The organism is Corynebacterium sp. ES2775-CONJ, assembly GCF_024814515.1.
Classification (GTDB): domain Bacteria; phylum Actinomycetota; class Actinomycetes; order Mycobacteriales; family Mycobacteriaceae; genus Corynebacterium.
In genome coordinates this window covers 115,343-173,013 of the sequence record NZ_JANUXT010000002.1, presented here as the reverse complement: position 1 = coordinate 173,013, position 57,671 = coordinate 115,343, and the positions used below count along the sequence as shown (strand labels likewise).

Annotated in this window: 52 protein-coding genes (2 of these 52 running past the window's edge); 36 read left to right on the top strand and 16 right to left on the bottom strand. The window is 53.5% G+C overall.

Features of this window, described 5'->3' with window-relative positions; genetic code table 11:
* Window positions 1–1,320, top strand: the 3' portion of a protein-coding gene (gene groL / locus NXT01_RS03035; protein ID WP_259077262.1) for a chaperonin GroEL. The gene continues 288 nt to the left of window position 1, outside the view; the window shows 1,320 of its 1,608 coding nt (coding positions 289–1,608); its start codon lies off the left edge, out of view; it ends in the stop codon at window positions 1,318–1,320.
* Between the two features lie 43 nt (window positions 1,321–1,363).
* Here the strand turns inward: groL and NXT01_RS03030 are convergent, their stop codons facing one another.
* Window positions 1,364–1,684: a WhiB family transcriptional regulator gene (locus NXT01_RS03030; protein WP_259077261.1), complete on the bottom strand. Its 321-nt coding sequence runs from the start codon at window positions 1,682–1,684 to the stop codon at window positions 1,364–1,366.
* A gap of 223 nt (window positions 1,685–1,907) precedes the next feature.
* Between NXT01_RS03030 and NXT01_RS03025 the strand changes: the two genes are divergently transcribed.
* Window positions 1,908–2,471, top strand: a complete 564-nt coding sequence (locus NXT01_RS03025) for a sigma-70 family RNA polymerase sigma factor (RefSeq protein ID WP_259077260.1) — start codon at window positions 1,908–1,910, stop codon at window positions 2,469–2,471.
* Window positions 2,472–3,365 carry a hypothetical protein gene (locus NXT01_RS03020; RefSeq protein ID WP_259077259.1) on the top strand — a complete coding sequence of 298 codons (894 nt, stop codon included), beginning with the start codon at window positions 2,472–2,474 and terminating at the stop codon, window positions 3,363–3,365.
* A gap of 114 nt (window positions 3,366–3,479) precedes the next feature.
* Here NXT01_RS03020 and NXT01_RS03015 read toward each other — a convergent pair whose 3' ends face one another.
* The gene (locus NXT01_RS03015; RefSeq protein ID WP_396124723.1) at window positions 3,480–3,845 is read right to left on the bottom strand and encodes a DUF5319 domain-containing protein; all 366 of its coding nucleotides are present in this window, start codon (window positions 3,843–3,845) and stop codon (window positions 3,480–3,482) included.
* A 322-nt stretch (window positions 3,846–4,167) separates the two neighbouring features.
* Here NXT01_RS03015 and guaB point away from each other — a divergent pair, with 322 nt between their 5' ends.
* Complete coding sequence (gene guaB / locus NXT01_RS03010; protein ID WP_259077257.1) at window positions 4,168–5,685, top strand: IMP dehydrogenase; 1,518 nt, start codon at window positions 4,168–4,170, stop codon at window positions 5,683–5,685.
* 79 nt (window positions 5,686–5,764) lie between these two features.
* Window positions 5,765–6,898, top strand: a complete 1,134-nt coding sequence (locus NXT01_RS03005; RefSeq protein WP_259077256.1) for a GuaB3 family IMP dehydrogenase-related protein — start codon at window positions 5,765–5,767, stop codon at window positions 6,896–6,898.
* 117 nt (window positions 6,899–7,015) lie between these two features.
* Here NXT01_RS03005 and NXT01_RS03000 read toward each other — a convergent pair whose 3' ends face one another.
* Window positions 7,016–7,987, bottom strand: coding sequence for a DMT family transporter (locus tag NXT01_RS03000; protein WP_259077255.1), 972 nt, complete (start codon window positions 7,985–7,987; stop codon window positions 7,016–7,018).
* A 199-nt stretch (window positions 7,988–8,186) separates the two neighbouring features.
* Between NXT01_RS03000 and NXT01_RS02995 the strand changes: the two genes are divergently transcribed.
* Window positions 8,187–9,131 (top strand): LysR family transcriptional regulator, encoded by a 945-nt coding sequence (locus NXT01_RS02995; protein ID WP_259077254.1) that lies wholly within the window; start codon window positions 8,187–8,189, stop codon window positions 9,129–9,131.
* Window positions 9,132–9,219: 88 nt separating this feature from the next.
* On the top strand, window positions 9,220–10,797 hold the full coding sequence (gene guaA / locus NXT01_RS02990) for a glutamine-hydrolyzing GMP synthase (protein WP_259077253.1): 1,578 nt from the start codon (window positions 9,220–9,222) through the stop codon (window positions 10,795–10,797).
* A 79-nt stretch (window positions 10,798–10,876) separates the two neighbouring features.
* On the opposite strand, the gene NXT01_RS02985 is transcribed toward guaA, so the two are convergent.
* The gene (locus tag NXT01_RS02985) at window positions 10,877–11,968 is read right to left on the bottom strand and encodes a PspC domain-containing protein (protein WP_259077252.1); all 1,092 of its coding nucleotides are present in this window, start codon (window positions 11,966–11,968) and stop codon (window positions 10,877–10,879) included.
* Window positions 11,969–12,125: 157 nt separating this feature from the next.
* Between NXT01_RS02985 and NXT01_RS02980 the strand changes: the two genes are divergently transcribed.
* The 4 genes from NXT01_RS02980 (at window position 12,126) to NXT01_RS02965 (ending at window position 16,436) form a co-directional block, all read left to right on the top strand.
* Window positions 12,126–13,250, top strand: a complete 1,125-nt coding sequence (locus NXT01_RS02980; protein WP_259077251.1) for a PspC domain-containing protein — start codon at window positions 12,126–12,128, stop codon at window positions 13,248–13,250.
* Window positions 13,251–13,294: 44 nt separating this feature from the next.
* Complete coding sequence (locus NXT01_RS02975) at window positions 13,295–14,017, top strand: response regulator transcription factor (RefSeq protein ID WP_259077250.1); 723 nt, start codon at window positions 13,295–13,297, stop codon at window positions 14,015–14,017.
* A 155-nt stretch (window positions 14,018–14,172) separates the two neighbouring features.
* Window positions 14,173–14,895 (top strand): hypothetical protein, encoded by a 723-nt coding sequence (locus NXT01_RS02970; RefSeq protein ID WP_259077249.1) that lies wholly within the window; start codon window positions 14,173–14,175, stop codon window positions 14,893–14,895.
* Window positions 14,895–16,436, top strand: coding sequence for a DNA polymerase Y family protein (locus NXT01_RS02965; RefSeq protein WP_259077248.1), 1,542 nt, complete (start codon window positions 14,895–14,897; stop codon window positions 16,434–16,436). The genes NXT01_RS02970 and NXT01_RS02965 overlap by 1 nt, the downstream gene beginning before the upstream one ends.
* A gap of 3 nt (window positions 16,437–16,439) precedes the next feature.
* Here the strand turns inward: NXT01_RS02965 and NXT01_RS02960 are convergent, their stop codons facing one another.
* The gene (locus NXT01_RS02960) at window positions 16,440–17,069 is read right to left on the bottom strand and encodes a hypothetical protein (RefSeq protein WP_259077247.1); all 630 of its coding nucleotides are present in this window, start codon (window positions 17,067–17,069) and stop codon (window positions 16,440–16,442) included.
* A gap of 907 nt (window positions 17,070–17,976) precedes the next feature.
* Here NXT01_RS02960 and NXT01_RS02955 point away from each other — a divergent pair.
* From NXT01_RS02955 to NXT01_RS02940, 4 genes are all read left to right on the top strand, one after another.
* On the top strand, window positions 17,977–18,138 hold the full coding sequence (locus NXT01_RS02955; protein WP_259077246.1) for a type II toxin-antitoxin system RelE/ParE family toxin: 162 nt from the start codon (window positions 17,977–17,979) through the stop codon (window positions 18,136–18,138).
* 353 nt (window positions 18,139–18,491) lie between these two features.
* Entirely contained in the window at window positions 18,492–18,944 is a 453-nt protein-coding gene (locus tag NXT01_RS02950) for a hypothetical protein (protein WP_259077245.1), read from the top strand.
* A 332-nt stretch (window positions 18,945–19,276) separates the two neighbouring features.
* The gene (locus tag NXT01_RS02945; RefSeq protein ID WP_259077244.1) at window positions 19,277–19,492 is read left to right on the top strand and encodes a hypothetical protein; all 216 of its coding nucleotides are present in this window, start codon (window positions 19,277–19,279) and stop codon (window positions 19,490–19,492) included.
* Between the two features lie 165 nt (window positions 19,493–19,657).
* Window positions 19,658–20,557: a sucrase ferredoxin gene (locus tag NXT01_RS02940; protein ID WP_259077243.1), complete on the top strand. Its 900-nt coding sequence runs from the start codon at window positions 19,658–19,660 to the stop codon at window positions 20,555–20,557.
* A 68-nt stretch (window positions 20,558–20,625) separates the two neighbouring features.
* On the opposite strand, the gene NXT01_RS02935 is transcribed toward NXT01_RS02940, so the two are convergent.
* From NXT01_RS02935 to NXT01_RS02925, 3 genes are all read right to left on the bottom strand, one after another.
* Complete coding sequence (locus NXT01_RS02935) at window positions 20,626–21,303, bottom strand: methionine ABC transporter permease (RefSeq protein ID WP_259077242.1); 678 nt, start codon at window positions 21,301–21,303, stop codon at window positions 20,626–20,628.
* Window positions 21,300–22,331: a methionine ABC transporter ATP-binding protein gene (locus NXT01_RS02930; protein ID WP_259077241.1), complete on the bottom strand. Its 1,032-nt coding sequence runs from the start codon at window positions 22,329–22,331 to the stop codon at window positions 21,300–21,302. Before NXT01_RS02930 ends, NXT01_RS02935 begins: the two co-directional genes overlap by 4 nt.
* Before the next feature lie 169 nt (window positions 22,332–22,500).
* Window positions 22,501–23,388, bottom strand: a complete 888-nt coding sequence (locus NXT01_RS02925) for a MetQ/NlpA family ABC transporter substrate-binding protein (RefSeq protein WP_259077240.1) — start codon at window positions 23,386–23,388, stop codon at window positions 22,501–22,503.
* Between the two features lie 311 nt (window positions 23,389–23,699).
* Between NXT01_RS02925 and NXT01_RS02920 the strand changes: the two genes are divergently transcribed.
* From NXT01_RS02920 to NXT01_RS02910, 3 genes are all read left to right on the top strand, one after another.
* Window positions 23,700–26,855 (top strand): error-prone DNA polymerase, encoded by a 3,156-nt coding sequence (locus tag NXT01_RS02920; RefSeq protein WP_259077239.1) that lies wholly within the window; start codon window positions 23,700–23,702, stop codon window positions 26,853–26,855.
* Window positions 26,856–26,921: 66 nt separating this feature from the next.
* On the top strand, window positions 26,922–27,386 hold the full coding sequence (locus NXT01_RS02915; RefSeq protein WP_259077238.1) for a PH domain-containing protein: 465 nt from the start codon (window positions 26,922–26,924) through the stop codon (window positions 27,384–27,386).
* Entirely contained in the window at window positions 27,383–28,810 is a 1,428-nt protein-coding gene (locus NXT01_RS02910) for a PH domain-containing protein (protein WP_259077237.1), read from the top strand. Before NXT01_RS02915 ends, NXT01_RS02910 begins: the two co-directional genes overlap by 4 nt.
* 58 nt (window positions 28,811–28,868) lie before the next feature.
* Here NXT01_RS02910 and NXT01_RS02905 read toward each other — a convergent pair whose 3' ends face one another.
* On the bottom strand, window positions 28,869–29,345 hold the full coding sequence (locus tag NXT01_RS02905) for a tRNA (cytidine(34)-2'-O)-methyltransferase (protein WP_259077236.1): 477 nt from the start codon (window positions 29,343–29,345) through the stop codon (window positions 28,869–28,871).
* A 32-nt stretch (window positions 29,346–29,377) separates the two neighbouring features.
* Here NXT01_RS02905 and NXT01_RS02900 point away from each other — a divergent pair, with 32 nt between their 5' ends.
* From NXT01_RS02900 to NXT01_RS02890, 3 genes are all read left to right on the top strand, one after another.
* Window positions 29,378–31,015 carry a cation:proton antiporter family protein gene (locus tag NXT01_RS02900; RefSeq protein WP_259077235.1) on the top strand — a complete coding sequence of 546 codons (1,638 nt, stop codon included), beginning with the start codon at window positions 29,378–29,380 and terminating at the stop codon, window positions 31,013–31,015.
* A 48-nt stretch (window positions 31,016–31,063) separates the two neighbouring features.
* Entirely contained in the window at window positions 31,064–31,921 is an 858-nt protein-coding gene (locus NXT01_RS02895) for a bifunctional methylenetetrahydrofolate dehydrogenase/methenyltetrahydrofolate cyclohydrolase (RefSeq protein ID WP_259077234.1), read from the top strand.
* Window positions 31,922–32,217: 296 nt separating this feature from the next.
* Window positions 32,218–32,580: a DUF3017 domain-containing protein gene (locus NXT01_RS02890; RefSeq protein WP_259077233.1), complete on the top strand. Its 363-nt coding sequence runs from the start codon at window positions 32,218–32,220 to the stop codon at window positions 32,578–32,580.
* A 222-nt stretch (window positions 32,581–32,802) separates the two neighbouring features.
* Here the strand turns inward: NXT01_RS02890 and NXT01_RS02885 are convergent, their stop codons facing one another.
* A complete protein-coding gene (locus tag NXT01_RS02885; protein ID WP_259077232.1) occupies window positions 32,803–33,378 on the bottom strand; it encodes a hemin receptor in 576 nt (191 codons plus the stop codon).
* 173 nt (window positions 33,379–33,551) lie between these two features.
* On the opposite strand from NXT01_RS02885, the gene NXT01_RS02880 reads away from it, so the two are divergent.
* The 7 genes from NXT01_RS02880 to NXT01_RS02850 all read left to right on the top strand — a co-directional run bounded on the left by NXT01_RS02880 (window position 33,552) and on the right by NXT01_RS02850 (window position 41,697).
* Entirely contained in the window at window positions 33,552–35,474 is a 1,923-nt protein-coding gene (locus NXT01_RS02880) for an HtaA domain-containing protein (RefSeq protein WP_259077231.1), read from the top strand.
* Window positions 35,475–35,583: 109 nt separating this feature from the next.
* The gene (locus NXT01_RS02875; protein WP_259077785.1) at window positions 35,584–36,597 is read left to right on the top strand and encodes a hemin ABC transporter substrate-binding protein; all 1,014 of its coding nucleotides are present in this window, start codon (window positions 35,584–35,586) and stop codon (window positions 36,595–36,597) included.
* A complete protein-coding gene (locus NXT01_RS02870) occupies window positions 36,581–37,654 on the top strand; it encodes an iron ABC transporter permease (RefSeq protein WP_259077230.1) in 1,074 nt (357 codons plus the stop codon). The genes NXT01_RS02875 and NXT01_RS02870 overlap by 17 nt, the downstream gene beginning before the upstream one ends.
* Window positions 37,651–38,454: a heme ABC transporter ATP-binding protein gene (locus tag NXT01_RS02865; RefSeq protein ID WP_259077229.1), complete on the top strand. Its 804-nt coding sequence runs from the start codon at window positions 37,651–37,653 to the stop codon at window positions 38,452–38,454. The genes NXT01_RS02870 and NXT01_RS02865 overlap by 4 nt, the downstream gene beginning before the upstream one ends.
* Before the next feature lie 42 nt (window positions 38,455–38,496).
* Window positions 38,497–39,678 carry an HtaA domain-containing protein gene (locus NXT01_RS02860; protein WP_259077228.1) on the top strand — a complete coding sequence of 394 codons (1,182 nt, stop codon included), beginning with the start codon at window positions 38,497–38,499 and terminating at the stop codon, window positions 39,676–39,678.
* 161 nt (window positions 39,679–39,839) lie between these two features.
* Complete coding sequence (locus NXT01_RS02855; RefSeq protein ID WP_259077227.1) at window positions 39,840–40,799, top strand: HtaA domain-containing protein; 960 nt, start codon at window positions 39,840–39,842, stop codon at window positions 40,797–40,799.
* A gap of 34 nt (window positions 40,800–40,833) precedes the next feature.
* A complete protein-coding gene (locus NXT01_RS02850) occupies window positions 40,834–41,697 on the top strand; it encodes an HtaA domain-containing protein (protein WP_259077226.1) in 864 nt (287 codons plus the stop codon).
* A gap of 60 nt (window positions 41,698–41,757) precedes the next feature.
* On the opposite strand, the gene NXT01_RS02845 is transcribed toward NXT01_RS02850, so the two are convergent.
* Window positions 41,758–43,977 carry an NADP-dependent isocitrate dehydrogenase gene (locus NXT01_RS02845; protein WP_259077225.1) on the bottom strand — a complete coding sequence of 740 codons (2,220 nt, stop codon included), beginning with the start codon at window positions 43,975–43,977 and terminating at the stop codon, window positions 41,758–41,760.
* 323 nt (window positions 43,978–44,300) lie between these two features.
* Between NXT01_RS02845 and NXT01_RS02840 the strand changes: the two genes are divergently transcribed.
* From NXT01_RS02840 to yhjD, 4 genes are all read left to right on the top strand, one after another.
* On the top strand, window positions 44,301–45,548 hold the full coding sequence (locus NXT01_RS02840; RefSeq protein WP_259077221.1) for an MFS transporter: 1,248 nt from the start codon (window positions 44,301–44,303) through the stop codon (window positions 45,546–45,548).
* Window positions 45,549–45,664: 116 nt separating this feature from the next.
* A complete protein-coding gene (locus NXT01_RS02835; protein ID WP_259077219.1) occupies window positions 45,665–45,853 on the top strand; it encodes a hypothetical protein in 189 nt (62 codons plus the stop codon).
* Between the two features lie 82 nt (window positions 45,854–45,935).
* Window positions 45,936–46,964 (top strand): tryptophan--tRNA ligase, encoded by a 1,029-nt coding sequence (trpS, locus tag NXT01_RS02830; RefSeq protein WP_259077218.1) that lies wholly within the window; start codon window positions 45,936–45,938, stop codon window positions 46,962–46,964.
* A gap of 93 nt (window positions 46,965–47,057) precedes the next feature.
* Window positions 47,058–48,143 carry an inner membrane protein YhjD gene (gene yhjD / locus NXT01_RS02825; RefSeq protein WP_259077217.1) on the top strand — a complete coding sequence of 362 codons (1,086 nt, stop codon included), beginning with the start codon at window positions 47,058–47,060 and terminating at the stop codon, window positions 48,141–48,143.
* 213 nt (window positions 48,144–48,356) lie between these two features.
* Here the strand turns inward: yhjD and NXT01_RS02820 are convergent, their stop codons facing one another.
* The 3 genes from NXT01_RS02820 to NXT01_RS02810 are packed head-to-tail and all read right to left on the bottom strand — an operon-like array spanning window position 48,357 to window position 50,847.
* Complete coding sequence (locus NXT01_RS02820) at window positions 48,357–49,589, bottom strand: hypothetical protein (protein ID WP_259077215.1); 1,233 nt, start codon at window positions 49,587–49,589, stop codon at window positions 48,357–48,359.
* Between the two features lie 38 nt (window positions 49,590–49,627).
* Entirely contained in the window at window positions 49,628–50,569 is a 942-nt protein-coding gene (locus NXT01_RS02815; RefSeq protein ID WP_259077213.1) for a C40 family peptidase, read from the bottom strand.
* Window positions 50,566–50,847, bottom strand: a complete 282-nt coding sequence (locus tag NXT01_RS02810; RefSeq protein ID WP_259077211.1) for a hypothetical protein — start codon at window positions 50,845–50,847, stop codon at window positions 50,566–50,568. The genes NXT01_RS02815 and NXT01_RS02810 overlap by 4 nt, the downstream gene beginning before the upstream one ends.
* 95 nt (window positions 50,848–50,942) lie before the next feature.
* Here NXT01_RS02810 and upp point away from each other — a divergent pair, with 95 nt between their 5' ends.
* From upp to NXT01_RS02790, 4 genes are all read left to right on the top strand, one after another.
* Window positions 50,943–51,578 (top strand): uracil phosphoribosyltransferase, encoded by a 636-nt coding sequence (gene upp / locus NXT01_RS02805; protein ID WP_259077210.1) that lies wholly within the window; start codon window positions 50,943–50,945, stop codon window positions 51,576–51,578.
* Window positions 51,579–51,849: 271 nt separating this feature from the next.
* Window positions 51,850–53,013 (top strand): amidohydrolase, encoded by a 1,164-nt coding sequence (locus NXT01_RS02800; protein ID WP_259077783.1) that lies wholly within the window; start codon window positions 51,850–51,852, stop codon window positions 53,011–53,013.
* A 136-nt stretch (window positions 53,014–53,149) separates the two neighbouring features.
* Window positions 53,150–54,565, top strand: a complete 1,416-nt coding sequence (locus NXT01_RS02795) for an NAD(P)H-quinone dehydrogenase (protein ID WP_259077209.1) — start codon at window positions 53,150–53,152, stop codon at window positions 54,563–54,565.
* A gap of 49 nt (window positions 54,566–54,614) precedes the next feature.
* A complete protein-coding gene (locus NXT01_RS02790; RefSeq protein ID WP_259077208.1) occupies window positions 54,615–56,402 on the top strand; it encodes an HSP90 family protein in 1,788 nt (595 codons plus the stop codon).
* Between the two features lie 72 nt (window positions 56,403–56,474).
* On the opposite strand, the gene NXT01_RS02785 is transcribed toward NXT01_RS02790, so the two are convergent.
* Both NXT01_RS02785 and NXT01_RS02780 read right to left on the bottom strand, forming a co-directional pair.
* Window positions 56,475–56,828 carry a hypothetical protein gene (locus tag NXT01_RS02785; protein ID WP_259077207.1) on the bottom strand — a complete coding sequence of 118 codons (354 nt, stop codon included), beginning with the start codon at window positions 56,826–56,828 and terminating at the stop codon, window positions 56,475–56,477.
* Between the two features lie 71 nt (window positions 56,829–56,899).
* Window positions 56,900–57,671 carry the 3' portion of an acetyl/propionyl/methylcrotonyl-CoA carboxylase subunit alpha gene (locus tag NXT01_RS02780; protein WP_259077781.1) on the bottom strand. 1,001 nt of this gene lie beyond the right edge of the window, so 772 of the gene's 1,773 nt are visible here — the last part of the coding sequence; its start codon lies beyond the right edge, outside the window — the gene reads right to left on this strand; it ends in the stop codon at window positions 56,900–56,902.

Sequence of the window (57,671 nt, the reverse complement as noted above, 5' to 3'; positions counted from 1 at the left end):
GCTCTCATTACGGAGGGTTTGCGTAACGTAGCGGCTGGCGCCAACCCTATCGAGTTGAATAGGGGCATCGAGCGCGGTGCGCAGCGCGTTGTGGAGCAACTTCTTGAGCGCGCTGCCGAAGTCTCAAGCTCCAGTGATATAGCTAATGTGGCAACCGTCTCCTCTCGCGATGAAGAGGTGGGCGATATGGTCGCAGCCGCTATGGAAAAAGTGGGCAAGGATGGCGTCGTCTCGGTGGAAGAATCCCAGTCAATCGAGTCCTATCTCGACGTCACTGAGGGTGTATCTTTCGAAAAGGGCTACCTATCGCCCTATTTCATCACAGATATCGATGCCCAACAGGCGATTCTGGAGGATACCTATGTCCTTCTGGTTCGTAATAAGATCTCCTCACTACCTGATTTCTTGCCCCTGTTGGAGAAGATTGCAGAGGCTTCCCGGCCGGTGCTGATTATCGCCGAAGATGTTGAAGGTGAGGCGCTGCAAGCTTTGGTTGTGAACTCTATTCGGAAGACGCTACAAGCTGTAGCTGTAAAATCGCCGTATTTCGGAGAGCGACGCAAAGCCTTCATGGACGACCTCGCCGTCGTGACAGCCGCAACGGTCATCGATCCAGAGGTGGGTGTGACCTTAAAGGATTCTGGTCTCGACGTCTTAGGCTATGCCCGTAGGATCACGGTAACCAAGGACGAAACCATCATTGTTGATGGTAAGGGAACCAGCGAAGAACTGGAGAGTCGGCGCGAGCAGATTCGCCGCGAAATCGCCCAAACCGAATCCACCTGGGACCGTGAAAAAGCCGAGGAGCGCTTGGCAAAGCTCTCCGGTGGCGTAGCCGTGGTTCGCGTGGGTGCTGCAACCGAGACCGAAGTTTCCGAGCGTAAACTGCGCGTTGAGGACGCTATTAACGCCGCCCGCGCTGCTGTTCAAGAAGGTGTTATCGCCGGTGGCGGCTCAGTACTCGTGCAGATTGCCCAAGATCTCAAGGCCTACGCCAACGACTTTGAGGGTGATGAAAAAGTAGGTGTCATGGCTTTAGCTCATGCTCTGGTCAAGCCCGCTTTTTGGATTGCCGAGAACGCTGGCCTTGACGGTGCCGTTGTAGTCTCGCGCTCCGCTGAGATGGATAATGGCTACGGCTTCAACGCCGCGACCCTGGAGTACGGGGACCTTCTGGCACAGGGAATTATTGACCCTGTAAAGGTCACACATTCCGCAGTGGTAAATGCTACGTCCGTAGCACGAATGGTGCTCACTACTGAGGCATCTATAGTAGAAAAGCCTGCTGAGTCCACCCCTTCCGGAGGACATAGCCACTAGGAGAGTTAACATCGAGTGGAGCTAGTAATCACGAGGATCCCCCTTATGGTACTAGCTCCTCTTCTTTGTTCCTGTGACTGAGTAGATAGCGCATTCGTTCCTCCGCATTCATCCCTCCCCAAATCCCATAGGGCTCGGCTTGAGTTAAAGCGAAATCGCGGCAATGCGCAAGTACTGGGCAGTGGGCGCAGATGGCTTTAGCTCGCTGTTCCCGTTCTTTTTTAGCGACACCGCGCTCGTATTCGGGATTGAAAAAATACTTAGCAGTAAATTCGTGACAAGAGCCTAGATGCTGCCACTCCCATTCGTTAGCGATTGGTCGATGCTGAATCTTAGTCTTGGTTTCGGCTGTGAATGGATTCATAGGTTAAGCGTCTCCTTTCTATCTTATTGGAAAATTGGACTAACCTATGGCGCTTAAGGTTCCATCTGCCGAAGACCGTCGTGGTGGTGACAAGGCGAGAAGGTGGTTCGCACATTTTTCACAAACCCCAAGTAGCAATCTAGACTGGGTACCATAGGGAAGCAGATCGTCAACCATGTATTAGTTTTCTTCCTCTCTCCGACCCGAAGGCCACACAAACACTATGAGTGATACTGAAGCAGCTCTAGCGGAACTTGTTCCCCTAGCCGCCGCTGGCGATACTCGGGCCTTAGATCGCGTGCTCAAGATTGTCCACCCCCTCGTTCTGCGCTATACCCGTGCCCGCCTTACCGGGGGACGCCAACCTACTCCAGAGGATGTTTGCCAAGAGATCCTGCTGGCGGTAGTGAAATCAATGACCACCTACGTCGATCAGGGTCGTCCCTTTATGGCATTTGTCTATGGAATTGCTTCTCACAAGGTTGCCGATGCGCACCGCAGCTATTCCAGGGATCTGTCCAATCCCACAGAGCAGGTACCTGAAACGCACTGTGATACCCAAACTCCAGAGGAATATGCGCTGCTAGAGGTAGGTAGTAACAGAGTGCGGGCATTGCTCGATTTACTCAGTGAGAAGCCGCGTGAGATTCTGATTTTGAGAATTTTCGTTGGGCTATCAGCGGAGGAAACCGCTGGAATTATTGGCAGCACCCCAGGTGCAGTTCGTGTCGCGCAACACCGCGCGCTTGCGACTCTGCGTAAAGCCATTGAGCAGGAGACGATCTAAATGACATCCCGACGTCATCGCGGCGACCAATCGGGCGCAAGCGACGTGAATTTCACTGAGTTGCGCGCCACTGATGAATTCGTGGACGCGATTTCTTCAGGCGTTGATCCCTCTAATGGTACCGATGACTTGGCTGGCAACCTCCTCGCATTCCGTGAAGAGATCTACCGCGATATCCCACGAACTCCCAGCGTCCGCGAACTGGGCGTAATTCCCGCTCAGGATGATCCCACTAGCGTCTTCCCACCGATTTCGACTCATCTTTTTGCCCCTGAGGTGGATTCCGCTCTCGCAGAGGAAACTTCCGCGGAGGTCATTGATCTCGGTCATCGTCGCTACAAGTTTGGCCGTATCGCCTCCGGTTTGGTGGGAGCGGCAGCTGCAACTCTTATCATCGCCGGCGGTGGAATAACGATTCTCAATGCCGACGAGACTAGCCCGCTGTATGGCTTATACCAGCAGCTTTTCGGTACGACAGATCAAGCTGCAGTGGTCGAGCTAGCCTCCACCTTGGAAGAGGTTGATTCTCGCAATAATTTAGGTGACACCGAAGGTGCGCGGCAATTACTAGAGCAAGCCCGTTCCATTGTCGAGCGTCTAAATGATTCGAATCGCGCGCAGGCGCGTATCGATATCGAAAAGAGAACTGTTACGGTTACGGTCACCCCACCTCCAGTTACGGAGGTCACCACCACTACCGTAACTCTGACGCCGGAGCCTTCGGTCAAACCACATTCTCCCGCTACCACGGTGACTCCAAGTCCGCAGGGGAGCGCATCGCCTAGTGCAGATAATCCTGCCTCGTCTACGGTTCCACAACCCGATGCACCAGCGGAGCCTAGGCCGGCACAGCCTTTGCCGCCACTGGTCATACCGGAGAATGTGCGCCCGTAGAACCGTTTGAAGCCCGCGCTCTCAGCCCTTGTCTAGCCTCGTCTCGATGTGCGAAAAAATAGCAGGTGCTAGTGTCACGGTGCTAGCTGAACCGGATGTGAGAAATGACGGTTTTTAGGAATGACGGCCAGCTCGGTGCATCCCATCGAGGTAGCCAGTACAATATTCCCACGATACGTAGGCGTCTTGATCCGGATATAAGCAGGGTTCGTGCATGGGTGCCAGCTCGCCGGCCAGAGTGGATCGCATATTGCCCTCAACAATATCCCATGTGCAAAAATGCTCGTCGTCACAGTGATCGCAGAAAAATACTAAACCCTTGAGTCCGGTGGGCTCTAAAATAAGGCGAAATTTCTTTACCATATCGAGTTCGCGCTGCAACAGGATTCTCTCATCCTCACTCAGCTCAATAGCTTCGTCGTCTTCGGTTAGAAAGGATGCAGGGTCGAAGGGGTCGTCAGCGAATGGGTCGCGGGGCATATTCCAGTATTCACTCACTCTTTAAACCCTAGGGTGCTGCGCTACAAGGCACAAATCTTAATGGGGCTTCACCATTATCTCCTTCCAATTTCGCGGCAACGTTCCAGTAATCAGAAGAACTCGTGGAGGACAGAGAAGTTTATATAAGGCCAAGGGTTTCCTCCCTGTTTGTATAAAGCGCTACGCTAGTAGCAAGCTGATTAGTTGTGAGTGTGCGCGAGGATCATCTCGTGCAGCCGCTCAAGCTATATCTGTGCAGTGCGAACCTTCTCTATAATTTTCACGCATATTTCTTTTCACGTTCCTCAGGAGGACAATATCTATGACTCAGCGCGTATCAACCGGTGGCGATGATCCCAATAAGGTGGCTTTGGTGGGGCTTACCTTCGATGATGTTTTGCTCCTGCCGGATGCATCCGACGTAATTCCTTCGGAGGTATCCACCACGACGAGGTTGAGCCGCAATATTGAACTCAATATCCCTATTATTTCCGCCGCTATGGATACCGTCACTGAATCGCGGATGGCCATTGCCATGGCGCGTGAGGGCGGGCTGGGTATTTTGCACCGAAACCTCTCTATCGAGGATCAAGCCAGCCATGTGGAAATTGTCAAGCGCTCCGAATCGGGCATGATCACCGATCCTGTTACCTGCACGCCCGATATGACGATCGCCGAAGTAGATGCGATGTGCGCAAAATTTCGCATTTCAGGTCTCCCTGTAGTCGACGAACAAGGCATTTTGGTGGGCATTTGCACCAACCGCGATATCCGCTTCCAACGCGATTATTCCCGTAAGGTGGGCGACGTGATGACGCCTATGCCACTCTTTGTGGCACCCGAGGGGGTGAGCAAGGACGAGGCCTTGGATTTGCTGAGCAAGCACAAGGTGGAGAAACTTCCCATCGTTGATCCTGCTGGCAAGCTCACCGGACTGATTACGGTGAAAGATTTTGTAAAAACTGAGCAACACCCCAATGCTGCCAAAGACGGATCAGGGCGTTTGCTTGTCGGTGCTGGTATCGGTGTGGGCGAGGAATCCTTCGAACGTGCAGGAGCGCTTGTCGACGCCGGCGTCGATGTGCTTGTCGTTGATTCCGCCCATGCGCACTCCCGCGGCGTGCTGGAGATGGTGAGCCGAGTAAAGCAAACCTTCGGTGAAAACGTTGACGTTATTGGTGGCAACCTAGCCACCCGTCAGGCTGCGCAAGCGATGATCGATGCGGGCGCCGATGGCATCAAAGTAGGCATCGGCCCTGGCTCCATCTGTACAACGCGGGTGGTGGCTGGAGTGGGCGCCCCGCAGATTACCGCGATTATGGAGGCCTCAGTTCCAGCGCATAAAGCTGGAGTCCCTATTATCGCCGATGGCGGCATGCAGTTCTCCGGCGATATTGCTAAGGCTCTTGCAGCTGGCGCCAGCAGTGTGATGTTGGGATCGATGCTCGCAGGCACCTTGGAATCACCAGGCGATGTGGTGGTTGTAGGGGGCAAGCAATATAAGCGCTACCGTGGTATGGGCTCCATGGGGGCGATGCAGGGTCGTGGCCTCAGTGGCGAGAAGCGTTCCTTCTCCAAGGATCGTTATTTCCAAGCTGATGTTAAGAGTGAAGATAAATTGGTGCCCGAAGGCATCGAAGGTCAGGTTCCTTTCCGCGGGCCAATCGAATCGATTGCGCACCAATTAGTTGGCGGTTTGCGTGCCGCGATGGGCTATACCGGGTCGGCGTCGATTAGCGATCTGCACCGAGCTCGATTTGTTCAGATCACCTCAGCGGGGCTCAAGGAATCGCATCCTCACCATATTCAGCAAACCGTTGAGGCCCCCAACTATCACTAAACCCCTTTCAGCCCTAGCTTTCTAAGCCAGTGCTAAAATAGCGAGGTCTTTACTGTGATGAGCGAGAAAGAGTGAGCGCATGCGCGAATATGTGGAAATTGGAATCGGCCGGGAAGCCCGCCGCACCTACCAACTCGAAGAGATCAAGGTTGTGCCCTCAAGGCGCACCCGCTCATCTCAAGATGTGGATACCAGTTGGAATATTGATGCCTATAGCTTTGATGTGCCGATTATCAACCAGCCTACCGATGCGCTCGCGAGCCCTGAATTTGCTATTGAACTCGATCGCCTCGGCGGTATGGGAGTTATCAATGCGGAGGGAATATTAGGCCGACACGAAGACATCGACGCGGTACTAGGCGAGCTCATTGCAGCCGCTGAAGCCGAAGAAGGCTTCGGATGTGGCACCTCTGTATCGGTGTTGCAAAAGCTCCATCAGGCTCCCCTTCGCGAAGAATTATTGAGTCAGCGCATCAAGGAAATTCGCGATGCTGGTGCCACTGTGGCAGTGCGGGTTTCTCCGCAACATGCTCGGGAGCTGGCCCCCACCATTATTGAGGCTGGTGCGGATCTGCTTTTTATCCAAGGTACGATCATCTCCGCTGAACATGTGGCCCGTGGCGGGGAACCGTTAAATTTGAAGGAATTTATTTCCTCGCTCGATATTCCTGTGATCGTGGGTGGAGTATCTGAGTATTCCACTGCCTTACACCTGATGCGCACTGGGGCCGTCGGTGTGATCGTGGGTTCAGGGGTAACGACGAACTGGGAATCCTTAGGTATCCAGCCACCGATGGCCACCGCTATTGCTGATGTGGCTGCGGCCCGGCGCGACTATCTTGATGAGACTGGTGGCCGGTATGTCCATATTATTGCCGCGGGGGATATTTATTCCTCGGGTACGATGGTCACCGCGATCGCCTGTGGGGCCGATGCCGTCATGCTGGGATCGTTATTGGCCCCCGCCCAAGAGGCAGCAGGTCACGGCTTCTTCTGGCCTTCAGTGGCAGCTCATCCTCGTTTCCCGCGCGGGATTATTGAATTGCCCATGCCTTTAGAGGGCGCTGATCGGCCAAGTTTGGAGCAGATTTTGCAAGGACCCACAACGGATGTACTGGGCACGCAAAATCTTGTCGGGGGACTTAAGCGAGCTATGGCGAAATGCGGCTACGCCGATTTGAAGAGTTTCCAGAAGGTAGAACTCGCTGTCTAAGAGCAGCCCATGCGAAAAAAATATCGAAGAGATTGAAACGATCTTAGCGCCGCCCTAAAGACCTAGAGAAAAAGGGGCGGCGCTTTTTCTACGACCGTAGAGTGCCCGAGTGAGCTTTTATGCTGGTGTTTTCCTAGCATGGATAGGTTCTTCGGGTTGATCGTCGACGACGCGCGGCTTTTTGGTCGTTCGGGTCGCTCCTATGGAGGCGGTGATAACGCATGCAATGGCGATGAGGCCGAGTGCGCTAATATTCTGTTTGAGCAAGAGCCATCCCATAATTGCAGCGACAACTGGTTCTAAGGACATCAGCACCCCGAAGGTTGCTGATGGGATCGAGCGCAGTGCAATGAATTCTAAAGAATAGGGAATAAGAGAAGCCAAGAGAGCGGTGGCAATTGCATAGCCAATAAAGACTGGCTCAGATACAACCGTTGAAATATTAGCTAGGCCTTGGGGTGCGGCAGGGATCGCACCGATGATAAGAGCGACCGCAAGACCGCCAGTGCCGTTAATATGCTGACCTACTTTTGCGCTAGCCACAATATAAAGCGCCCAAAAGAATGCGGCGAGAAGGATAAAAACGAGGCCTAGGCCGTCGAGGGAGGCGGAGGAAAAGAAGGATTCCAGGCCGAAAATTCCAATACCTACAACGGCAAGACCCACCCAAAGAAAATCTTTGGCGCGCCGGGAGAGGAGAGCAGCGAGGCTGAGTGGTCCGAGAAACTCTATAGTCACGGCGGTGCCAAGGGGAATACGGGCTAGACCCGAATAGAAAAATCCATTCATTAAACTGAGGGCGATTCCGAGGGCGATGACGTGGGTCCACTGGGTGCGATTCCACTTAAGAATTTTTGGTCGCGTTATTGCCAAAAGTAGGGTACCTGCGATGCCGAGGCGGTAAAAAGCGGTGCCCCAGGTGCCAGCAACGCTAAAGAGTTGGGTGGCTAATGCGGAACCGAGTTGCAGGGAGATAATCGCAAGGATCACAAAAGTGATCCCGATCCACGCTCCAGATAGCGAGAGCGGCCTAAGGCGCGGGCGCCGAGCGGCTGGGGCCATGATGTGGAGGCGCGGGACAACGTTCATAGGAATATTGTTGCTGATAGCAAAAGGTTTAGTCTAGCAACGGTTTTTTGAGTAGATATGTTAGAGTTCCTTTTATATTGTCCAGGATCTGCCTGAGAATTACCCAAAAAACCACGACTGCGCGTACGAGCGAAACTATATATTCCCGCCCAGAATTACAGTTCCAATCCGCCTCATAAAACCCACAAGGAGTCCGCCCATGCGTATTCGACGCGGTATTGCATCTAATTTGTACCGATTGCGCATGCTTGTGGAATTACGCCGACTAGGGACCATGAGCGAGGTCGCAGAGATTCTCCTGCTCACACATTCTGCGGTGTCCCAGCAGCTCAAACAGCTGGAAAAAGAAGTCGGTTATACTCTCATCGAAAAATCGGGACGGCGAGTTCGCCTAACCGATCGTGGAGAAATCCTCGCAGATTATGGTCACCGCATGCTGACCCTTGCTGATGAAGCAGCCGCGGCCCTAAAAGATCAACGCGATATCCGGGGGCATCTAAAAATAGCGAGCTTTCAATCAGCCCTGGTAGGACTGATTTCCTCCATTGTCACCGACATGGCAGTCCAACACCCTGACCTCAAACTGGAATTCCACCAATACGAAGTCGATGCCGCCATCGCGCAGCTACTGAGCGCCCACGTCGATGTCATCATCGGCGAAGAGCTTCCATTTATGCCAGCCCTAGACACGCCCGGTATGCACCGCGAAGATCTCTACCACGAAGATATGGTCCTTGCGTGCCCCACGCACGGGCCGTGGGCGAAACGATGCGCGCATGTGCGCGATTTCAAAGAATTAGCCCCGGTGCCTTTTCTGCTCAATCCTCAATCCTCGGTGGCCGGATACTGGGAGCGCAATTTCTGCCTCAACCACGGCTTTATGCCCACCGCCCTTCTAGAGTCCCCTGATCCTCTCCTGCAGCTTAACCTGGTCGCACAAGGGGTGGGGGTGGCTATTCTACCGTCACTGGTCCTGCATAATTATCCCGCAAATATCCTATTAAAGGCACTGCCTGGTCATCCGCAGCGAGTGATTTTCACAGCAGTACGCGAAGGGCGCGAAGCCTACCCTGCTATCCAAACACTGCGGGCGACTCTTGCCGGGGCGTGGTCGAATCCGCAGGAAGTAGACCACACGCTATAGCGGTTCCTCCATAGTGAGGCTATTCGTGCGCTTAAGGGATCGCCTTTTATTCTTTATCTTGAAGGGGAAACCGCTAGACTGTGAAACCGTGAGCAATCAAACCCAAGCACAGCATCATCCGGTTCTCGTGATCGATTTCGGGGCCCAATACGCGCAGCTGATCGCTCGGCGTGTGCGAGAAGCCAATATTTATTCCGAAGTTATCGCCCATACCGCCACCCTCGACGAGATTAAGGCCAAGAAACCAGCAGCTCTCGTGCTCTCTGGTGGGCCTAGTTCCGTGTACGCTGACGGGGCGCCGAAACTCGACCCCGCATTGATGGAATTAGGGATCCCGGTCTTCGGGATCTGCTACGGATTTCAAGCCATGACCCATGCCCTCGGGGGTGTGGTAGAAAATACCGGTAATCGGGAATATGGCCGTACCGATATCACCGTGGAATCTGGGGTTTTACATGCCGGACTCGATCGCATACACACGGTGTGGATGTCCCACGGCGACGCGGTCTCCCACGCTCCCGAGGGATTCGAGGTCACGGCCCATTCGGCCGGCGCTCCCGTGGCAGCGTTTGAATGTCAGGCAAAGCGCATGGCCGGGGTGCAGTATCACCCCGAGGTGATGCACTCACCCCATGGGCAAGAAGTCCTTGTGCGATTTTTGACTGAGATCGCTGGGTTGGAGCAGAACTGGACCCCAGCCAATATCGCGGAGGAGCTGATAGCGGGTGTTCGCGCTCAAATCGGCGAATATGGTCGCGCTATCTGTGGGCTTTCTGGAGGCGTTGATTCCGCGGTGGCTGCAGCCCTCGTGCAGCGCGCCATTGGCGATCGTTTGACTTGCGTATTTGTTGATCATGGTCTGTTGCGCGCAGGTGAACGCGAACAAGTAGAAACAGATTTCGTGGCAGCCACGGGCGCGACACTTGTGACCGCTGATGAGCGCGAGGCCTTCCTCCACAAGCTCAGCGGGCTCACCGATCCAGAGGCCAAACGCAAAGCCATCGGCAATGAATTTATTCGCTCATTCGAGCGCGCCGTCAGCCATGTGCTTGCTGATGCCCCGAAAGGCTCGGCAGTAGATTTCCTCGTGCAGGGCACCCTGTATCCTGACGTTGTCGAATCTGGCGGTGGTTCTGGTACCGCAAATATCAAGAGCCACCACAATGTGGGCGGGCTACCTGAAGATCTTGAATTCTCCCTCGTGGAGCCGTTGCGTCTGCTCTTTAAGGATGAAGTGCGCGCAGTGGGCCGCGAATTAGGTTTGCCTGAAGAGATCGTCAATAGGCAGCCCTTCCCAGGCCCTGGATTAGGTATCCGCATTATCGGCGAAGTCACCGAGGAACGTTTGGAGATCCTGCGCGCCGCCGATCTGATCGTGCGCACTGAGCTCAGCGCTGCCGGACTGGATGCTGATATCTGGCAGTGCCCCGTGGTGCTGCTCGCTGACGTCCGCTCTGTCGGCGTCCAAGGTGACGGTCGCACCTACGGCCACCCCATTGTGCTGCGCCCAGTATCCTCTGAGGATGCCATGACAGCAGACTGGACGCGATTGCCTTATGACGTTGTGGAGAAGATTTCCACCCGGATTACCAATGAAGTTCCGGACGTCAACCGCGTGGTGCTCGATTGTACATCCAAGCCCCCTGGAACTATTGAGTGGGAGTAAAAGTACATACACCAACGCCACTGAACTTTTCGCAGTAAAGCGAAAAAGCTCAGTGGCGTTGCGTTATCGTGATGGAGATTTAAGCGCGGGTAATGGTGATTTCCCCGATATTGGTGGTGGCAGTAAGAAAAAGGGTTGGTCCTTTATCCTGTCCTTCAACCTGCGATGACCCAGGACACTGAAAGGTCCCAATATTAACCGAACAGGAAATTGAGGTATTCATACCGCGGGGGATGAGAACCTCGATTGTTCCTGTCGAGGTGCTTAAATCTAGGTTACGGTCACGGTCGAGAGGAGGAAGAGAGCGTAAATCGAGCTCGATACTGCCTACGTGAGTGGAATAACTCTCCTGTAAATCTTCATAGGTTTTTATCTCAGCGTCAATCGAGCCAATATTCATATCTGACGAGGGCGAGGCGCCGAATACCGCCACTGATTGCACAATAATGAGCCCGATAATTCCGAGGATGATTATGGGCCAAGCGCTGCGCTCGGGACGGTGGGGAGTGGTAATGAGGGGATCAGAAACCGAGTAATTAAGTGCCGAGTCGTCGAGGGGATACCACTGCGAGCCTAAAGGATCGGGGCTCCACCTACCGGTAGGGGTGGGGTCATAGGGGCGGTCTGCATAAAAATCCATAGGAGGTGGTGTGCTCACAGGTGGTAGAGGATAGGTGGAATATCGGGCAAAAGTAATAAGGAGAAAAGCAAGGGTAATAAAGATGCCCGCAACGCTGCTAAGAGCGTTAGGGGAATCAGAGATCAGTATTACCAGTCCCACCGCCACTAAAGGCCACCACCACGCGCGCGATGGACGACTAAGAGAATTCATTGAGCCTAAATCTATAGGGCCCTCGCCGTGCTCAGTGCCACCGCGGGGAAAACACAGCGCACACGCAAGGTAGATAATCAGCCCAGTGCTATGATGCCCAAGGCAGGCCGCTACAAAGGCTAAACGTACGACATTGGGATCGATGAGATAGCGTCGCCCTAGCGCTTCGCATACCCCTAAGAGAGGGCTTGAGGACGGGTGCGCAATTGTGGGGCGGGTGGCCCAATACGCGGCCCACTGCTTCTTGTCACACAGGTGGTGCAGAATATTCTCGTGAGCTTTGTCCGCGGCAGATTGAGGTGACGCGGAGAAAGAATGATGTGAAGGAGAAAATTCCATACCATCATTATTCGCTCAGGGGAGCGGGAAAGTCTATCGGGATCATCCCTGATTTTTTAAAGATCACCTCTTGCGATAACCCTGCATCTATAAAGGTTAATAAAGATAGGGGAGAACCCGATGGCGTAGAGAGATATAGACGTGCCAGTATAAAAATATGGCTACACCACATATGTCTATCCCCACGTTCTATCGGCATCGCGATAGTGGGATGATTGGCGGAGTATGTAGCGGAATAGCCACCTACTTCGGAGTCAATGTGGCATGGGTGCGCTTAGGTTTTGCCGGAGCGTCGCTGCTGGTGAACGTCGGCACGCTTTTTTATATCTTGATGTGGATCGCTACCGAATCGCGCAGAGGTCTTCCCCCGCCACCTGATCGTTTTCGAGCTCCGGTGTCCTGGGGCTTGGTGGGGATTACAGTCCTAGGCGCGCTAGTAGATATCCACAGCGCGCGCTCTATTGGCTTTTTAGTATTTATTGCAGGCGGCGCCGTCATCACATGGTTCGCTCTGGACCGAGGTAAATCGATCATAACGCTAGTTCTCATGGTCGTCGGCACCAGCATGATCCTGGCTGGAGTGGTCATCGGGGCAGTACGCTGGCGCGTCGAACCAACTTTTCCCACCGCAATTGGCACAGTGCTCTTAACACTCGCAGGGGTGGCAGCCTTGATGGTCCCAATAGGAGTGCGAATATGGCAGCGTATGAGTGCGGAGCGGGAGGAGAAAATACTGAGTGCTGAGCGCGCCGAGATAGCGGCCAGGCTGCACGATTCGGTGCTACAAACCCTCGCATTGATCCAAAAACACGCAGAATCTCCGGCCGAGGTCATACGGTTGGCACGTGGTCAGGAACGGCAATTACGGCGCTGGTTATTCGAACCGGAAACCGATACCACTCTATTTACTGCGATTGAGCGTGCCTGCGGGGAGGTGGAAGATATCCATGCGGTACGCATCGCGCCAGTAACCGTAGGCCACGATCAGTTGCTCGAACCGAATGTGCAAGCACTGGTACTCGCCGCGCGGGAGGCGATGGTCAATGCCGCTAAATATGCTCCCGATTCTGAGATTGATGTCTACTGCGAGAATTTTGATGATATCCATATCTATATCCGCGATCGCGGCCCCGGGTTCGACCCACAGCACATTCCAGCGGATCGCCATGGGATTCGCGATTCCATCTGTGGCCGGGTTGAGCGTGCTGGTGGGAAGGTGAATATTCGCTCGCAACAGGAGGGGGATACGGGTACTGAGGTGGAGATTATCTACCCGATATAGCGACCGGGTATAAGGACGGTGAGTTTTAAGGGATAATAATAAATATGAAAGTTTTTCTTGTCGACGACCATTCCGTTTTCCGCGCCGGGGTGCGCGCTGAAATCGGTGATCACGTCCAGATTGTGGGCGAGGCAGGAAAAGTGCCAGATGCCATTGAGGGTATCCGTCTGACTACTCCCGATGTTGTTCTTCTTGATGTTCATATGCCCGATGGGGGTGGGGTAGCGGTTATTCACGCTGCCAAAGAGATGGATCCCGCTCCGCGGTTCTTGGCCTTAAGCGTCTCTGATGCCGCCGAGGATGTGATTGCGATCATCCGGGCGGGGGCGCGCGGTTATGTGACGAAATCAATTGATGGGCCCCACCTTGTGGATGCTTTGCGACGAGTTAATGACGGTGATGCAGTCTTTAGTCCGAGGCTCGCAGGTTTCGTCTTAGATGCTTTCGTATCCCCCGATGCCCACAGTGGTTCCGGGGTCATTGATTCCCCCGAATATGATGCCGCCATCGAAAAATTGGCGGGGGAGAATACTGCTTATGAGATCCGAGAGATTATCAAAAACGACCCAGTTGTTGATGCCCTTACCCGGCGTGAATTAGAGGTACTGCGCTTTTTAGCCCGCGGCTATACCTATAAGGAAATTGCGCGCGAACTGTTTATTTCGGTCAAGACCGTGGAAACGCATGCGTCGAATATTTTGCGCAAGACCCAGCAGTCGAATCGCTATGCCTTAACGCGCTGGGCGCAGTCGCGGCACCTCGACTAGTAGCAGCGATCGTAGATGGTGACGCAACTACCCCCTTCTTCCTCTTATTTTTCTCATATTTTAGATAAATAGCCAGCTTAGATGATGTTTTCTAGGGTGCTCTGTGCTTTCGTGGGGGTTTGACAAGACGGAGTGAAGGTATTTAGATAAAAGATGTGAATCAAACAAGTGTTCGAAAAGTGGAAGGTGATGCAGCTCCGAGCAAGGAGTTGCGCATCGCCGCTTTGCGGGCACAAATGGCTCAGATCGCCCCAGTTTTAGAGCCCGATCACCACCAGCACAGTGAGCATTCCCAAGCAGAGCAGCACTCCTATACCGAGCGGGAGGTTGTGGCCTTGGGTGCTGATTTACGTGATATTTTCCCCCATGGAGGTTTAAAACGGCGAGCCGTTGCACTCATGGATTCACCAGCACTGCTTGCTGTGGAAATGCTCGCCCATATCAGTAGCGCCGGACTCTTCAGTGCAGTGCTAGGGTGGCCAGAATTAAGTTATGCGGGGATATCTGAAAGCGGTGGACAGCTCGATCGTATTATTGCCGTCCCAGAACCCGGCGCGCAGATATGGGAAGCCGCCGCCATTTTAGCCGAAGGGCTTGATGCCATCTTTATCAACAGTGAGCAAGCAACCCTCACGCCCAGTCGAGCGCGTCCCTTCCTTGCGAAGGTGCGCCACGGAAAAGCAGCCGTTATTGTACTGGGAACGCATATCCCTACATCATGGATGGATATTCGCGCCCAGATTACGGGTTTTCGGGGAATTGGATACGGTACAGGCCGTATTAAAAGTATTGATATGCAGGTAACCACTACGGTGAAGGGAATAGCAAGAGAAAAGCGGATTACTATCGGCCACCGTCCTCACCTATATGCCGTTTAATGCGCACTCTAGCTTTATGGTTCCCAGACTGGCCGGTGCAAGCAGCAGTGATCAGTGGCTTGGCCACGCATATGCAACCGGTCATTATTTCGCAGCAGCACAGCGTGACAGTGTGCAATACCCACGCTCGTGCTCGTGGAGTGAAGCGAGGGATGCGACTACGAGCGGCTCAGGCCCTAGTGCCCGAAGCAGCCATTATTGCAGGTGATGCGGAGCGAGAGGGGCGAACTTTTGCTGATATCACCACCTCACTCGATGAAATAGCAGCGAGCGTTGAAGTATTACGGCCTGGACTTGTGGTAATGAATGCCCACGCTATCGCCCGCTTTTATGGCAGCGAAGCGAAAGCCACAGAGAAAGCTCTCGCAGCTAGTGCACGGCAAGGCGTTGACTGCGTAGCAGGTATTGCAGATGATATCCCTACCGCTACGATCGCCGCTCGCTATGGGAAAACCGTCGAGCAGGGATGCTCCCAAGAATTTTTGGCTCCGCATCCGTTATCGCTGCTCACTATCGAGCCGAGCCTCGACTGCGATGCGCACACAGTGTCTACTTTCATGAGCATGGGGGTGCAAACCTTCGGCGATCTAGCAGCCCTTGATAGGACAGCGGTTCATACCCGCTTTGGGCATATGGGGATGCGCTGTCACCGCATTGCGTGTGCAGCAGAGAAAAGGTTGATCGCTCCCGATAGTCCAGTTAGTGATATGGCCCTTGAATACCGGCCAGAAGAAGCCATCAATCGAGTGGATACCGCGGCCTTTGTCGCGCGCTTTCTAGCAGCGAATATTATCGATACCCTCCGCATGCATGGTTATGAATGCGTCCGTCTCAAAATAACCGCCACTATTGGTCATACGCAGCTGGAACGGATATGGAGGACGCGCGAAGCACTGACCGAACAAGCGATAGCCGATCGGATGCGCTGGCAACTTGCTGGATGGATTACGGCACACGCACCCGAGGGAGAAGACGATGATGCGTTAGGTATTACCGAGATCATCATTGACCCCGTAGAGTGCCGAGTTCCTGCCCCGCGAACCTTATTAGGCAATGAGGCCGATGAATACCAGAGTCAGCGGGTTATTAGCCGCGTGCAATCGACCCTTGGGGTGGATCGCGTAGTTCAGCCCACACTCATTGGGGGAATAGGGGTAACCGAGCGTGTTATTTTCACCCCCTATGGTGAAGATCCGGTGAATATCGATCAACAATCGTGGCGCGATGCCATCCCTGCTCCTTTGCCAGCGCGCGTGCTCCACCCAGCGGCGCGGTGCCAGCTTCTTGACGGTGCCGGTATGCCGGTTGAACTAGACAAGGACCAGATGCTCTCAGCCCCTCCTGTCACGATGCGGTGGGGAAAGAAAGTATTTTCTTTGCATTATTGGGCTGGTCCATGGCCCTTTTTGGGGCAGTGGTGGGCGCAAGAAGCCTCGGGCGCGCGTCTTCAGGTAGTGGGGGAGGATATGCACAACAACCCACAGGCATGGTTATTGCTGTGGGTTGCGGGGGTGTGGCGGGTCGAAGCTACTTACGATTGACGCTTACTGTTTACGGATATCAATAACCACGCGCACGGGGTTGTCGAGCACCTCAACCGAATAGGGGGCTGGAGAACCGTTGAGTCCAATGACAAATTGCCCACGACCTTCGAAAGTGCCCGAAGGTTTTACCGCGGTGACGATAGGGCCTGGGCCCTTGACTAGATCGGTGACAGCATCGGAATCGAGTCCTACCTCGAAGGGGAGAACAAGGCCGTCGATATTAACGTTGAGGAAGCTATCACCTGGAATATCAACGACTAGACCAGAGGCCTGCTGGGTGGGAGTATCCACATAGTCGATATACCAACCAGGTTTCCCCGTGCCTGCGAATTCGATAACAACTCGATCGAATCCCTTGTGGCTACCAATGCGAACTTCTTGAGGCACTAGTAGGGAGGGGACCGAAGGGCGTTGAGTGCGCATTTCTTTAGATGCCTCACCGAGGGGTGTGATTCCAGCACTGGCACTTGAAGAGGCAGCAGGGGAGGAGAAAGCTGTGCCAGTTTGAGCGGCCGAGGTGAAATCTGCAGTGGACTCGGTAGGAGATTGCGGGGCGCAAGCGCTGGCACAAGCTACTAGGCTTGCCACGCCTGTGGCCACGAGGGTGCGCATCAACGTAGGTCTACTCATAACCTCAACTGTAACTACCGCACCAAATAAAGGGAATTATAAAAGCTTAAAACACTAAATTGTTGTCAAATTGCAACAGTTACCGAGTGCCAGGTGCGCTGGGATTAACGATACCCCCGCTAGCACCCTAAAAAAGGGGCGCGCTCGCAGCGCATAGAGGAGCGGAAGTTCTCCACGGGTCAGTAGATCGGGGCTTTTCTCAGGAAAATAATCACCTCACAGATCCGAAGACGGGGGCGATTAGCCAGAAGCCCGCTATCACCGCATAAACTTCGCAGCCTTTGTGCACTGCGAGTACGCCGTATTGAGCACTAAAAAATATGCGTCAGTTATGGTCATAGACATAGACATAGACATAGACATAGACCAGCCCGGTACCGCAGTCAGGGATGAAACCGCTTTTAGGCATGCGCTTAAGACTGGGCATCGGCCACGGCAGACGGGGCAGCGCTTAAAAGATGTGCCTATTATCGACGCGTACGAACAATCCTATAAGGCTGCTTAGTCCCATGGTGGGGCGGGGCGATCTGAGGGCATGCCGTCGATGTCTAATCGTTTGACGATGGCTAGGCGGGTGCGGGGCTACGTCACCCAGTCCACAAGCCCCGTCTACGCGTCCCAGGGCACGACTGCGAAAGCCAGTAGCAGTGAGCCTAAGACGTTAGGCACTACGGGACGTAAAGGTGGATAGAAGACTGCAGAATGTCGAGAGACCGACCCCGAGGGCGACCATGACCAGGCCCAACGGCAGAAACTCGCAGCAGCCAACAAAAGATAATTTCGCGGGAGCAGCTGGAGCTTGAGTGCGGCATGGGCGATTGAGTTTTCTTCTCGTGCAGCGAAGGATTTTAAGAAGTTTGACTGACCAGTGCAGCTACGGGTTTTGTTCTTGCGTGAGATTGCGCAGTTGGATAATCCACACGATCGGGGGAAAGCCCTGACGGCCAATAAGCGGGGGTCGCGGCGTTGGCGTGTAGGTGACTGCCGTATTGTTGCAGATATTGTGGAAGATACCGTGGTGATTGTTGTCGTTGATATTGGACACCGGTCTACGGTGTACGACTTTTAGGACGGCACCCAGGTGCGCGTGCACGAGGTTAAGCGTCACTCAAGCACCAGTAGGTGTTTTCGTCGAGCTCCCTTGAGTGGTTAATTCCTGCAAAGGGGCTTTTTGTCTAGGCATGCGGCCAAGTCGGGGTGCGTAGTGCGTTGTTTTCTCTGCTGACCTTCTCGCTTGTGCTGTGTGCCCGATAGATGGGGTTTGCGGACATGTAGCACGATCTACCCCTTTAAAAACAATCCCCACGGGGGCACGGTAGTAAAAATGCTATAGATTATTTTTCTACATCGGTTACATTATTTACTGACCCCATATTATTAGGTTGACCTAACTTAAACTGCCTTCTCCGAAAGGAAGTTGAAGTGTCTGAAAATAGTGTTAAACATATCGTGAGTATGGCTCCTGCTGATATTGCAACTGTTATTGGGGTAGTTCTGACTCTTCTTAGCGTTGTGGGAATTGGGTTAGGGATAGGTTCTGCTACGAACCCCAACCTGTCAAGTGATACGGGTTCTCGTCAAGTATGGGATTGGGATTCTCGGAAAGGTTTGGAAAACGAAACTCCACTACGCTGGAACTCTCATGAAGTCATTGGTGGTGGGGAAAAAGTACGAGTCTTTTTCAATATTGGAACTCCAAGTTGTTACGGAATTCGATCGGAAGTAACCGAATCTCGGACAGCCGTAACCATTTCTTTGTTTGAAGGTTCACTTCCTGATGCTCCTGAACAATGTTCTCTTGTAGGAACAAGCGCGTCAACCGTTGTCGAACTTGCGCGCCCACTATCTGGTCGATTGGTTCTCCACGGTAACTAGAACCCATCTGTAGTTGTTTCTGCAAAGCTTCTTTGCCGCATCGAGGGGAGTGACCTTGGTGTGGTGATTTTTGAGGGTTGCGCGTGGTGAAAATGCGCCCCTCTCTCAACTCTCTTAGGTGCTACTAAGCTACCAGGAGGGGTCAATCTGTTGGCCTTATCCAAAATTGCAGTACATCTATGCCGTTAGTCGGTTAATATCAGGCCAGAAAAATCTTCCGCTCTGGTATGTGGAAAGCGGCATGGCGCGAAAAAAGAATGAGAATAACGATCAATTAGATCTTTTCGAGGAATTGAATCGGCTCTATCAGAAGCAAGAGAAGGAGCGCAATAATGTATCGCAAGCCAGAAATTCTACGCAGCACAGTGAGCAGCGTGCTGGAGACACTCAACCAAGCGGAACCGACATACGCGGAAGTAACAAAGCGGCACCGAGAACTCAACGACCAGGTAGAGGAGATGGCGCGAAGCCTAGCCCCAGCGGGGCAGGAACCTTCCCCAAGGCATTGGGAGGAGGCTTATTCGGAGATTATCGCCCTAACCTCATGACAGTTGTATTTATTTAAATGCTTGCAACCTAACCCTCTACGAGGTTTACTAAAATTCCTTGATAGGATGCTGTACCCACCTCTCGACCAAAGGGTAGGCTAAATCTCACAGCATTGTCTGGCAGCAGCGCTCATCGAACTATTACTCTTTCTAATCCCTGTGCGAATGGAGCTGAGAGAAAAAATTTCCGCTACTATACCCCCACCTCTCCAATCGTTGTGTTCTGATTCCCACCTCGAGCCGCTAGCAGGCACCGCGAAGAATGCACACACCTATATCCTCGTCGAAAAGCCTGGTAGCTGGAGTAAAGATATCCTCGATGGCAATACCTTTAACGCCGCCGATACTGAGGTCCTCACCCAATTACCCCAGGTGTTGCTCATACGCCGGCCGGGGCGCGCTGGGCACCAAGTGAACTCTGACGGTGGATTCCGCATATATATCGTCTATGTTGCAGCGGGCATCGTAGAGATGGCTCAAATCAATCAGATCAGCGACCTCCTCGATTTCGATTTTTCTGGGCCCGGGCACAATGGCGGTCGCACCACGGTGGTCGAGGAACCGGTGGTCTTGGTATGCGCGCACGCCAAACGGGATCGGTGCTGTGCGATTAAGGGCCGTCCGATAGCGCGCCATCTTTACGAACGATTTCCGCAAGGGCATATTTGGGAGTGCAGTCACACCGGCGGGCATCGTTTTGCTCCGAGTCTGATCCTCTTTCCGTGGGGTTATTTCTACGGCCGCTTCGATGAGGAGGATGCTCTACGCATCTATATGGAAGCTCAAGCGGGTCGGCTCTATTTGCAGGGTAATCGTGGGCGCGGGCTGTGGGATAAGCGGGGGCAGGTTGCAGAATTGGCGGTGCGGAATCATCTGGCCGCCCAAGGTGAATCGCTCCCTATTGGGGCAACGGGGGTAGTGGACACCATGGTAACGCTTGCCGACGGTCGTGTCTTTGATAGTGAACTTATAGCGCGCACAGTCGACAATGCGCATATTTCCTGCACAAAGCCACCAAAATCCGTGGACATTTGGGTGGCTACTGAGGTGAGACAACGCCTTTAGGAGTATAAAGTAGCACTACCCCCGTTATCTCAATAGGGGTAGTGCTGTGGAGGTTTTTCTGCGAGCCTTTAGCGGCGCATCACTTTCTTCGACAGCCAATTGCCCAGCAGCTGAGCGATTTGAACCAAGATAATTATGGTAAAGACCGCTATATACATCACCTTAAAATCGTAAGCGCGATAGCCATAGACAATAGCGAAGTCGCCCAAGCCCCCGCCGCCGATATAGCCGGCCATCGCAGACATATCCACGATAGCAATAAAGATGAAGGTATAGCCGAGGATTAAGGGCCCGAGAGCCTCGGGGATAATAACCTGGGTGATAATCTGCCACGGTGTAGCGCCCATGGCGCGTGCTGCCTCAATAACGCCTGGATCAATACTGATCAAGTTTTGTTCCACTATGCGCGCAACGCCGAATGTGGCGGCGATAGACATACCGAAGATAGCGGCATTACGCCCAATTTGAGTGCCCATCACGATCACTGTCAGTGGTCCTAATGCAGATAGCAAAATGATAAACGGAATGGGGCGAACAAAATTGACGAGGGTATTTAAGGCGCCGAAGAGGAATTTATTGTGGAGGATCCCACCCTCGCGGCTGGTATAGAGCAAGACCCCTAGGGCTAGACCCAAGGTTCCGCCAATGGCCAGGGTTAGCAAGACCATGACGAGGGTATCAGCAATAGCAGTAGTGAAGGTTCCACTTAGGCGCGACCATTCGGCTGCTATGACAGTGGTGGTCATCTGATGATCTCCTCAATCTCGGTGGTGTGGGTGAGATGCTGATAAAAATCGTCAATAGCAGCGTCGTCACCGGTAAGGCGCACGGTTATTTTGCCGAAAGATTTATGCTGCAAGGTGGTCACGCCGCCGTGGACGATGCCAATACCTACCCCTCGGGAGCGCGCTTGGGCGGAAGCAGTGAAAAACCCGGAATTCTCCGATAATGTGATCGTGAAAAAGCGACCTGGGTGGTAGAGCAGCTCATCTGCTTCAATGGTATCGGGGGTATTGCGCAGACTCGTGGCCACGAAGCGCTTGGCCACATCGGTGTGCGGGTGGGAGAAAATCTCGTAGGTAGAGCCATATTCCACCACACGGCCATTTTCCATCACAGCGACTTTATCGGCTATGGAGCGGATGACATCCATTTCGTGGGTGATCACCACGATGGTAATACCCAGTTCGCGATTGACCTTACGCAAGAGGTTGAGAACTTCTTGAGTGGTCTCAGGGTCGAGTGCGGAGGTGGCTTCGTCGGCAAGCAAGAGAGCTGGATCGGTGGCAAGTGCACGGGCAATACCCACACGCTGCTTTTGCCCGCCAGAAAGCTGTTCGGGATAGTTATGCCCCCGATCGCTCAAGCCCACGAAGTCGAGAAGTTCCTGCACCCTAGATGTGCGAGTTTTCTTATCAACCCCCGCTAGTTTGAGGGGGTACTCGATATTGCCAGCGGCAGTGCGGGACTTCATCAGATTGAACTGTTGGAAAATCATGCCGATATTGCGGCGCAGTTTCCGCAGTTCCCGTTCGGGCATACCCACAATCTCAGTGCCGTCGAGCCGCAAAGATCCCGAGGTTGGGGTATCGAGTCCGTTGATCATGCGCACTAGTGTGGATTTACCGGCGCCAGAATAACCGATAACCCCTAAGATTTCTCCGGCGTCGACAGCAAGGGAAACCCCGTCGAGGGCGACGATATCCGTCCCCGATTTTTTCTTGGAATGGAAAACTTTAGACAAGTTTTCAAATTCAATACGTGTTCCGTTCACGGATGTCCTTAGATAGCTTCGGTTAAAAAATCTTCATGCCAGCCCACACCCTAACCAGTAACGATGGAGATCGTCGCTTCCTGATAACCGTGATAACCGTGGCTCCTGCATGAGGGGAGAAGGCGCAACGATTATCAGGTGAAAAGGGGTGAAAATGTGGAGCTCGAGACTATTTAGTCTGGTCTTCTAGGCGCTGGAGTATCGCCTGAAGAGCTTCAGGGGTGCTCTCTACGGGAACGGACGTGCCCTTAGAATCCTCGGCGTTAGCAGCTAAGACCTGAGGATCATGCCAGAGTTGAGCTAGTTTCAAAATGGTGGGGTCATTCTTCTTGGATTCGCGCACCACGAAAGCGTTGATATAAGGCTCCGCCTCAGGTGCATTTGGGTCATCCTGGAATATAGCGAGCTTCGGATCAATTCCGGCCCGATCGAGGAAAGAATTATTAATGATTGCTGGCCTACCTTCGCCGTATGCGGCGGTAGTTTGTGCGGCATCCACAGACGTTACCTTCACCTTGGATTCTTTTTCGATGATATCGGCTTCGGTGGGGGTCAAGCTGCCCTGGGCTGCTGGCTTTAAGGTCACTAGATCAGCCTGAACGAGGACGTTAATGGCGCGGCCTAAATTCGATGGATCGTTGGGGACGATAACAGTTTCTCCCTCGATGCCATCGAGGCTAGAATGATCCTTCCAGAAAAGCGCGAGGGGAACAATCTCCGTGGCTCCCACTGGAACCAGATCGGCATTATTGCCCACATTATATTCGGCGAGGAATTTCAGGTGCTGGAAGAGGTTAACATCTAGCCGATCTTGGGAGAGCGCCAAGTTGGGGGTTGAGTAATCGGAGAAATTAACAATATCTAGGGTGATATCGTTTTCCTTTGCTACCTCTTCTAAAGCGGCCCATACCTTCTTGGTGCCATCGGTCGTGCCGATGCGGATGGTGGTGCTGCTATTTTCGCCGCCTGGGGTGGCAGTATCATTAGAGCAGGCGGTCAGACCGCCGGCGGCTAGGAGTGCGGCAGTGGAGACTGTGATAATGCGAGAAATATTCATGATGACATCACCTTCAGGTTGATAAGTATTTGTTTATGAGGGATAGGTAAGGCAACGGCCTGCTGCACCCAGCTTGTTATAGTCGAGGCCCATCCGCGTTTCTGGCCTTCAAGCAGGTCAGCGTATGTGTAGATGGTGGCATCCCACCCGATTCCTTAGGGGAAAAGGGGGAGTGTGAGCCGATCTGAACCAAGCTGTCTCCTTAACCTAGCGTGAAGCGTATCCTAGTCAGATTTGGTTGTACAGCTTAGTCTAGTTTTGGGATCGCCTTAAATTCGTACGTATGTTCTAAAATATGATATATATTTCTTGTGGACCCAGCAGGAAATTTTCACGGAAAGCCGCTCAGTTGGTCACGTTTAGAGCGATATTTATCAGGAAAAGAAGCGTGCGAACTGCGGGCTCCACAATCCGAAAGCTTGGAAAAAAATAGTACACCTGTTCAATATTATTCACCCCGATCTCATGTAGAACTCCACGCGGCTAGCTGCTTTAACTTTTTACGCGGCGCATCCACTCCAGAAGAGATGATCGAAGCCGCCGTAGCAGTGGGAATAGAAGCTATATCTTTGCAGGATAGAGATGGTTTTTATGGGGTAGTGGCCATGGCTGAAGCAGCTGCTGCGCATGGAATAGCTACCGTTTTCGGTGCCGAATTAACACTTGATACCGCTATCCTCTCCGTGATCTGTAAAAACCCCCGCGGATACCAGTTGCTCTCCGAGCTCATTTCCCAAGCCAAGATGGCGGGGGATAAAGACCACTGCCATTACCCCGATCTTCAAGCCATCGCCACGCAGCTATCTGGCCACTGCTATATCCTTGCGTCAGCAGAATGGGCCGAAGAGATAGAAACCCTTTACCAAGCCTTCGGGGCGGAGAATATCCTCCTCGAATACGTGGTGAGTATGAGCCCGACCGATAGCGATGCGCATGCCCTTTTAGACGCACTTCATACTCGCTACCATGGCGAATTAGCGGCCATTGTGACCACGCGGGCATGTGCGGCTCATAGCGGAGCCGCCCCAGTAGCCCAAGCGAAACAAGCGCTGGAGCGTAATCAGGCACTCTCTAGCGCTGCACCTCAACTCGCCGCGATGGGCGCTATGTGGCTGCGTCCGCGTGATCATATCGAAAGTGTTTTAGCTCCACACCACCGACGCTATATCGATCACGCCTGTACCATCGCGCGCGAATGCGCCTTTCAGCTCACCTTAATTAGTCCCAATCTCCCCCAATGGGAGGTACCTGAAGGGCACGACGAATTTAGCTGGTTAGAAGCCTTGGTCCACGAGCGCTTCCCCCAGCGTTATCGCACTAGAGATAAAGAGATTAGGCACAAAGCTGAAGCCCAAATCGCCCATGAACTCTCCGTCATTAAACAACTAGGATTTCCCGGATATTTTCTGATCGTCAGCGACCTCGTCGATTTCGCGCGCACGCGAAATATCTTGTGCCAAGGCCGCGGCTCGGCAGCAAATTCCGCTGTGTGCTTTGCCCTAGGTATTACCAATGTGGAGCCTGTAGCCGCAGGTCTGCTCTTTGAGAGGTTTTTATCTCCCGACCGCGATGGTCCCCCCGATATCGATGTCGATTTCGAATCCACACGTAGGGAGGAAGTTATCCAATACTGCTATGAGCGGTATGGGCGTGAAAACGCTGCGCAAGTAGCTAATATTATTAGCTACCGCCACAAAGGGGCCATCCGCGACGCCGCTCGCGCCTTAGGCTATGCCCCAGGGGCTTCAGACAGCTGGTCAAAAGGAATAACCGAACCCCCACAGGTAGTTTCTACACTTGCCAACCAGCTCTGCGGCCACCCTCGCCATCTAGGCATCCACTCTGGGGGTATGGTGATCTGTGATCGGCCCATATCTAGCGTGGTGCCCATAGAATGGGCCCGCAAAAAAGGTCGCAGCGTCGTGCAATGGGATAAAGAAGCCTGCGCGTCGGCCGGGCTGGTCAAATTCGACCTTCTAGGTCTTGGTATGCTTGAAGCTCTGCATCACATGATTGACCTGGTCAAAGAGAGTACAGGCGATGAGATTAACCTGTGGGAACTCGATCTAAGTGACCCCAATATCTACGAGATGCTCAGCCGGGGCGATGCCATAGGAGTCTTCCAAGTAGAATCCAGGGCCCAGCTTAATACCCTGCCCAGATTAAAACCGCGCTGCTTCTTCGACCTCGTCGTGGAAGTTGCTCTGGTACGCCCAGGCCCTATTCAAGGTGGGAGCGTGCACCCATATCTGCGGCGGCGTAGTGGGGTCGAAGAGATCAGTTTCGACCACCCTGTGCTAGAAAAATCTCTCTCCAAAACTTTAGGCGTGCCCCTGTTCCAAGAACAGCTTATGCATATAGCCGTGGATGCAGCCGGCTTTACTGGGACCGAGGCAGACGCCTTACGTCGCGCTATGGGTTCTCGTCGATCAGCAGAGAAAATGTCTCCACTAAAAAAACGCTTCTATTCGGGCCTACGAGAAACCAACGGGATTACGGGGAAAACAGCGGATAAATTATGGAATAAGATCGTAGCTTTCGCGGCCTACGGCTTTCCAGAATCACACGCGCAATCTTTCGCCTCACTGGTTTACTTCTCTGCTTGGTTTAAGTACTACTACCCAGCCCAATTTTGTGTGGGACTCATGCGGGCACAACCCATGGGCTTTTATTCTCCCCAATCCCTCCTTGCCGACGCCCGTCGGCACGGCATCAGGGTTCTCCCCGTATGCATAAATTCCTCGCGTGCGGAGCCTACCGTCGAAAAAACCGAGGACGGGTGGGGGATAAGGATCGGACTAAATTCCATCAAGGGGCTCCATAAGGTCTCCGATATTGTCGCTCATGCCCCTTACAGCACAATTGCTGATGTGGCGCGCCGGGCGGATGTGAAAACCAGCGATATTGAAGCCCTCGCCCAAGCAGGAGCCCTTGATATTTTTGGAACTGAACGCAGGCAAGCTCTGTGGCAGGCAGGTATAGCGGCCACCGAAAAACCTGATATGTTGCCAGGACTCTCGGTACTGCAGGCGCCGAGTCTACCTGGAATGAACGCTTTTGAGTTAGCGGTAGCTGATATCGCCACCACAGGGCTCACCCATGATAAGCAGCCCATGGTGCTCTTTCGAGAGTATTTGGACAGCGTGGGTATCATTCCCGCCGCTGAGCTATTGAATATCCCTGACGGTACCCGTATTCGAGTGGCCGGAACCGTCACGCACCGCCAAAAGCCCGCGACGGCTGGGGAGGTCACATTTATCGGTATGGAAGATGAGACAGGACTGATCAATGTGGTGATCACACCTGGGCTCTGGAAGCGACAACACGCCCTCGCCCGTACTGCCACCGTGCTGATCGTGCGCGGTATCGTGCGCAACGCAAACCGAGTTGCCTCTATTAGTGCTGATCTCCTAGAGGAATTTTCCCCTGCTGAATTACTCAGCGCTGGTTCACGCGACTTCCACTAAGAAACGGGGCACCGCGCACAGTACAGCGGCATGCGGACAGGGAGAGAAAGTGTATCCTCATTGGGTATGGAGAGATCGTTGCATGCTGTTCATCCGAATCTAGTGAAAGTACGCTATATCTCGCGCCTGCCGTGGCTTATCGTCGCGCTGATTGCCTCTCTGGTGTGGTTTTTTCTCTTTGAGCACTGGGTATGGGCGCTGGCTGTTCCCCTCGCATTACTGGCTATAACCTGCTGGTTTATCTGGTGGATCCCTCGCCAAGTGCACTTTCTTGGATGGCAAGAAACCTCAGAAGAAATCATCATTGCTAGTGGGCGACTCTTTCGCAGCATACGCATTATTCCCTTTGGCCGGGTGCAATATATTGATGTACTGCAAGGCCCCCTTGAGCGCATATACGGACTCAAAACTATCCATATCGTCACAGCTGGCGATGATGCGAGCTATATTCCTGGCTTAGAAGCCGAGACCGCCGAAGCCTTGCGCGAGCGCCTGCTCACATTTGCCAAGGAAAAGATGATCGATCTATGAGCGATATAGACAAGCACCGCCTCCACCCTTTGACCCCAGTGGCTAAAAGTGGCGATGTCATCGTTGCCACCACCGTCTTTGCTATCACCGCCGGCGGCTCCAGTCTCGGAGAACTCGTTGATATGGTGCGCAATAATTGGGATACGGCATACCTGCGGGCAGTTCTGTTACCACTCGTCGCACTCATGGTGTTTCTTGCCATCGTCGGCTCTCTGCTCTATGTGGGCTGGAGAGCGATTAGCTACGAAATTCACGGGACCGAAGTGGTCTACCGGTCGGGGATTATCCGCAAAAAGGTTCGGAGTGCTCGCTTCGATAAGATTCAAGCGATTGAATTATTCGAACCGATCAATGCGCGCATTTTTGGGCTGGCAGCGGTGCGATTAGAACAAGCTGGCGGGACTAATAGCCATGTTGACATCGCTTATCTCAAGCGCGCTGACGCGCTTGCGCTCAAAGACCAGCTGCTCGGGCAAACCCGCCGACACACCGCAGCGCCTACTCGTGAAAAGCTAGATCGAGCTGAGGATAAACCTTCTCCCCATAATTCACCACAGGACACAGCTACCCTTTCCCCAGAGATTATCGTGCCACCCATACCTGTATGGATGTCACTTACGGCAGCCGCGCTCTCCAAATCGACGCTGATCTCACTGCTGATCACAATTCCTCTCTTTATTTTTCAGCCACTACCTACGATCGCTATTTTCTCTTTCCTTCTTCCCTTAGTAGTCAACGCCTTTCAGATCATTGATCGTTCGTATCGCTTCACAGTTGAGCGCGATGGTGAAACCCTCAATATCAGTTATGGGCTGCTGAACTTGGAACGAAAAACTCTGCACGCTGAACGCACTCACGCGGTTGATATGGTGCAACCAGTGACCTGGCGGCTTCTCGACTGGTGGTTGGTGCGCGTGTCTGTGGCAGGTTATGGCAATGCCGAACGCGGTATGCTTGTTCTCCCCATTGGCAATAAAGAAAAAGCGATGAAAGTTGTTGCCGCTCTCATGGGTACTACCATAAATCCCGATCTAAAAGAACAATCGCCAGCAGATGACCTCGATAATATACGGCCTCAAACGTCGAGGCCGTGGGAGATTTATCGCAGCCCACAACGAGCTCGGTTTGTTTCCCCTATCGACTGGAATAGGCAGTATGTTCTGCTCAACGAGGATTTTATAATCAGCACACGCGGGCGGATCGGGCGCAGTGTCGCCATGGCTCACCGCCGACATATCCAGCACCTAGAGCTAAGCCACGGACCATTCGAACGTCTCGCTGGGATCGAATCGGTGACCATGGCTATCATTCCTGGCCCCGTGACCATCAAAGCTCGCCAGTTGGGTCTGCAGGACGCGCGCGGGCTCATCGCCGAGGTGGCTGAACTAGATCTCAACCACTATCTCTCAGTTTCGAACCGATAGGGGAGGCACAGCCTAAGCGCCGGATAGGATAACGGCGCCCTGCTCTGAAATCTCAGCTTTAGGATTCGGCTGCGCCTTCAAATCCGAACTGACGCCACGCTTCGAATGTGGCAATGGCAGCGGCATTGGCAAGATTGAGGGAGCGTCGACCTGCGAGCATGGGAATGCGCACGATGTCGGTTATGCGGGGGTGGTGGAGAGCCTCCTCGCTAAGCCCCGTTGGTTCCGGCCCAAAGAGTAAAATATCGCCACGCTGATAGCTGATATCTGCGTAATTGGTGGTGCCATGAGAACTGAAGGCGAAAACGCGTCCGTGGGGGAGGGAGGTAAAGACATCAGCGAGGTTCTCGTGAACGCTGAGCACTGCTAAATCGTGATAATCTAAACCTGCCCTGCGCAGGTTTTTATCTTCAAAATTAAAACCAAGAGGACCAGCTACATGCAGGTGTGCGCCAGTTGCCGCGCTGAGCCTGATGGCATTGCCGGTATTGGGAGGAATGCAGGGCTGATCGAAGACGATATGAAGCAGAGACATACGCAATATACTAGTGACTAAGAGAAGAATATATGCCAGCCGAAATCCTCTTTCCCGCGATTATCGCCATCATCGGCGGTCTAGGCGCTGCTGCTCTCCGCTTGCCGCCACTGGTTGGATTCCTTGCAGCAGGGTTCTTCATGAGCTTTCTCGGAATCGAGCACATCCCCGGAATTGAAGAACTGGGGGAAGTTGGGGTAGCCGTTCTCTTATTCACAATTGGTTTGCATTTAGATATTCGAATGCTCACGAAAATCCGAATTGTGGGCACAGCCCTCGGCCACGTTATAGCTAATACGGCCGTATTTGCACTTCTGTTTGGCGTTCTGTCCTCAGTACCTTTCTTGGTTTTCCTCGCCTCGGGGTGGACAAGTGCCTTGATAATCGGCTTGGCCTCTTCATTCTCGTCAACAGTCTTTGTCATGGCCATCATCGAAGAAACGGGGCGGGCGCGTTCGCGAGTTGGGCAAATATCCGTCGGCGTTTTAGTGCTCCAAGATATTTTCGCCGTAGCCTTTCTCGTTTTAGCGAGCGGACAAGTGCCACAACCGTGGGCCATCGTGCTCGTCGCTCTACCTGTCATTAGACCTCTGGTAGGTAGGTTGCCTGATCGCGTTTACCGGATCGAATTACTGGTTCTCGCAGGTGTTACTACCGCTATTGGTGCCTATGCTCTGTTCGAACTCGCCGGATTATCGGGAAGCTTCGGCGCCCTAGTCATGGGCTTAGTCATCTCCGGTCACCCCATTGCCGGGCGCCTTTTCACCGCCTTAACCAGCGTACGCGAACTCCTGCTGGTGGGATTCTTTATCGCTATCGGCCTGGGTGGTTTCCCTTCCATCGAGGGTTTATTATTAGCCGGCCTCCTCCTAGCACTGCTCCCTCTCAAGGCAGGATTATTCATGATAATCCTGTACAAAGTGGGAATGTCGAGTCGCACTGCGTTGCTGACGGCTGGCGCGCTTGCGAACTATTCGGAGTTTGGTCTGATCGTTGCCGCTCTCGCCGTGGAACGAGGTTTTCTCAATGGGGCGTGGGTACAGATCATGGCCGTGGCAGTCGCTGGCTCCTTCGTCCTTAATGCCCTAGCGAAATTGAAGATGGACGTGCTATTCGACCGCTTGGTCGATATATTGCCGCAGCGAGACCCCTCCAAGCTGGCTGCTGGCGAACGTCCCCTTGATGTCGGCGGAGTTGACGCCATGATCTTAGGGATGGGACGCGTAGGTGCAGGTGCCTATAAGCGACTCACAGAGGCGTATGGGTTAACCGTGGCCGGGATCGAACACGACGAGTCACGCGTGAATGCGCTGCGTCGGCACGGGTATATTGTCTTCCATGGCGATGCCACCGACCCTGAATTATGGGCTCGCATGTGCGCTAGTTCCCATGAACCACAACTGCTGGTGCTAGCGATGCCCGATCATGGTGCCAATATCGAAGCCCTAGCTCACGTGCGCGCGCAAAGTTCGACCATCAAGACTGCGGCGATCGCGAAATATGGCTACCGTGCTCAACAGTTACGTGAGATGGGCATTGATGCGGGCGTTAACCTCTACTCGGGTGCTGGCACGGAGCTTGCCGACGTCGCCTTCAGAGCCCTTCACGGTTCTGAGGTGGAACTGGATTCCGAATTTCAGACCAACCCGCTTGATGCGGCCGGAAACTAGAACAGCGAACACCCCACAAGGCTGCCTAATCATGGAATAATTACCCCCATGACTGCTCTCAAACTTGACGGTAACCTATACCGCGATGAAATTTTCGCCGATCTTAAAACTCGCGTGGCCGCGCTCAGGGAGCGGGGAATTACTCCAGGTTTAGGGACCGTCCTCGTAGGCGATGATCCCGCCTCACACTCCTATGTGAAAATGAAGCACCGCGATTGCGCCGAGGTAGGAGTGCGCTCTATTCGCCGAGATCTGCCCGCGAATGCCTCCCACGAAGACTTACTCGCAGTTATCGAGGAACTCAACCACGATCCCGAATGTACGGGATATATCGTGCAATTACCGCTGCCGAAACATATCGACGAAAACGCCATCCTTGAGGCTATCGACCCAGCCAAAGACGCCGATGGTCTACATCCCATCAACTTAGGGAAACTAGTTCTCAACGAACCGGCACCGCTGCCGTGTACGCCCAACGGGGCGCTCCACCTGCTCAGCCGCTTTGGGGTAGCTACCCAAGGAAAGCACGTCGTTATCATTGGCCGTGGAGTAACAGTGGGCCGTCCCATGGGGCTGATGCTCACCAGACGATCAGACAATGCCACCGTCACCTTATGTCATACCGGGACTGTGGATCTCAAAGCGGAAACTCTACGCGCAGATATTATTGTTGCTGCCGCTGGAGTGGGGCATATGTTAACCCCCGATATGGTCGCACCCGGTGCCGCCGTTCTCGATGTGGGAGTGTCTCGAGTCGATGGTCGCCTCGTTGGTGACGTCCACCCAGGGGTTCTTAAGGTTGCCGGCTATGTATCTCCTAATCCAGGTGGCGTGGGCCCTTTGACGCGGGCCTTCTTAGTGCGCAATGTAGTCGAACGAGCCGAATCCCACCTCTTGGGGAACTAAGGCTACACGAGGCGATCGCTTAAATTCGTTGACCCCCTCGGACTGCTTTGTGATTTCTACGCTCTACTCTTAGGCGCCTGAGCGCCTGAGCGCCTCGTCGAGAAGCGACCGAACTCGCAGCTCTGAGGCACAGCTGAGCGCTCTTACACAGGCATATCAAGTTTTGGAGGTTTTGAGATCACTAGGCTTTTTGAATACATTGGGGTTAGTTGCGCAGCACGGGAGAGAGGGCGCGCACGCTCGTGTCAGCAGATAACGCCATACGCGCCGTGGTGCAGAAATCAGAGGTCTTTTCCATGAAACCGACACACCCCGTCACACTAGCGGAGATCAAAGATCTCGATCGCCTACTTATCAACCCCCATGATGCCAATCTGAAAAAGTCCTCTGTCCCTCCACTTCTACAGCGCATTGGTATCGCTCTCTTTGTGGTGTTGGTTTTCCTGTCTGGTTTTCTTTCCTATACCGAACACTGGCGCCGCGCCACATTTGCTCTTGGAGCTGCCATGATGTGGCTGAGCTTATTGCGATTAGTCTGCGATTCTCGAGTGATGGGCATCCTCTCGGTGCGCTCGCGCGGAAAGGATGCAGTATTCACTGGATGTTTGGGCTTTGCCATGCTGTTTTTGTCCGCGTCCGTGGACGCACTCGGTAGTTAGAGGTAGTTAAGAATTACGCAGCGTACCTAGTGTCTCTCCATGGGGGTGCGCCCCCTATTGGGAACTTGGGGGTGAAATTGGGGGTGGTGAACGGTGATAAGGGTTCTTTAATTGGGGAACTTTTTGTAGATACTCCATCTTCCCCGACACTTCCCGACCCACCACGATCAGGGAATGTCGCTAGTGAGGCTACGGATTCATGTAATTTTTCAAGTGGTAGAACTAATCTGAAGCCGATATCTTTTTACTTCCTACTTGGGGCATAGTGATTGTGTCATCGGAGGCAACCGATTGAGAGGCGTCAGTGGTGGGATGCTGTTCAGGCTTATCTTTTGACTGTGTCCATCTCGGGCTGAAACCCGGCAGCACCCAGATCAGCAGGAAGGTGAGACCAGCACCCAGTCCTGCACCGACAAGGCGGTGATCGTCACCGATAAGGAAATAAATGGCGGCGTTTAAGCCCGCGATAACTACCCAGAAGATGCCAAGGACAAATCCGAGCCTGCGGGGAATAAAACTATTTTTTTCGGCCCAGTCCAACTGCGGAAAACGATCGCGGGCCTCCTTGCGGATGCGTCGTGACGTACGTTGGGCGGGGGCAATGGTCGCGAAAAGCGTGGCTAAGAACGCAACGCCGAGCACGATTGCATCGCCCACGATAAAACCGAAACTGAAGAGGGCGAGTGCACCAGCGCAGGCGAAGCGTTCAAAGAGGCTCAGGGGAAGAGGCTGTTGGGGGTCCACGTCGGGGTAGAGAAATTGAAAGGAGTCGCTCGTGGAGGGGAGCCGATTAGTCAAAAGCAATCCTTCGATAGCGGGAATGGTCAAATCACTGGGCTAAGTGTAGCCTAATATTCACATTTTTAATATGTGCTTGACTAGAGGCTAGCTTGCTCATGTCAACCTAAATCTTTGCCCATATTATGCCCAAACTTTTCGATCCCTGGTGGGGAGAAACGAGATCGATAGTGATGCCAACTCGTCATCTGGTGAGTACTGCTCCCAGATATTATGGTCCCTTCAAGGGCCTTGTGCGGAGCACGGCAAAAAGCCTCGTCGTCATCCCAGCTCTCTTGGGACTACTTTTCCTCAGCGCACCAACTGCTATGGTGCCAGAAGCTGCAGCTCAAACCACCTGTGCTATGAACTGGGGTGTGAAAAAGAGTTTTCGGGAATATATTGTTGGCCCCATTGCTCAGGGGGGCTGGCAGCAAAGCTCGGGGATTGGCTTTACTGGCTCCCCGACCGGGGCTGATAGCGCCTTCGTATTTACTCCTGGTAAGGCCACGATCGAGAGCCCCAGTGAGGCGATTATTCCTATGCAAGGGGTGCTGAAATTTCAAGGACATAAAGCAGCTGACGGCTCTCAGTACTTACTCGATATGGAGATCAGCGATATCAAAGTCAAAGCCTCGGGTATTACGGCCGAAATTATTGCTGACTACAAATCTTACGAAGCCGATATGACGCAGGTGGAGAAAACTACGCGTGGCGCCCCAATCAGCGGCGATGATGTCACCATCGCTATTATTTCCCTCAATAATGCCGTCAATACCGAATCCGGGATCGTTGATCTAGGTGGCACTGTGACGCTCGCCGCTGGTGGAGATGCCCTCTTCCTCAACGCCTATCAACAAGGATCGCTCTTAGATTCGACCTCGGGAACAGTTAAACTGGATGGATCCTGCCAAAACTCCAGTACAGGCGACTTTGCAGCAAATGGTACTACCGGCGGCGGCGATTTCTGCGCCAGCGGACTTAGGCGTATCGACGGTAATTTTTCAGGTACTGCGGGTGAAGTCATGGGCATGGTCTCGGAGTTTAACGACACCATGGGGGCCATTCACACATTGATGTGTAATTCCATGCGCTTTACAGATACGGTGCATAAATTTGCAGGCCTTGAGGATAGTAACCGCACCCAGCCGGCCAACCCCGATCAGCAGGCCGCCCAATCGAGTACCAATCAACGCACTGGTACAGCATCAGGCACAACCGTGACACCAGGCGGGGTGTCAGATCCTAGCGCACCAAATCCCACGCGCATGACGTACAATACCGCGGTTTGTCAGGCAGCGGATGCTCGCGGAATCGCGCAGGCGGATGCTCGATGGGGGATTAAAAAATCCTTTCAATCCTATATCACAGGCTCAATTGCCAAGGGCTCATGGTCACTCGCGGGTGTGCGTTATACGGATGGACAGTTCATCTTCAGCGGTCGTTCAGGTGCTATTGACCCACAGGCGCGCACCGGTACGATTGCTTTTAATGGGGGAGTGAAATTCACAGGCCACCAAGGGGTGCTCAATCTCCAACTGACCAACCCAGAGATACAATTTACGGGCTCAACCGGGCAACTCGTTGCGGCAGTGACCTCTTCTGATACCTCGGGCACGGTCAGCAATTATGGGCGCGTCGTCGTGGCTAACCTACAGTTCGATTCGCTTGATCTTAGTGATAGTTCAGCTAACGGCGCAGCTCGTGTCACTTTGACTGCGGCTGGAGCGCGCGCTTTCGCGGGCTTCTACGAACCAGGTATTGATCTCGATCCCTTGACTTTCTCCGCTACTCTAAAGCCGGGCGCTAATTGCGCGACGGGTCAAGGGGGACGTGCGAGTGCTGCAATAGCTGGCGATTCAGGTGGTGCTGATTCCTCAACACTATTAGATGGTACGCAGCTCGGTGAGGTGATATTTGGTGAGGAAGATGCCGCATTGAACTCGCAGGGTTACACCGAGGGTAAGTCGCGATTTAAAATCAAGAATTCCACCCAAGACGTCACGGGAATACCCATGGATGTTACTCCTGCTGCGTATGCTCTCATGGCGCTTTCGGCATTTGTGATTGCAGGGGGCACCCTCTCCCGTTTAGTTATCAGTCACCCCGCCTCCTAAAATTTTTTAGTCAACCAACGGAGATAACGTGATTTTTTCAGACCAGTATTCTCGCCCACGATCGCATCGTCTTTCCACACTCCTTGCCGGGCCCCTTGCAGCAGTTCTATTGGTTGGGTGCGGTGTACAAGGTGCCTATGACACGAACGCTGCTCTACGTCAGGAGCTTTCTGAGGCACATAGCTTGAGCGATCCGCGAAGTTTCGAGGGAGTGAGTGCGGTTACTGATTTCGATGAGATCGTTCCCGTCACAGACTCCGCGCAACCACACCTTCCTGTGGAATTAACCGATGCCGATGGCTACGATGTCGAAGTCACCGATACCTCCCGAATTGTGGCACTTGATCTCTATGGAACTTATACCAAGACCCTGCGAGGATTGGGTTTGGGCGACAATATTATTGGGCGCACCATTTCCTCTAGCGAAGAGTCCTTAGCTGATCTCCCCGTGGTCACTCAAGGTGGCCACACTATTAACGTGGAGGCAGTGCTTTCTCTGGAGCCCACTCTCGTCATCGTGGATCATTCGATTGGGCCTCGCGATGCTATCGATCAAATTAGAGCCGCCGGGATTACAACGGTGGTGATGGAACCCTCGCGCACCATCGAATCTGTCACCGAAGATATTATGACCCTCGGTGCCACCGTTGGCCTTAATAAAGAAGCTGAAGAATTAGCGCGGCGCACCGAGGCGGAAATTGCTAAAGATAAAGCCGCTGTTGATGAGCTCATCCCTGCTGAGCCGATGCGAATGGTCTTCCTCTATGCTCGCGGCAACGGTGGTGTTTTCTTCATTATGGGTGAGGGCACGGGTGCCAAGGACCTCATCGAGGGGGTTGGGGGAATTGATCTTGGTACTGAGTACAACCTGTCCTACGCGGAGCCTGCAAACGCTGAAGCTTTAGCCAAAATTAACCCCGAAGTAATAGTGATGATGAGCGGTGGTCTCGAGTCCACGGGTGGCATTGACGGACTCCTGCAACGTCCTGGCGTGGCACAAACGATCGCCGGTAAAAAGCGCCGTATTGTCACGCTTCCCGATGGACAATCGTTGGCCTTTGGCCCACTAACTGGACAAACTCTCCTGCGATTGGCAAAGGCGATCTATGCCCCCGAGCAATAATAAGGCTGCACCACTTATTGCTGAGAGCGGCCACGAAGTCTTTGCCCGCAGGCGCACGAGGCGACAATATACCACTGTGATTCTGCTGGCCTTGGTGATTCTCGCATCCTTACTGTCCCTTATCCTGGGCCAATTCTATATTCCGTTGAAGGATGTACTACCGCTGATGGCAGCGGGACCTGGTCAAGATAATCTTGCTGGAAACGTGATATGGGAGATTAGGCTCCCACGTATCGTGCTAGGGCTTCTCGTTGGTGCGGCCTTAGGGGTCGCGGGAACTCTCATGCAGGCCGTTTTTGCCAATCCACTAGCCGAACCCTCCATTATTGGGGTGACTGCGGGTGCCGGTGTGGGCGCGGGACTCGTCATCGTCTTTGATATCAACCTCCTGGGCACCTTCACAGTTCCGCTCGCGGCCTTTATCTCTGCTGTTATCGTGACAGTGGTCATCTATCAACTTGCTCGATCCCAGGGGAAAGTTCAGGTCGTGAACCTGATATTGACAGGGATCGCGATCAATGCGGTCTGCGGAGCCATCATTTCCTTCATGGTTTATCTTGCGCCAACCGCCAACCGAGAGCAGATCATTTTCTGGCAAATGGGTTCACTTAATGGCTCCCAGTGGAAACACGTAATCGTGGTCGCGCCCATAGTCTTGCTCGGCCTGGTGATGGCTCTGCGTTTGGGACGCACCCTGGATGTCTTGGCGCTCGGCGAGCGCGCCGCGGGGCATACGGGCGTGAATGTTGCGACACTGCGCATTATCGCGATCGGGGCCTCAACTGTCCTCACCGCCGGAGCCGTGGCTTTTGCAGGTCTTATTGGGTTTGTTGGCCTCATTATTCCGCATGTGTTGCGCACCATTTTAGGTCCCGAGAATAAAATTTTAATCCCCACCTCTGCTGCAGCTGGAGCAGCGCTGATCGGCTTTGCCGATGTTTCAGCGCGCACCATGATTGCTTTTGCTGATCTCCCCATCGGTATTTTCACTGCCTTTGTCGGCGGCCCTACATTCTTCATTCTGCTCCGCCGCATGATGAGAAAGGGACTCCATTGATTTCAGCGTCTCATATCAGTCTCGATCTTGGCGGCCGCACCCTTCTAAACGATATATCCTTCACCGCTGAACCTGGCCATGTCACCGGTCTTATTGGCCCTAATGGGGCGGGGAAGTCGACCCTGCTTGCTGTTCTCTGTGGTGATCTTGAACGGCGCACAGGCACGGTGGATATCGCCGGTGTCGACCCAGCGTCGGCAAGCAGCAAGGAACTTGCACAACGGCGCGCGGTTATGCTCCAAGATGTAAGCGTCTCTTTCGAATTCTTAGTGCGAGATGTGGTGGCCATGGGACGCAGGCCGTGGGAGGGAAGCGAATATGAGGCGCGCGATCAAGCCATTATTGATGCCGCATTGAGTGCGACTGACACATCCCACCTCGCCGGACGCGATATTGCTACTCTTTCGGGAGGAGAACGTGCTCGCGTTGCCCTCGCTCGGGTGCTGGCGCAGCAAACTCCTGTCATCATGCTAGATGAACCTACTGCAGCACTCGATATTAAGCATCAGGAACAAGTCCTAGGTTTGGTACAAGCGATTGCTCGAGCGGCGGGTGTCGCAGTGGTGGTGGTGCTGCATGACCTCAACGCAGCCGCTAGTTACTGCGATAAGATTATTTGCCTAGCCAACGGTACAATCGCGGCTATGGGGTCGGTGGACGACGTCTATACCGCTGAGACCCTCAGCACGATCTACGGGTGGCCCATTGAGGTCACGCACAATAACGGTGTGATCAGTGTGCATCCCAAGCGCCGCTGCCATACCCCATCTGCCACTGAATTTATTAGCCTCCTGCAGTAGGATATCCCCGTCTACCTTCGGATCTGACCGAGAGGGCCCATTATGAAGACCATTGTGACCGCTACCGCCATAACCGCAGCACTGTGTAGCCACAATCTTGCAATCGCGAATTCCGCCCCCACCGAGACTGTAATTAGTTGTGCGAACCCAGGCTGGTCTATTACCGGCGGCACATTAGCGTGGGGAATCAAAACCTCGTGGCGTAGCTATATTACCGGCACTATCGCTAAAGGCGACTGGGGCACCACAGACAATGTGACCGATAACGGGTCATTAAAATCGGCGGCGGATTTCCAGTTCCGCATGCCCATCGATCCCTCCACGAGCCGCCTAGCTCTCAATCCTGATGGCAGCATTCACTCTGCCGATATTGAAACGGCACCGGGTGGAATAAGCTTCACCGGCCATAAAGGAGCACTAGCGTCAACATTCCTCTCGCCCTATATCCGCATTGTCGACGGCGAAGTTCGGGCGGGAACAAGCTATGAAGGTTTCTATGTTCCTGGTAAATCAATGACGCGATACCAGCCTGAGGATCGCACTGCCGCTAATCGGGTAGAAGGTAAAGATACCTTCGGGACCTCCCGAGACTTCAGTTATCACCACAATTCTCAACCTGGTGCAGATGACACCATGACAATAACGCTTAGCGCCGAGAATCTGAGAATTAAACCTCAGCCAGGCACCCAAATTCGAGAGATCAACGGGCAGCAGCAGCAATTCATAGAGGGAGTCGATATTGTCTTCCTCGGTACCTATAACCAAGACTACAGGCCAGAACTCGACGATATCACTGTCAGCCTTGATGTTCAGCCCCGCTGCTTGGATGCCACAGCCGCAGCAACCCTACGCCGCGACCTAAGCAAGGAAAGCCTCCCGTCCGAGTATGCACATAGTCGCAACAAACCCACCCGATTAAGCCCCGCTATGGTGGAGGCGCTTAAAACGCTCAACCCTACGTCGCCTGTCGGACAGATCGCGCCAGAGGATCCGAGTAATGATGACACCCAGGGTCCTTCCGATGCTCCAAAACCTTCCGCAGATTCCTCCCAATCAAGTAATGCTGACAACAAGCAACAGGGGAGTTCCGACCCTGACTTTGGGTCCATCAGGCAGGTGTGGTCGACCATGTTGGCGGTGATCGCGGCTATGGCGAGCATTATGGTGGTGGGGAAGATGCTCGTGGATATTGCCCGACCTTTCCTCTTGGAACATCAGGGGTAGCAGACGGGCGATTAGCCCCTAAAATGCTCAGCAAAATGATGAGGTCCTATAGTGGGACTACTCGTGGGAGGTATTGAGAATTTAGGGTTGCCTATATAGAGTAACTGTAGAAATTGTGGCGCGCCCATTGCGCCTAGCACTAAAAGGAGATTCACGTTCTTATGGCACGTACCCGCATCGCCCTCGTTGCAGCCACATCCTTGGTCGCATCACTACTCAATCCCGTAAATGCGCACAGTGCCGAAATGGTGTCGCCTACGTGTACCCAGCCTGGCTTTGTTGTCAGTAAAGGCACGCTGAAGTGGGGCATTAAGCAAACCTGGCGCAGTTATATTCAAGGCCCAGCACAGGGTCGGTGGTCCCTCGAGGGTGCGGTCGGTGACAATGCGGCTCGCCGTACGTCCAGCGAGTACCAATTCTTTTTCGATGTGGATCCAGCCACCACTCGGTTAGTGGGCACCCTGGATGAGAATGGCTCGCTGAAGATCTCTGAGGCTGTCGTAGGTACGAAGAAGTCCCAGATTAACTTCACTGCTCACGAGGGCAAGTTGGCCACCACCCTTCGTTCGCCCTATATCAAAGTGGAAGGAGGGCAAGCAGCAGCCGGCTCTAGCTATATCTCCTATTATGTCCCTGGAAAAGAGATGACGGAGTACGAAAAGTCCGATCTCACCAGTAGCAATCGCCAAGTGGGGACTCAAGAATTCGGTGCCGGTGCTGCGTCCACGTGGGTGATGGGAGAGAATAATACTGTAACGATGAAGGTCACCGGGATGCACTATCGCCCGCAGCCTGGCACTATGGCTGGCATGGTAAGCGGAATCGATACGGCTTTCCTTGGGCAGTACGATGAGCTGGCTCCGCTCGACGACGCCACCCTTGAGCTTAAGGTTCAGCCCCAATGTCTCGACACAGTGAGCACCGCTTCTCTAGGCTATGAAGATAACTTACCCGCAGCGCCAGGTGATAAGCTTGACGCGAACCCTAGCGATCCGAGTACCCCTGAATCCTCCCTTAGCGTCGGCGCCATCGTGGGTATCGTTATAGCGGCAATAGTTGGTGTCGTAGGACTGCTCGCAGCAGCTCTTCAGGCGCTAGCTCCTGGCCTCATCCGCTTCTAAAAACGCCCGTTACTACTATAAGGATAGACACCCTATGTCATTTTCACCCTCCCAGCGCTTCCTAAGTGTTACCACCGCGACCATGATGGCATTGTCTCCTGTGGTGGTGGCGCCCGCAGTTACGGCAACCGAGGCCGTGGTCAAGCAACAAGATGGTTCGCAACCACTTGTTAAAGGCACCTTTGTGTGGGGTTTCCGGAGCAGTTTGGTGCGTTATATCGAGGGGATCATCGCCCAGGGAAAGATTGAGGTCACAGGTCCCGCTACCCGGCTGTCGGGGGATAAGGCCAATGAATTTTCATTCCCTCTCGACCCGGCTCGCTCCTCTATCGATCGAGACGGCAACGGCGAACTGAAATTTGACGGCGGCGTGCATTTCTTCGGGCACCAGCAAGCCGACCGCACCTGGTCTCTCGACGTCGAGCTGAGCAATATCACCCTGCTCGTGGAGGGAGTAAATGTGACGGTACTAGCTGATCATATTACAAAGGGGGATCTCTCCTCTGCCCCAGGAAGTGAAATTAAAGATGGTGTGAAGCAGATTTCAGGTCAACAGGTACGCCTCGCTCAATTTACTCTCGCTGCCCCACTGGTGGATAAAGAGGCAGGTGGCTATTCCTTTATCAACCAGGACACCGCCACCACGCTGGAAGGCTTCACCCAGGCCTTCCTCTCTGATACATATAAGCCTGGAGTCGCTCTCGACGGCCCCGATCTCACCGTGATTAATCGAGAGAATAAACCGGTAGAGAGCTACGGCGGCGAAACTCTCGTCACGAGTGAAAATCGCACGAAGATCATCGTGGGCTCCATTTTTGGTGCGCTTGCCTTTATTGGGGCACTGATCGCCCTCCTGAAGGAAATCGCACCCCGCTTCGGCATTATGCTGCCGTTCTAGACGCCACATAGACCAAAATAATGACCGCACCGACTATCGGTGCGGTCATTATCTTATGGGTTATGAGAAGTTGAGGCGATCGATAATGGTGTTAAATTTTGCTACCGGGCGCATGACCGACTGCAGGGTAGCCTCATCGGGTTGGTAGTATCCCCCCAGATCTACTGGATCACCCTGGAGAGAGATGAGCGCAGCGTCGATCTCTGCGGCGTGCTCCTTGAGCTCGCGGGCTACCGGGGTGAAAATCTCGCGCAACTCGGAATCAGATTCTTGGGCAGCTAATTCCTCAGCCCAATAAAGGGTGAGGAAGAAGTGGGAGCCGCGATTATCAATTTCGTGAACCTTCCTCGAAGGCGATTTTCCATCTTCTAAGAGGCGTTCGGTGGCCTTATCGAGGGCGTCGGCAAGCACTGCCGCTGGTGTGGACTCGGTGGTGCGGGCAATATGGCGCAGCGCCTCGGCGAGTGCGAGGAATTCCCCGAGAGAGTCCCAGCGTAAGTGATTCTCCTCTTGAAGCTGCTGAACGTGCTTCGGGGCGGAACCGCCGGCCCCTGTTTCGAAGAGGCCACCACCTGCCATCAGGGGGACGATGGAGAGCATCTTCGCTGAGGTACCCAACTCCAAGATAGGGAAGAGATCCGTATTATAATCGCGCAATACGTTGCCAGTCACCGAGATGGTGTCCTCGCCCCTGCGTATACGCTCGACGGATATCCGGGCCGCCTCAACGGGCGAGGCGATGGAGATATCGAGCCCATCGGTATCGAGCTCGGATAGGTAAGTGTTGACGAGTTCGGTGAGCACGCGGTCATGGGCACGCTCAGGGTCGAGCCAGAATATAGCAGGAGTGTGGGAGATGCGGGCGCGTTCCACAGCTAGCTGAACCCAGTCGCGAATCGCTGCATCTTTGGTCTGGCAGGCTCGCCAGATATCACCTGCTTCCACTTCATGGGAGATGAGAACTTCTCCCGACGATGAGATAACCTCCACAGTTCCCGATGTTGACATCCTAAAGGTCTTGTCATGGGAGCCGTACTCTTCGGCCTTTTGGGCCATCAATCCCACGTTCGGAACTGTACCCATGGTGGTGGGGTCGTAGGCGCCGTGAGCCTTGCAATCTTCAATGACCGACTGGTAAACGCCCGCATAGGATGAATCAGGGATGATCGCGAGGGCGTCTTGTTCTTCATCATTACTATTCCACATATGACCTGCACTGCGGATCATGGCTGGCATCGAGGCATCGACAATGACATCGGAAGGAATATGCAAATTCGTAATTCCCTTATGAGAATTGACCATAGCTACATCGGGTCCCAATTCGAGAGCTTTGTCGAATGCGGCCCTAATTTCGGGACCATTCTCGAGGTTCTCCAGGCCTGAGTAAATAGCGGCTAGACCATTTTCCCCATTCAGGCCATGGGCGAGAAGTTCGTCGCCGAATTGTTCGAATACGTCGTGGAAATAAGCCCGCACGACGTGGCCAAAAAGAATCGGATCGGAGACTTTCATCATGGTGGCTTTAAGGTGAATGGAGAAGAGGACCCCCTCCTTTTTTGCTCGAGCTACCTGAGCAAGAAGAAATTCATCGAGAGCCCGTGCAGACATAAAGGTAGCATCGATGACTTCACCAGCGATAACAGGAAGTTCCTCGCGCAGTACCTCGACGTCCCCAGAGCTAGTGCGTACCTGGATTTTTAAAGTATCGTCCTGTTCGATGACCACGGATTTCTCATTATGGCGAAAATCATTAGCTTCCATGGTGGCCACATTGGTCTTGGAATCAGCCGACCACGTACCCATATAGTGCGGGTTTTTCTTGACGAAATTTTTAACAGCTTGCGGCGCACGGCGATCGGAATTGCCCTCGCGTAGTACTGGGTTGACTGCCGAACCCTTGACCGCATCGTAGCGGGTGCGGATATCCCGATCGGTATCACTGTCCGGATGATCGGGGTAGTCGGGGAGTTCGAAACCCTGGGACTGCAGTTCCTTGATAGCGGCTTTGAGCTGGGGGAGAGAGGCAGAGATATTGGGGAGTTTAATTATGGTGGCTTCAGGAGTGGTGGCGAGGTGTCCGAGAGTTGCCAGTGCATCATCCACTCGCTGATCGGGAGCGAGATAATCTGGGAATTGGGCAAGGATGCGGCCCGCGAGTGAGATATCGCTGCTGACGACGTCGATGCCCGCTGTCTTGGTAAAAGCTCGTACCACAGGCTCGAGTGAATAAGTGGCAAGAAGTGGAGCCTCATCGGTGCGGGTCCAGAAAATCGTTGACATCAGTCTCCTTAGATTTGTCGATATGTGAGCTAGTAAACTACTCAGGGTTTTCTCCTCAAGAATACCTATTTTGTTATCTATGTGGATTAACTCACCTTTTTTATATATCTAGCTGTAGGTTTGTCGTGGACTCTCGGGGGTAGAACCAGTAAAGATCTCTTATCGGGAACTTTGGGCATTGCGGCTATAGTCCGATGAGCCTGGATATAAAAATTAGGTGCAGAAAAGTAATGAAGGACACAGCGGGCGGTCGTCTTTTATTTTGACCACCTTCGAGCCGGCAAAGGTGCGGGCTGGAAAGGAAGCAGGTAGCTTAAGTTCACGTGACCACCCAATCAGCTCAAGAGAAAAGAAGAACCGTGCCACATAAGCCGCTGCGCCGAGTGATTCCCCGCCAAGACGAGATCTCTACACGCCAGCGCCTTATTGTATGGATCGCGCTCGGCCTTGCTGGGTTTGCCATCGGTGTAAATGAATTTGTCACTATGGGGCTGCTCCGCAATATAGCTGAGGCCTTCAACCTGACCGAAGGAACAGCCAGCCTCATCATCTCTTCTTATGCCCTTGGTGTGGTGCTGGGAGCTCCCCTTATCACCGCCTTTACCGGCATGATGCCGCGACGTCGACTGGTGCTCATTCTCATGGCAGCCTTCACCTTAGGCAACGCTATGACCGTCGTATCGCCCAGTTTTGAGGTCTTAGTTATAGCGCGTTTTATTGCGGCCTTACCGCACGGCGCCTTCTTCTCAGTCGCCGCCCTGGTGACTACGTCTATGGCGGACCCGCGACACCGCGGACGAGCGCTTGCCTTTGTTGGTATGGGCTTCCCACTCTCAAGCCTTATCGGTGTCCCACTCGCGCAAGCAATCGGCGTGGCCTATGGCTGGTATAACGCATATGTATTCGTTACCGTCATCTCGCTCATCACGGTTGTGGCCTTGTGGCTGCTGATGCCCCATATGAATAAGATGCTGCCTACTTCACCGCTAGCAGAACTGAGCAGCCTCAAGCGCGGGCAGGTGTGGCTATCACTTATGATCGGTGCTGTTGGTTTCGGCGGTATGTTTGCGGTTTATACCTATATATCCTGGACGATGACTCAACGCGCCGGGGTTCCCGAAACCATGATCTGGCTGGTCTTAAGCATTTACGGGGTCGGAATGATCGTGGGCAACTGGGCTGGTGGAAGGCTGAGCGATTGGAGTGTAGAGGGTGGAATTTTTGTCACCCTTGTAGCGATCGTGCTCTCCTTGCTGTCCTTCTTCGCCTTAAGTGCATGGATGATCCCAGCTATTATCAACTTCGCTGTGATCGGCGCTTCCGCTTCTGCGCTCATACCATGTTTGCAGATCCGACTCATGGATGTGGCGGGTAAAGCCAAAACCTTAGCCGGTGCTTTAAACCATTCCGCACTCAATATTGCGAATGCGGCCGGCGCCTCGATGGGCGGTGCGGTTATTGCAGCAGGTTATGGATATGCCTCGCCCGCGCTCGTGGGCGCAGGTTTGGGAGCACTCGCGATCGTGGTGTGGGCTCTGGCAGCTACGCTGCGACGTCGCCAAGGCGACTAGGTGGCTTCGATCAACCGACTGTGCGCTCACTATTTTGTCTCTTCTCGGGTAAATTGATAGTAGGTATATCTTTTTTTCACCCAAGGGCATCTTCGATTAAAGGAGCTATATTTCTCATGCAGTCGACTAAAACAATCGGCATAGTCATTCTTATACTCGGCGTCGTCTTGCTGATCGCTTCGTATTTTCTCGTCGGAGGGCATGATATTGCAGGAATGGTGGGATCTATTGGCTTAGGCATCGGCGGTGCTGGTGTGGTGAGCGGAATCGTCTTAGCTATCATCAAAGAGCCACGTAAGCAATAAGGTCTAGGAAGTTGAGGCGAGGTTGCCCCCTTTTTCCCTGCGGTGGTGTACCAGTAAGCAGGTGGGCTAAACTTATGGGTTTATGACGGAAAATAGCATCGCATCTCCAATGAAACGCGTCCTCTCGGGAATTCAACCTACCGCTGATTCCTACCACTTGGGCAATTATCTCGGAGCTCTCAAGCAGTGGATCGGCCTCCAAGATGACTACGAGGCATTCTATTTCATCCCTGATCTCCACGCGATAACCGTCGATCAAAATCCCGATGAGTTACGCCGCCGCACGGTTGCGGGAGCCGCACAGCTGCTCGCTTTAGGCATTGATCCGCACAAATCAACCCTCTTTGTGCAATCGCACGTACCTGAGCATGCGCAATTGGCGTGGGTGCTCACCTGTATGACCGGTTTTGGGGAAGCCGGCCGCATGACCCAGTTCAAGGATAAATCTGCCAAGCGCGGGGCAGATCGAACGTCAGCTGGGCTCTATACCTATCCCATGCTCATGGCGGCTGATATTTTACTCTATCGACCCCAGCTCGTCCCTGTGGGTGAAGATCAACGCCAACACTTAGAGCTCACCCGCACTCTCGCGGAGCGATTCAACTCTCGCTATGCGCCCACCTTCCCTGTACCAGAAGGCATGATTCCCCAAGGGTCCGCTAAGATTTATGACCTCCAGGATCCCACCTCGAAGATGAGCAAATCTGCTGCCAATATTAAAGGTCTCATATCTCTTCTCGACGATCCAGCGATGTCTGCCAAGCGTATCCGTAGTGCAGTCACAGACACCGATGGGGAGATTCGCTTCGATAAAGAAAACAAACCCGGGGTCTCCAACCTCCTCGTTATCCAGTCAGCCCTCACGGGGGAGAGCGTGGCAAGCCTTGTCGATAGATATGCTGGTCAAGGCTATGGGGTACTTAAGGTAGAGACCGCAGCCGCGTTGGAAGCATTTGTGAGGCCATTGCGGGAGAAATTTGCTATGTATATGAATGACCAAGCGGAGGTAGAGAAGATCTTAGCCGACGGTGCTTTGAAGGCCCGCGAAATCGCGAGCCAAACTTTGGCAGATGTCTACGATAAGGTGGGCTTTTTGCCCAGGATGCGGTAGACTAGCGCTCCAACCCTCCCTACTGCGCGCAGGCGCAGAGGGCTGTACAGACCAATCACGAGCACATAATTATTAACGAGAAAAGACAGATTTTTGGCTACCAATAAGCACCCAGTCCGTACTAAAGAGGACGAGTATGGGATTGAACGAGCGACCGAAGATAAAAAAGGCTTGATGGATAAATACCGTGCCAAATGGGGCTGGTTTGATCATGTCATGCTCATGACCGAGCGTTATACCCAAAACGGGGGAAACCAGTTTGCCGCAGGTATTACCTATTTCTCAGTCTTGAGTATGTTCCCCATACTCATGCTTATCTTCGCTGGTATAGCAACTGTTTTGGCCAGCCGCCCCGAACTCTTGGCGGACATCAACGAGCGCATTACTGCTCAGGTTTCCGGCCAGATGGGGGAAACCCTCAATGAAATTATCGACACCGCCATTGAACAGCGTGGTGCCATGTTCGGAATCGGCGGAATCACTGCCCTATGGTCCGGCCTGAACTGGGTATTCCATCTCACCACGGGTATTTCGATGATTTGGAACTACCCCATCAAGGAAGAAAACTTCTTCAAAACAAAGCTCAACGATTTTATTCGTCTCATTGCACTATTGGTGCTCATGATCGTTGCTATTGGCATCACCGTTATCGGCAGTTCTGGTCTAACTTCCCAGCTGATCGAATTCCTTGGCCTCGAGGATATCCCCGGGATCCAGTGGATGACTACAGTGGTAGCTTTAGCCCTAGGTATTTTGGCCAACTTCCTGGTGTTCTTCTGGCTCATGAAGCGCCTTCCACGTGGCCCCGTTCCCATGAAATCGGCTTTTCATGCCAGCATTATCGGCGCTCTAGCCTTTGAAGTATTCAAGCAATTGGGCTCCCTTTTCTTCTCCAATGCCCTGAGCAACCCCGCAGGTGCGACCTTCGGCCCAATTATCGGTGTAATGGTGCTCTTCTACTTTATTTGGCGAATCGTCTTGTACTGCAGCGCGTGGGCAGCCACGACGCCGGAAGCTCTTGCTATCGCGAAGTTGGATCCACCACCTCCAGCTATCATTCGTGTCCGAGAGCAGGTCAAGGTTACTCCACTAGCATCGTCTAGTGGCGCAATCGGCTCAGGCTTAGCACTCGGAGCGGCAGTGACTGGAGTCGTGAGTTTCTTCTTGAAAAAGAAGTAATCGCCATTGCACTACCCCCGCACCCCAAAGATAAAAACTTGTGGGTGCGGGGGTAGTGTGTTGGCCCCCAACCCTATTGGGGATATAGGGGTACCCGCCGCGGTAGGCCGGGTAGGTACTCTGTTCAACCGGAGTGCGTATATCAACCACCATCGGGGATAGATATACTCAAACCCCCACCTGCTCAGAAGCGGTGGGGGTTTGAGTATGACACTAGAAGCGAGAGAAGCGCTTAGTAAGCATCTCTTCCAGCTGAGTCCACAAGGTGGTGTGCTCGTCATAAGGAGGCGTCGGGGTATAGCCAACTTGGCGGGTGCCGCCCGTAATATAAGAAATATAGTCTTGCATGCGAGGGTTAGCTAAGAAGAAGGCGTTAAGTGAATCGTCTTGAGCCCAGTCGGCGGCGTCGGCAAGCAGTTCATAGGTTTGCAATACTTGAGTCTTATCAACGCTCTCGGGGCCTTGAGCGATATCGCGGGCGATCCCATTGAATGAGTAGACGTTGTCGGGATGAACGGAGACCTCAAGGGTGCCAGCATTGGCTGCGGTCATAATATCTTCCCAGGTAGCTACCATAGCGAGGTCATGCTCTGTATGTTCGATTAGCCAGCGGACCAGGGCTTTGGAGGAGGAGAATGTGAAAATTTCTCCATATTTGCCTAAGAATACTGGCTGTGCCTCAACATAGGTACGCAGAGTATAAACGGTACGCCCGGAGATGGAAATTTTGATGGGATCAATACCAGCCGCAGCCCAGACCGTGGTGTCATAAGGGTCAACACGCTCGGCCTCTTGCTTTCTTCTGGCCTCTTCTTGCTCGAGAAGTTCCGCGGCAGCAACAAGGCCAGCTTCTACGCGGGCTTCCGCATCGGCGAGAGCCGCAGCCTCGGCATCAGGGGCGATGGTGACGGCTTCATCGAGGGCATCGACCACCTTATCCCAGTTGGTTAGCACCACACGACCAATAGCTGTCCATTCAGAGGCGCCTGCGTCACCGCTGAAATGGTCTGCACCGCGCTCAGCATTGCTCAGGATGGAGTGAGAAGAAAAGAATACCTGCACACTTGTGGCGGCCATGACGTCAGCTAGGCTGCGGGCGATCTTGAAGGTGCGCGCCACATGAGAAACATTCTCATAGCTCGGGCGATCGGCGAGAATCTTTGGCAGGCCAACCAGATCATAGTAGTGCTTAGCATCGGGAACCACACGCTCGGCACCGAGGTGATTAAACGCCGCCCACTTAGGGTGGCTACTCAAGTCATGGCTAGCATTTTCTTCAATAAAAATAAGCATATGGGCTGGCGACTCGAAGAGGAAGAGGTCATCGCCCTTTCCAAGGAAGGCTTGCCACTCCGCTCCGTGTTCGCGCCATTCGGGAGCCCACAGGGTAAAGAAATCACCCTCGGTCAAAGAGATTTTTACTGGGAAAATGCCGTTTTTACTCATGGAGATATATCCTAGCCGTTTATATGGTTAAAGTGCATCTATTGGGGGCGGAAGAAGCCCTTGAAATCCATCCCCATATTGGTGGTCCTGAGGGGATTTTCTGAGACCGGATTACCAGCCTCGATCATCATTCCATCGCCAGAGTACATGGCCACATGTCCGCTCCACACCAGGAGATCTCCGGGAGCGAGATCTTCGCGACTAATTGGTTGTCCCACGGCTTGCTCGCTAGCAATGCGAGGTAACTCCACTCCCGCTTGTCGCCAAGCCCACTGGGTTAGCCCTGAGCAGTCAAAACCCTGGCGTGAGGTGCCACCCCACTGGTATGGAGTGCCGATGGCGCTGCGGGCGATCTCTACAGCTTTATGTCCCCTCATCTGGCTCTGGTCAGGTGAGTGTGAAGTTGAGCTTAGTGCTTGTTCACCCGAAGATTCTGAGTCGAGCGAGCTGATTGTGGGTGGGAGAATGTCGGCAGCTTTGCAAGCATCTTTAAGGGCTGGAATGAGTTCCTTGGTCACCATCCGCTGAGTACTCAGAGTTAGAAATTTCCCGCGTTGCGAGACATCCTCAAGAACCTTGGTATAGGGACTTAATGCTAATTTCAATTGCTCGAGAATACAGTAGGCCTGAGTTAGAAATTGCGCTGGCAGCCGCAGGAGCATGGTAAGAGCTGGTCCACTGATGGCGGGGTTGGGGACTGCCACCTGGCTGAGCAAAGCGATAGCACGGGCGAAGAATTTGCAGGCGAGTTGCTGCAATTTTATACGGGCTTGGTTGATTAAACCTAAGGCTGGCAGCACAGTTTGGCCAGCCTCTACAGTGTCTCTAATAAGATTGACATTCTCCGCTAAGAATACTGCAGGCTCTACCCCAAATTCCTGAGCTAAAGGACCTACCTTCTCAAAGTTGGGGACCTGTGGTAGCGGTGCAGGGTTGAGGGGCTGAAGTAGTTTCTCAGCCTCAGATATAAAGTCCATCATTGTTGGGCCAACCTTTCGGCAAGGGTGAGGTCATCGGTTTCGATCGTATGCAACCATTTCAACGCACGGTCGGTGCTTTCCTCTACGTATTGGATTTGGTTTTGTGCTCGCGACCCCAGGGCGTGCACGCAAGCATTAAAAGCGGTGATATAGTCGCCTACCCCTGGCAATATTTCACCGGGGAGAAGGTGCTCTGGGATGGGAGTCTGAGCTAAATCGAGGACATCTTTGGCGAGCGAGCGCACAGTCTCGGGTGCAATATTCAACGTATTGGTCATGCTTGTTAAGACTTCACCTACTCCCTTTCGGTTCCGTTGGCGCCCTACAAGAGAAAAGTAGAGGTGAGTATGGGTGAGGGGCTACGATGACGGGTATGGATATTTTGACCGTGGACCACCCACTAGCAGCTTCTCGCTTGTCAATTATGCGCGATAAGCGCACCGATAACGCTGGCTTTCGTGCCGCACTTGCAGATCTCGGCGCCATGCTCATTTACGAGGCGTCGCGTCTGCTGCCCGTCGAAACCTTTCCGCTCGTCACACCCGTCGCGCAAACCGAAGGGACTAGACTCCAAGATCCTCCTATTATTGTCCCGGTCATTCGCGCAGGACTCGGTATGATCGCCCCCGCCCTCAAAATGATCCCTGATGCCCAGGTTGGTTTTATCGGACTGGCTCGCGACGAAGTCACTCACCAGCCAGTACCTTATTTGGAGGCACTGCCTAAGGATCTCACGGGCCGCACCGTCTTCGTTGTAGACCCCATGCTGGCCACCGGTGGTTCTTTGCTGCACGCCATCCGAATCCTTCATGATCGAGGCGCAACCGATATCACTGCTGTTTGTATGGTTTCGGCGCAAGCAGGTGTCGATGCGCTCGCCCAATCAGGCCTGCCCGTGCGCCTCGTGACCGCAACAATTGATGCTGATCTTAACGACGATGCTTATATCGTCCCCGGTCTAGGCGATGCTGGCGATCGACTCTACGGCCCGCGCAATATCGATCTCTAACTATCTGGCACTACCAAAGGTCGATGCCGAATAGATCTTCTAGATCTTCGTAGCACACCCCGCAAGATTTAGTTCTCAAGGGGTGTGCACTGTGCTCTTACACTGTGCTCTTACCAGGGCACGAATCAACCGAAGAGAACCCGCACATTGGTAGCTCGGCTCACTAAGGCTACATTAAGGAGGGTGCAGGCGCCCTGTAAAGACAACTCAAAAACGGTGACTAAAGAGGATGAACTTGAACGATACTGATAATCAGAATCTCCACGCTTTTATGAGCGCATGGTGCGAGGAGCACCACGAAGAACTCATGGACTGGCGACGCCATGTCCATATGTATCCTGAATTATCGAACGAAGAGTTCAATACCACCGCTTTTATCGCCGAGAAACTAAGAGAAGGGGGACTCGAACCTACTCTGTTCCCGCGTACTGGGTTGGTAGTCGATATTGTTGCCGATCCTGAATCTAGGATGGGTAGCGTAGCCTTTCGCGCAGATATTGATGCGTTACCTATTCACGAGCACACTAACGCCCCTTATAGCTCGCGCCACGACAATATTATGCACGCATGCGGTCACGACATACACATTACAGTCGCATTGGGCTTCGCTCGGGCTCTTATAGAGGCCCAGCGACAAGGTCTCGTGCGGCGCAATGTGCGGATCATTTTTCAACCAGCCGAAGAAGCAATGGGCTCAGGTGCCCCCGAGATTGTGAAACTAGGGGTACTGTCGGGGGTAGAGAGAATCTACGCCCTTCATGCCGAACCGAAGATCCGAACTGGAACCGTAGGTTTGAAGGTAGGTGCGCTCACTTCCGCGGGTGACCTGGTAGAGATCAGAGTGAGTGGTCCAGGTGGTCACTCCTCAAGACCCCATCTCACTAGTGATGTGGTTTATGCACTGTCTAAATTAGTCATTGACCTACCAGGCCTTCTGAGCAGACGCGTCGATGCGTCGACGAGCACCGTCTTAGTATTCGGCGCAATCCATGCGGGTCGAGCGGGCAATGCTATCCCCGAGACAGGATCCGTGTGCGGTACCGTGCGCACCGGTCGCATCGAAGTATGGCACGAGCTGCAGCCATTGCTTGAAGAACTCATTGCGCAGGTTTTGGCACCTACTGGTTGTGAGCACGAGATCATTTATACCCGTGGCGTTCCCCCCGTTATCAACGATGTGGAGGCCGTGGAGATATTCACCAAGGCGGCACAAATGCGCGACCGGTCCTCCACGGTTCCAGTGTCCCAATCGGCTGGCGGTGAAGATTTCTCTTGGTACTTACAAACTGTTCCAGGTGCGATGGCTCGACTAGGATGCTGGGACGGCACCCACTCACCAGGCGATCTACATAAAGCCACCATGTTGGCAGACGCAGCGTCCATACCAGTCGGTGTGCAACTCTTCGCCGGTGTGTTGGAACAAGAACAGCGATAAAGAACGAAACTTCCCCGTGCTTCGCACTAGACTAAGTGAGAAATGCCTAAGTCTTAGGCAAACTCTCATACTCGCGCGCTATGTATATTCGACCTTAAAGGTGCGCGATCGACACTAGTGCCGGAGGTAACGACGTTTGTCCAGTCTTAATAAGCGCATCATCATCATTGGAGGCGGTCCCGCGGGTTACGAGGCGGCCTTAACAGGTGCGAAATATGGCGCGCAGATAACCCTCGTCGAAGAGCAGGGCCTCGGGGGATCCGCAGTAATTACCGACTGCGTGCCTTCGAAGTCCTTTATCGCCGGTGCCAATATCAAGACCGATATGCGGCGCGCCGACGATATGGGTTTAGGCGATAGCCTCAACGAAACGGACCTGGACCTCACTCTTCTCAACGAGCGTGTACAGCAACTCGCAGGTGAGCAATCCAGTGATATTCGGGCTGCCGTTACTGCCGCCGGCGTACGTATTATCGACGGCTATGGGGTTCTCGATGATTACAGTCCCAAGCAGACCAGACATTATGTCAAAGTGACCGGACGTGATGGCAGCGAGGAAACCCTCGAAGGCGACCTGGTCCTTATTGCTACGGGAACCACTCCGCGCATCCTGCCTAAAGCTCAACCCGACGGGGAGCGCATCTTTACATGGCGCCAAATCTACAGGTTAAAAACCCTCCCAGAGCACTTGATCGTCGTCGGCTCCGGGGTTACTGGAGCAGAATTTGTATCCGCCTTCGCTGAACTCGGCGTCAAGGTGACAATGGTAGCCTCCCGCGATCGCATTCTGCCCCACGATGATGCAGACGCCGCTGATGTGCTTGAGACCGTGCTCGCAGAACGCGGCGTATCTTTGGAAAAACATGCTCGCGTTGATAGTGTCACCGCCACCGATACGGGAGTGCGTGTACGTACAACAGATGGTCGCGTGATTACAGGCTCTCACGCTTTGATGACAGTAGGATCTATTCCCAATACCCAAAATCTGGGTCTAGAGAAGCTTGGGGTAGAGACGACCTCTTCTGGTCATATCAAAGTTGATCGGGTATCGCGTACCAATATTTCGGGTATTTATGCCGCCGGCGACTGTTCTGATCAGTTCCCGCTGGCATCGGTGGCAGCTATGCAGGGCCGTATCGCTATCTACCACGCATTGGGGGAAGGGGTAACCCCGTTACGGTTGAAGACGGTAGCTACCGCGGTATTCACCCGCCCCGAGATAGCTGCTGTGGGGGTCACCCAGCACGATATTGAATCGGGTGAAGTTTTTGCCCGTTCCTATACCCTCCCTCTCCCGCGAAATCCCCGAGCGAAGATGCGCTCTTTACGCCACGGCTTTGTCAAGATCTTCTGCCGCAGAGCTTCTGGCATCGTTATCGGGGGAGTGGTGGTGGCTCCAACGGCATCGGAGTTGATTCTTCCCATCGCCGTGGCGGTGACCAATCAGCTTACCGTTGACCAGTTAGCGAGTACATTCGCAGTCTATCCTTCCCTTTCCGGCTCAATCACCGAAGCTGCGCGCCAATTAATCGTGCACGACGATCTGTGCTAAAAAGATTCAAATACTCTAGATCCCCCAACTTCCCCACGACGAGGTATGTGTGTCCAACTCGAATGAACAAGGTCAATTCCAAGTAGATTTGGGCGGCATGGTTGAACTGCTGTCGCGCAATCTATACAACAGCTCCAATGTGTATATTCGGGAGCTGTTGCAAAATGGAGTCGATGCTATCCACGCGCGTACCCTTGCCGATCCCCATTGGGATGATGGGGGTACCATCCGTCTGATCGTGGATAAACGCGAGCTCAAGGTCATCGATAATGGCATTGGGCTCACCGAGGATCAAGCGAAGCAGCTCCTAGCCACCATTGGCGGCTCGTCGAAGCGCGACGAATTCGGACTCCGCCGATCGGACTATCTGGGTCAATTTGGCATCGGCCTACTTTCCTGTTTTCTCGTCTCCAACGAGATCACGGTGTACACCAAGAACGGCGATAACGCTCCAACCGTATGTTGGCGTGGTCATGCGAACGGCACGTGGGAGGTGTCAGCTATTGCAGATCGTGACGATCTACCGCGGCAGGGCACGCTCGTGGTTTTGCAAGCAATTCCCGGTGAAGCCGATTTTGATAAGCAGCAGATCGCTGAGATCGCGCGCCGTTACGGTGAATATCTCCCCGTCACTATTGGGGTAGAGGGGGTATATGGGGGTGAGGTCCTCATCAGCGAGCCTATCCCTGTGTGGGAGGATACCCGCCGGCGCCAAGTGCAATGGTGTAAGCAGCATTTCGGTTTCGAACCTTTTGCCATCATCGATGTGAGCGTAGAGATCGCTGGTTTCACCGGGGTCGCTTTCGTTTATGGCCACGCCACTCATCCAGGGAGTAGCGCACGGCATCGGCTTTATCTCCGCAATATCTTACTGTCATCCAAAATCACCGATCTGGTCCCTGAATGGGCATATTTCGTGCGCGTCGTAGGTAATACTGATTATCTCAGGCCCACAGCGAGTCGCGACGATATCGTCGACGATGAACTATTAGACGACACCCGTGAACAAATTGGTAAAGCTATTCGCGCATGGATGAATTCACTTGAGGATGACGAGTTTAGACGTTTCCTCAGCCTGCATATGGCGGGTCTGAAAGCCCTAGCTACGACTGATCGAGAAACTCGGGACCTCGTCGTGCGCGCTGTACCGATGGAAACCTCGCATGGTCGGCTCACGCTTGGTGCAGTTATGGCGAAGGGTCCGCTGCGCTATTGTGCAACCGACCATCAATTCCAGGCGATCGTGCCCGTGGCTGCTGCCAATGATTTGGTGGTCGTTAACGCCGGGTATGTCTACGATCAGGAGATCATTGAGCAGGTTCGTCTCGATCATCCGGATCACGCGGTTGTGACAGTAACTACGGCTGATATCGTGGGCGCTTTTAAGAAACTCTCACCAAGCGATGAATCTCAATTCCTTCCCCTCATTGCCGCCTGCCAGCAGGCTCTGGAGGGCCAAGACATAGCGGTGATTGTGCGCAATTTTAATCCTTCAAGCGTGCCAGTTCTAGTTGTACCGCGCGACGCAGCGGGCGCTGGAGTCTTGGAAAAAAATGCTCGCGAAGCGGTGGGAGACTCTGGGTTAGCAGGATTACTTGATCAGTTCGAGAAATTACAACCCGAGCTTGACGACGCTCGCGCCCAGCTTGTCCTCAATGCTCAGTCGACACTTGTGTACCAATTGCTCAAGGCTCAGGGGAGGCCGGTTATCACGAATGCCATTAGGGGTTTGTATATCCAGGCGCTCCTAGCAGGACGCCACTCGCTAAATATACAGGCGCGAACGTGGGCAACTGAAGTTTATTCCGCGCTCATCAATATCTCTATTGGGGAGTAGGGGTACCCCTACTCCCCAATAGAAAAAAGAGGGGGTGGTATCCAATCACCCCCTTTTTTCTCTTGATCTTTCTCAAATTGAGTGGTTGTGACTGTCTATATAGCGTGCTACAACTTCCCGGCCTAAATCAGCAGCGTCCTGAACGGTCATCGCCGGCAGAACCGGATCATTGGGGAGAACTCTATCAGGGTCGCCGATAGGAGTTGTGGTGATTATAGTCCCGTCGAAGTGAGCGAGAGCTACCATATCCACGCGGGTTTGTTCGCAGATTGCCCAGTAATAGTCTTTCGCTGAGCTTCGAGCTCTAGTGAGAATCTCCTGGGGATTATCGGTGATCTGCGCGAGAGCGGGGCGATCATCGATGCGGTTGTCGTCGTGAAGCGGGCGCAAATAAAAGCGTCCCCCATTGAGTTCGATTACGTCCATGCTTTTGTAGTTTAGCCGCAGTTAGGGGCCTCTGGAGTATCCCCTCCCATACCGTGAGGGGACTGGGCGGACTACTGCAATTCTAGGAGCACGTCATTCTTACTGACACCTTGGCCAGTTTCGACGCTTAAGCCAGTGACAGTTCCCGATTTATGAGCCTTGACGGGGTTTTCCATCTTCATTGCTTCCAGTACCACCACCACATCGCCCTCGGATACCTCATCGCCTTCGTGGACAGATACCTTAGTGACGGTGCCCTGCATAGGGGCGATAACGGCATCGCCTGAAGCTTGGGTCTTAGCTCCGCTGGAGCGCCGCTTGCGAACTTTTTTACGAGGAGTTTGGCCACCGAGGGCCAGATCTGCAGGGATAGCAATTTCAACGCGGCGCCCATTAATCTCAACGACCACCGTGGTACTCGCTGATGACTCCTCGTCGTCGGGGATCTCGTCGGGATCGGCAAAGGGTTCAAGGGGATTGACCCATTCCTCCTCGATCCATTTGGTATAGATATCAAAATCCTCATCAGAGCCTATAAAGGCGGGGTTTGCCACGATATGGCGATGAAAATTCAAGGAGGTGGGCATACCCTCGATGGTGTATTCCGCCAGGGCGCGCCGGGAGCGCTCGAGCGCCTCTTGCCGAGTCTCACCATAGACGATTAGTTTGGCCAGCATCGAGTCAAACTGTCCGCTGATGATGGAGCCCTGCCTCACACCAGAATCAACGCGTACGCCAGGGCCTGACGGCTCGTTATAAGCGGTAATGATGCCTGGGGCGGGCATGAAATTATTACCTGGATCCTCGCCGTTAATGCGGAATTCAAAAGCATGGCCGCGCGGC

Coding starts and splice junctions, on each gene's coding strand:
- NXT01_RS03030 (WP_259077261.1), bottom strand. CDS start 1,684: ATGAATCCATTCACAGCCGAAACCAAGACTAAGATTCAGCATCGACCA.
- NXT01_RS03025 (WP_259077260.1), top strand. CDS start 1,908: ATGAGTGATACTGAAGCAGCTCTAGCGGAACTTGTTCCCCTAGCCGCC.
- NXT01_RS03020 (WP_259077259.1), top strand. CDS start 2,472: ATGACATCCCGACGTCATCGCGGCGACCAATCGGGCGCAAGCGACGTG.
- NXT01_RS03015 (WP_396124723.1), bottom strand. CDS start 3,845: ATGCCCCGCGACCCATTCGCTGACGACCCCTTCGACCCTGCATCCTTT.
- guaB (WP_259077257.1), top strand. CDS start 4,168: ATGACTCAGCGCGTATCAACCGGTGGCGATGATCCCAATAAGGTGGCT.
- NXT01_RS03005 (WP_259077256.1), top strand. CDS start 5,765: ATGCGCGAATATGTGGAAATTGGAATCGGCCGGGAAGCCCGCCGCACC.
- NXT01_RS03000 (WP_259077255.1), bottom strand. CDS start 7,987: ATGAACGTTGTCCCGCGCCTCCACATCATGGCCCCAGCCGCTCGGCGC.
- NXT01_RS02995 (WP_259077254.1), top strand. CDS start 8,187: ATGCGTATTCGACGCGGTATTGCATCTAATTTGTACCGATTGCGCATG.
- NXT01_RS02985 (WP_259077252.1), bottom strand. CDS start 11,968: ATGGAATTTTCTCCTTCACATCATTCTTTCTCCGCGTCACCTCAATCT.
- NXT01_RS02980 (WP_259077251.1), top strand. CDS start 12,126: ATGGCTACACCACATATGTCTATCCCCACGTTCTATCGGCATCGCGAT.
- NXT01_RS02975 (WP_259077250.1), top strand. CDS start 13,295: ATGAAAGTTTTTCTTGTCGACGACCATTCCGTTTTCCGCGCCGGGGTG.
- NXT01_RS02965 (WP_259077248.1), top strand. CDS start 14,895: ATGCGCACTCTAGCTTTATGGTTCCCAGACTGGCCGGTGCAAGCAGCA.
- NXT01_RS02960 (WP_259077247.1), bottom strand. CDS start 17,069: ATGAGTAGACCTACGTTGATGCGCACCCTCGTGGCCACAGGCGTGGCA.
- NXT01_RS02945 (WP_259077244.1), top strand. CDS start 19,277: ATGTATCGCAAGCCAGAAATTCTACGCAGCACAGTGAGCAGCGTGCTG.
- NXT01_RS02940 (WP_259077243.1), top strand. CDS start 19,658: ATGGAGCTGAGAGAAAAAATTTCCGCTACTATACCCCCACCTCTCCAA.
- NXT01_RS02935 (WP_259077242.1), bottom strand. CDS start 21,303: ATGACCACCACTGTCATAGCAGCCGAATGGTCGCGCCTAAGTGGAACC.
- NXT01_RS02925 (WP_259077240.1), bottom strand. CDS start 23,388: ATGAATATTTCTCGCATTATCACAGTCTCCACTGCCGCACTCCTAGCC.
- NXT01_RS02915 (WP_259077238.1), top strand. CDS start 26,922: ATGGAGAGATCGTTGCATGCTGTTCATCCGAATCTAGTGAAAGTACGC.
- NXT01_RS02910 (WP_259077237.1), top strand. CDS start 27,383: ATGAGCGATATAGACAAGCACCGCCTCCACCCTTTGACCCCAGTGGCT.
- NXT01_RS02905 (WP_259077236.1), bottom strand. CDS start 29,345: ATGTCTCTGCTTCATATCGTCTTCGATCAGCCCTGCATTCCTCCCAAT.
- NXT01_RS02900 (WP_259077235.1), top strand. CDS start 29,378: ATGCCAGCCGAAATCCTCTTTCCCGCGATTATCGCCATCATCGGCGGT.
- NXT01_RS02895 (WP_259077234.1), top strand. CDS start 31,064: ATGACTGCTCTCAAACTTGACGGTAACCTATACCGCGATGAAATTTTC.
- NXT01_RS02890 (WP_259077233.1), top strand. CDS start 32,218: ATGAAACCGACACACCCCGTCACACTAGCGGAGATCAAAGATCTCGAT.
- NXT01_RS02880 (WP_259077231.1), top strand. CDS start 33,552: ATGCCAACTCGTCATCTGGTGAGTACTGCTCCCAGATATTATGGTCCC.
- NXT01_RS02870 (WP_259077230.1), top strand. CDS start 36,581: ATGCCCCCGAGCAATAATAAGGCTGCACCACTTATTGCTGAGAGCGGC.
- NXT01_RS02860 (WP_259077228.1), top strand. CDS start 38,497: ATGAAGACCATTGTGACCGCTACCGCCATAACCGCAGCACTGTGTAGC.
- NXT01_RS02855 (WP_259077227.1), top strand. CDS start 39,840: ATGGCACGTACCCGCATCGCCCTCGTTGCAGCCACATCCTTGGTCGCA.
- NXT01_RS02850 (WP_259077226.1), top strand. CDS start 40,834: ATGTCATTTTCACCCTCCCAGCGCTTCCTAAGTGTTACCACCGCGACC.
- NXT01_RS02845 (WP_259077225.1), bottom strand. CDS start 43,977: ATGTCAACGATTTTCTGGACCCGCACCGATGAGGCTCCACTTCTTGCC.
- NXT01_RS02835 (WP_259077219.1), top strand. CDS start 45,665: ATGCAGTCGACTAAAACAATCGGCATAGTCATTCTTATACTCGGCGTC.
- trpS (WP_259077218.1), top strand. CDS start 45,936: ATGACGGAAAATAGCATCGCATCTCCAATGAAACGCGTCCTCTCGGGA.
- NXT01_RS02820 (WP_259077215.1), bottom strand. CDS start 49,589: ATGAGTAAAAACGGCATTTTCCCAGTAAAAATCTCTTTGACCGAGGGT.
- NXT01_RS02815 (WP_259077213.1), bottom strand. CDS start 50,569: ATGATGGACTTTATATCTGAGGCTGAGAAACTACTTCAGCCCCTCAAC.
- NXT01_RS02810 (WP_259077211.1), bottom strand. CDS start 50,847: ATGACCAATACGTTGAATATTGCACCCGAGACTGTGCGCTCGCTCGCC.
- upp (WP_259077210.1), top strand. CDS start 50,943: ATGGATATTTTGACCGTGGACCACCCACTAGCAGCTTCTCGCTTGTCA.
- NXT01_RS02800 (WP_259077783.1), top strand. CDS start 51,850: ATGAGCGCATGGTGCGAGGAGCACCACGAAGAACTCATGGACTGGCGA.
- NXT01_RS02785 (WP_259077207.1), bottom strand. CDS start 56,828: ATGGACGTAATCGAACTCAATGGGGGACGCTTTTATTTGCGCCCGCTT.